This is a genomic window from Proteus sp. fly-1013, assembly GCF_040140245.1.
Lineage (GTDB): Bacteria > Pseudomonadota > Gammaproteobacteria > Enterobacterales > Enterobacteriaceae > Proteus > Proteus mirabilis_B.
This window is the reverse complement of sequence record NZ_JBEEWD010000007.1, coordinates 230,686-278,022: the sequence shown is the minus strand read 5'-3', so window position 1 is coordinate 278,022 and position 47,337 is coordinate 230,686. Positions and strand designations below refer to the sequence as shown.

The following is a 47,337-nucleotide window of genomic DNA, read 5'->3' as shown; positions in this document are numbered from 1 at the left end:
GCAGCACCACCGTAAGTTTTAGCTAAAACTGTAGTGATTGCAGCAGTCAGAGTTGTTTTACCGTGGTCAACGTGGCCAATAGTACCAACGTTAACGTGCGGTTTGGAACGTTCAAATTTTTCTTTAGACACGACTATATTCCTTAATATCGCTCCCTCAATTAGAGGGAGCGTAAACTAAATTGAACTCGAAAGGATCTTATTTCGCTTTACGAGCTTCGATAATAGCCTGAGCGACGTTGCTAGGCGCTTCGTTGTACTTCAAGAACTCCATAGAGTAAGAAGCACGACCCTGAGTTTGTGAACGCAGGTCAGTTGCATAACCGAACATCTCAGCCAGTGGTACTTGAGCACGGATGATCTTACCGGTAGGCAGATCGTCCATACCTTCAACCATACCACGACGACGGTTTAAGTCACCGATAACGTCGCCCATGTAATCTTCTGGCGTTTCAATCTCAACTTTCATGACTGGCTCAAGCAGAATTGGCTTAGCTTTCATGAAGCCGTCTTTAAATGCCATTGATGCGGCAATTTTAAACGCGATTTCTGAGGAGTCAACATCATGGTAAGAACCGTAATGTAAACGAGCCTGAATATCCACAACAGGATAACCTGCTAATGGACCAGATTTCAGCTGTTCTTGAATACCTTTATCAACAGCTGGGATGAATTCTTTAGGAATTACACCACCAACGATATCGTTGATAAATACGTAGTTCTCTTCACCACCTGCTGGTAATGGAGACAGGTCGATAACAACATGACCGTACTGACCACGACCACCAGATTGTTTCGCGTGCTTACCTTCGATATCAGTTACTGTATCACGAATAGTTTCACGGTAAGCAACCTGTGGTTTACCTACGTTCGCTTCAACTTTAAATTCACGACGCATACGGTCAACTAACACGTCTAAGTGCAGTTCACCCATACCAGCAATGATAGTCTGACCAGTTTCTTCGTCGCTTGATACGCGGAAAGATGGATCTTCCTGAGCCAAACGGTTCAGAGCGATACCCATTTTTTCTTGGTCAGCTTTAGTCTTAGGTTCGATAGCAACAGAGATTACTGGCTCTGGGAATTCCATACGTTCTAAGATGATTGGTGCATCAATTGCACATAAAGTATCACCTGTAGTTACGTCTTTCAGACCGATAGCAGCAGCGATGTCGCCCGCACGAACTTCTTTAATTTCTTCACGCTTGTTAGCATGCATCTGAACAATACGGCCAAAACGTTCTTTTTTGTCTTTAACCGGGTTCAGAACTGTGTCACCTGAGTTTACAACACCAGAGTACACACGGAAGAATGTTAAGTTACCAACAAATGGGTCAGTAGCGATTTTGAATGCCAGAGATGAGAATGGCTCTTCGTCGCTTGAATGACGTTCTGCTGGAGTATCTTTACCGTCTGGTAACATACCGTTGATAGCAGGAACATCTGTTGGTGCTGGCAGGTATTCAATTACCGCATCCAGCATTGCCTGAACACCTTTGTTCTTAAATGCAGAACCACAGGTAACCAGGATAATTTCGTTATCTAGAACGCGTTTACGCAGAGCAGCTTTGATTTCTGCTTCTGTCAGTTCTTCACCGCCCAGATATTTGTCCATCAGGTCTTCTGATGCTTCAGCAGCAGATTCAACCAGGTTGTTGTGCCATTCTTCAGCTAAATCTTGCAGATTTGCAGGAATGTCTTCGTATTCGAAGGTAACACCTTGGTCTTCTTCATTCCAACGGATTGATTTCATTTTAATTAAATCAACAACACCGGTGAAATTTTCTTCAGCGCCTACTGGGATTTGCAGTGGAACTGGGTTTGCTGCCAGACGTGTTTTGATTTGTTCAACAACACGCAGGAAGTTTGCACCCATACGGTCCATTTTGTTAACGAACGCGATACGTGGTACATGATATTTGTTAGCCTGGCGCCATACTGTTTCTGACTGAGGCTGAACACCACCAACTGCACAGTAAACCATAACCGCGCCATCAAGAACACGCATAGAACGTTCTACTTCGATTGTGAAGTCAACGTGTCCCGGGGTGTCGATGATGTTTACACGGTGAGGCTCAAACTGTTTAGCCATACCAGACCAGAATGCAGTAGTTGCTGCGGATGTGATAGTAATACCACGTTCCTGCTCCTGCTCCATCCAGTCCATTGTTGCTGAACCTTCGTGAGTTTCACCAATTTTATGGTTTACACCGGTATAAAACAGAATACGTTCACTTGTAGTGGTTTTACCGGCATCGATGTGCGCACTGATACCGATATTACGGTAGCGTGCTATGGGGGTTTGACGAGCCATTTTTTCCTCTCTCGTGGGCGTTCAATTCAGGTAAAGGACAGCAGAGCTGTCCTGAAAAGAGTTGCGATACTCCGTGGATTACCAACGGTAGTGTGCGAACGCCTTGTTTGCATCTGCCATACGGTGAACGTCTTCACGTTTCTTAACAGCAGCGCCTTTGTTTTCAGCCGCATCAGATAATTCATTTGCCAGGCGAAGAGCCATGGATTTATCACCGCGTTTACGAGCAGCTTCAACAATCCAACGCATTGCTAATGCATTACGACGAACTGGGCGTACTTCAACTGGAACTTGGTAAGTTGAACCACCAACACGGCGGGATTTAACTTCCACAGTAGGACGTACGTTATCTAATGCGATTTCGAACGCTTCCAGTTCAGTTTTGCCTGAACGCTGAGCCAGGGTCTCAAGCGCATTATATACGATAGATTCTGCAGTAGATTTTTTACCGTCTACCATCAGAATGTTTACAAATTTGGCCAGCAGTTCTGATCCGAACTTAGGATCTGGCAGAATTTTACGTTGACCAATTACACGACGACGTGGCATGGAAATACTCCGTTTAAATTCAGGGTTGTCCAAAACTCAATGAGTTTATTTTGACATTAATGGTGAAAAAATGTTTGGCCTTACTTAACGGAGAACCATTAAGCCTTTGGCTTCTTCACACCGTACTTAGAACGAGCTTGTTTACGGTCTTTAACACCGGAACAGTCCAGCGCGCCGCGAACAGTGTGGTAACGCACACCTGGTAAGTCTTTAACACGACCACCACGGATTAAGATTACGGAGTGTTCCTGCAAGTTGTGGCCTTCACCACCGATGTAGGAAGAAACTTCGAAACCGTTAGTCAAACGCACACGGCATACTTTACGCAGTGCTGAGTTTGGTTTTTTTGGAGTGGTAGTATATACACGAGTACATACGCCACGTTTTTGCGGGCAAGCTTCCAGAGCTGGAACGTTGCTTTTAACAACTTTCGAGCTACGAGATTTGCGCACCAGCTGGTTAATAGTTGCCATTTAAAAAAAGCTCCTGGTTTTTGCTTCGTAAACACGGATTTGAACTCTGTCTTGTCAACAAGACAAAACATGAGGACGCAGAATTTTATTGCTGACGGGCTCATGTGTCAAGAATTATACAGCAATTCTACGCTCCCCAATGAATTTGTTGGGGGTGTTTTACCGTTAAATCGACAAAATCACCATAATTGATAAGTTTAATGTGATGAGATACTTGATCTTTTAAGCCTCTTGCCAAAACATCATCAATTAATGCGTAAACTGAAATTTGCTGTTGGAGACAATATTTTAATAAGGGATTGTCTTCAAGAACTGCCAGTACACCATCTTGTATTAACAAAACATCATCTTCTTTTGTCAATAAAGATAAAAAAGCCTCTAAATCACTTTGATAAATAGAGACAGAATAAGTATACAACATAACCGTTCAACCTTCCTGACTAACTTCTGTATTAAAAGCGTAATACCACATCATATTCACTCAATTTTTGAGCAATATCTTCTTGGGATATCACCTGTGCATCCAACACAAAAGAAGTTTGAGAGGATAATCCACGATGAGCCATGTCTTTCTGTGATATATAGACGTTTGTCACATCATACAAGGGTAGCACTTTGAATGTTGCAGCATGATGACGTGATAGCACTCCTTCAGGTTGTTGATTTTCAACAAGTTGAAACACACCATCAGAGATAAAAAAAACACCAATATCTTCTGTTAATGCAGAGGTTGCGAGTAAAGCATCTAAACCTTCTCGCCCTGCACTATTACCATGAGGTGCTTGAGTAAAAAGGAATGCGATTGAATTCATTTTCTTCATTAAAATTGCACCACACGGGAACAGGTTAACATCGCTTGAGCCAGTGAACCCAACCCACTTAACTCAAATTCAGTTGCCATGTTATGGCTATCCATTTCCTGCTCTTTTGCCTGCTGCTCATCGATAATTCCTCTACGCAATGCGGCGGCAACACAAACATGCAAGGGAATTTGATGTTCTTTCGCCAATGTAACCCACGCTTTAGGGAGATCAAATTCATCATTTGCAGGCGATACCAATTTATTAGCATTCACAACACCTTCTCGATAGAAGAAAATTTGTGAAATTTGATGCCCCTTTTCAAGAAGGGCATTTGCGAACAAATAGGCACTTGAAGCTTGTTCAGTTCCGTAATGAGGCCCTGTAACCACTAAACAATATGTCAAGGAACTCATAATGTTGCCTTATTCTCCATTTTTAAACTGGCGAATATAGAGATACACAGTATGTTTTGAGATATTTAAGCGATCTGCAACCTGATTGATGGCATCTTTAATATCAAAAATACCTTTCTCATAAAGGCTTAACACCACTTGTTTATTCTTGGCATTATTCGCAACTTCACGATCATTATTTACTTCTTCAATCGTAAACTCTAATGTTTGAGCCACTAAATCATCGACAGATGAGGCAAAGTTAACATCGGATGCAACTTCATGTGTTTCTTCAGGAATAAAGGTTTTGATTATTTCAGAGAATGGAACATCAAGGTTCATATTAATACACAATAAACCAATGACACGACGTTCACGATTACGAATAGCAATCGTGATTGACTTCATCAATGCACCACTTTTTGCTCTAGTAAAATAAGCCTTTGAAAAACTTGAATCTTCATCTGTGATGTCATGTAACATTTGTAATGCCAAATCGGTAATTGGAGAACCAATCTTACGACCAGTATGTTCTCCATTCGCGATTTTAACCGCTGAACATTTCAAATCTTCCAGAGAGTGCAATACGATTTCGCAATGATTGCCGATGAGCATTGCCAAACCATCCACAGCTGCTTCATAGGACTTTAGTATTTCGTGATCAGTTTGAGTAAAAGGTCGGCTATCTAGTTTTTCAAACTCGCTGCTGTCACCATTAAATAACGGGCTAGACATTTGATTATATAATCCTTAAAGGCTTTAATTATGATAATGACTTGAGGTTCTATTTTTTATAACGATTCGTCATTGCGGATCAATTCAATATTAAAAAAATTTAAATATAAAAACAGAATTAAGAACGATTCTGACGTTAGATCGCCAGAAGATCTACGTCAAGTGACTTAGAATAAGAGCTTTGTGATAGGTCACAGCTTTTTTCATTTTTCTTTATCTTTTGGACTTATTCCCACCTTTATTTTTGAAAATTTTCCTTTTTCGGAGTGGGCAGGGTAAAGATTGACACTACTGAATAGATTACCTATATTCCAAATTATTGTTATTTTAACGAGCGATTAATCCTATGAATACACTGATGATATGCCAATCTCAGCAAACTTCATCAATAATAGGATTAATTTCTGTTGCTTCTATACCTATTGAGATTCTCTCTTCACCACCTCCGCCTGTGAAAGTGGTTGTAGTCAATACAACGGTTGTTGTTGCAACTCGCGTTGCTTGATTTATTTACTTAGCTTAAGAACGGACTTAATCACCACTTATATAGTGATATGTTGCTTACGTTTATTCATTGATATTTTATCAATTAGCTAATAATCATTAAAAATAATCAAGCTCTCTTATTGCTTATTTTACAGGTATATCATCATGTACTTACGTCAATATTGGGCAAAATTCGGCCCAACAACGTTATTCGTTTTATTGTGGAGTAGTGGCGCTATCTTTTCTCGCTGGGGATTAGATAATGGTAGCTCATTTGCAATTTTAACTTGGCGTTTTATTATCGCTTTAGCGTTTCTCTCTTTTTTATGTATTCAGCGCCATCGCTTTTTGCCACCGAAAGGAAGTCGTTTAAAAACAGCATGGGTCGGTTTACTTATCATTGGTGGTTATTCTATCTGTTATCTTTTAGCGCTCGCTAATAGCATTACACCGGGAATGTTAGCCACAATTATGGGCGTTCAGCCGATTATTACATTATGGATCATAGAACGTAATTTTACAGCGACACGACTATTAGGGCTTTTAATCGCCTTGGCTGGATTAGTGTTAGTGGTTGCCCAAAGTTTATTTAATACGGCACTCTCATTGACGGGAATGATTTATGCGTTAGTCGCACTACTTTGCATGAGCTTTGGTGCAATCTCACAGAAAAAACTGCAATTAGCGCCGATGGATGCCTTACCGCTACAATATGTTGTTAGCCTTGTGTTGTGTTTATTATTTGTCCCCTTCCAGCCTTTTCATGCTTCATTCGACATTGGTTTTATCATTCCTGTACTTTGGCTTGCGGTGATCATTTCTGTTGTTGCTCAGTTGCTACTATACCGCCTACTCACGACGGGTAATTTAGTTAACGTCACTAGCTTATTTTATTTAGTACCTGGCGTGACCGCATTAATGGATTACATCTTCTTAGGTAACGAGATGTCTTGGCTAAGTTTGGCTGGGATGGGCGCAATCATTGTGGGCTTGCTGTTTGTTTTCAAAAAGCCCAAAGCCATTATTGTTGAAGAGACTGTGGATTAACGCTATGTGTTAAGAAACAAATAATGAGCTATACATTAGAAATAAAAATGCTGACATTAATGTCAGCATTTTTTTAGTGATATTTAGAGATAAATAAATTACTTATCGCTTTCAACACTCAGTAATTCAACTTCAAATACTAATGTTGAGTTAGCAGGAATACCACTTGTTGCACGTTGTCCGTAGCCTAATTCTGGTGGAATAACTAACTTGATTTTACCGCCTTCTTTGATGTACTTCATACCTTCAGTCCAGCCAGGAATAACGCTTTTCAGGCTGATTGTCAGAGGTTCGTTACGATCATAAGAGCTATCAAATTGTTTACCATCAATCAGCATGCCTTTGTAGTTTACAGTAACACGATCAGCATCTGTTGGTGTTTTGCCTTTACCTGGGTTTTCAACTAAATACAGTAGACCTGATTTAGTTTTTACTACACCTTTCTCAGCGGCAAACTCTGTACGGAATTTATCACCCGCAGTTTTGTTCTCAGTCGCTTCTTTTTCCATTTTTGCTGTTGCAGCAGTACGGACTTGATCTTCAAAAGCCGCTAATGTTAATTCAATTTCAGCGTCTGATAATTTTGATTTGCTATTAAATGCATCCTGAACACCGGCTAACAGTTGTTTAGAATCTAAAGTAATACCAATATTTTTTTGTTCTTGTAATGCAGCTTCCATATAGCGACCCATCGACGCGCCTAACGCATAGGCATTTTGCTCATTTTGAGTTTTAAATGCGCTATTTAATGTTGGCACTTTAGCTGTAGCTTCTTCAGCGAATGCATGAGGTGCACTGAATGCGAAAGCTAAACTGGTTGCCAGCAACGTCGTTTTTAATAAAGATTTCATCCCATTCTCCAGTATATGTTAGTGAGTCGCTACGTTTTGCAAACGATCATCATAGATCTTTGCTTAAACGTTTTGCATCACATCTTGCTGTCGTTGCGGTATAGATCTCATCCGCGGGTAGCAATTTTATATGAATTTAAAAAATTTGCCGACACTCTTAACAGTTAATGTTAGGATTTTTGTCAGCACAGAGTGCTATCACATTAGCAAAATAGTCTTTTATCTCAAACCAGATTTATGTCTTCCTGTGTATATATCAGTAAATAAGATTAAATTTCGCGAGTTTGTTCATCATATTCGTCGTAATAGGACATTTTAAAGGAGGAAAAACACAATGGATATTAAGGAAGTAGAGCGATTGCTCATTCAATTAGAAAGCAAAGTTGCTTTCCAAGATGCGACTATTGAAGAATTAAACCAAGTGGTCACACAGCAGCAAATTGAAATTAGCCGCTTTAAAGAAGCCTTAAAAATTGTTTCTGAGCGCCTAAAAAACTCTCAAACTTCAATACTTGCTAGACCTGAGGACGAAACGCCTCCACCTCACTACTAAGTTCTCGTTTGTTATTGATATCAAAACCGAAAACAAAAAAGGAGCGTTTAAACGCTCCTTTTGATCTTTTCAACGAAAGATTAGTGCTGGCAACCACAACCGCCATGACCGTGGCCGTGACCACCGTGACCATGACCTTCGCCACCACAGCATCCACCTTCTTCACCGTGTGAATGACCATGACCGTGACCACCGCCACAGCATCCGCCTTCTTCACCGTGACCGTGGCCACCACAACATTCGTGCTCTTCTTCTTCACCGTGTACGTGACCGTGAGCTAATTCTTCTTCAGTCGCTTCACGAATTGCAACGATTTCAACATGAAACTTCAGGTTTTGACCCGCTAACATGTGGTTACCATCAACGATAACTTCGTCACCTTCAATACCTGTAATTTCTACTGGTACTGGACCTTGATCGGTATCAGCAAGAAAACGCATGCCAACTTCTAACTCATCAACACCAACAAAAACATCTTTTGGTACGCGTTGAACTAAGTTTTCGTCGTATTGACCATATGCATCATCAGAAGCCACTTCTACGTCGAATTTTTCACCGACTTCGCGACCTGTTAATGCATTTTCTAAACCACTGATTAAAGAACCACGGCCATGCAGATAGTCTAACGGTGCGCTCACCGTGGACTCATCAACTAAAACACCGTCTTCTGATCTTACTTGATAAGCCAGACTAACTACCAAGTCGTTTGCTACTTTCATGACATCTCCTACATACCCGTGGGCAAAATTTTCCCGATTGTAACGAAAAATAAATCTTCTGTATCGGGTTATATCAAAAAACCTACAATTATTGTGGTGTAAAGATCCCAATGACCTGCTCATTTTCACGAACAAGAGAATTAACTTCACCCTCTGTTTGCCGTTGCTGATGGCCACATTTCGCACATTCCACAATATCCACTTTATCTTCACGCCACATTTTGAGTGTATCTTGAGCTTGACAGTGTGGACACACAGCTCCTGCGATAAAGCGTTTACGGGTTGCAGACATGGGGTCAGTTCTCCTATTTATCAATAGATTTTTTTTCTTTATGTATTTGAGGAATGTCTTCTGTTAAAGATTCATCCCAAATATCAGGCTGATGGTGCTCTTGACGAATTTCTTCACTAAATAACTCCTCAAGTTCCCGTCTCGCTTCTTTTACTCGTGAAACGTTAGAAACTTCTTCAGGTGATTCATCCACCAGCTTTCTCAATAAGTTGATATCCAGACGACGAAAATGCTGTTGTGCTCGATAAGCTTGATGAGGATGCATTCCTAATTCAATCAACGTTTTACGCCCTAATTCTAAAGCACTCGAAAATGTTTCACGGCTAAAATCTGTCACACCCGCTTTGAGCAACTCATGAGCTTCAACACGCCCTCTTGCCCTTGCAATAATATGCAAATTAGGGAAGTGATGCTGACAGAGATGAACAATTTCCATCGTTGCTTCAGGTTCATTACTGGTGATAACAATAGTTTTAGCATGTTCAGCACCAGCTGCGCGCAATAAATTGAGATCAGTGGCATCACCGTAATAAACTTTATAGCCATATTTACGCATGGTGCTTATGCTTCCAACATCATGCTCTAATACCGTGACGTTAATCTTATTCGCCATTAACAAGCGCCCTACAACCTGTCCCATTCGACCAAATCCGACAAGGATGACCTCTGGGTGGTTATTTTCAACAAAGGGCTGTTCGTCCGTTTTAGCGTCATTATAACGACGAGCAAACACAGCGTCTGTCATTTGCATCACAAGAGGCGTTGTCATCATAGAAAGTGTGACAACAACCAACAATAACGCCATTTGCTGACTATCTAATACGCCCATAGCCATCGATGTCGAGAAAACAACAAACGCAAATTCCCCGCCTTGGCTTAACACAGCTGAGAATTGTAATCGTGTGGAAAAACGCAGTCTGGCTAACCAAGCGATACTATAAAGTATCAATGCTTTTACAATAACCAGAACTAAGACACCCAATAATACTTGTGGAAGATACCGCCATAAGATACCGATATCTAAAGACATGCCGACAGAGATAAAAAAGAGTCCTAAAAGTAGACCTTTAAAAGGCTCAATAGAGATCTCTAATTCGTGTCGATACTCTGAGTCTGCCAATAACACACCCGCAATAAAGGTTCCCATCGCCATTGAAAAACCAAGGGTTTCCATAAAAATAGCAGCACCTAACACAACAAGCAGCGCTGCGGCAGTAAAAACTTCTCTTACTCCCGATTTCACCACTAAGCGCAAGAGTGGACGTAATAAATAACGACCACAAATCAGCAATCCAGCAAAAGCTGCCACTTTCACGCCAATGCGATACCAATCACTGCTTGCCGTTTCTCCAGCTAACAAAGGGATAACAGCAAGGATAGGAATAACTGCCATATCTTGGAAAAGTAAAACAGCAAAACCTAATTGTCCGCCTTCATTATGATTCATCCCTTTCTCGTTCATAAGTTGCAATGCCATCGCCGTAGAAGACATCGCAATACCTAAGCCTCCAATAACAGCTGCCTGCCATGAAAAAGAAGTAAAAACGAGAATGAGCCCTGAAAAAATAGAAGCCGTTAATACCACCTGCATTGAACCAACACCAAAAATGGCACGTCTCAATTCCCATAATTTGGCTGGATTTAATTCCAAACCAATAAGAAACATTAAAAAGACCACGCCTAATTCAGCAAAGTGTAAGATGTTATCAACATCTTTAAACAGCCCTAATCCCCAAGGACCAATGGCAATACCTGCAATCAAATAGCCGAGTACTGCACCAATTTTAAGGCGTTGTGCAATCGGCACCATAATCACGGCAGCACACAAGAAAAAGAGCACAGCTTTGATCATCCAATTATCTTCCATTAGGCTTGCTCCCCTTCAAGTGGCGCACTTAACCAATGGCGATAAGCTTCGCCGATATGAGTTAATGTTGTTTTAGATTGTTGTCTTGCTGAATACACAATCATTGGTGATAGCCAGCGCATACCACACATTTCTGCCATTAATTCAAAAGGACGTAATAATTCTGTCAGTGTGTAGTGATTCTTCCCATTATGTTGATAAGCCTGTTCAGGCTCTCCCGTTGTAATAACACAACGAAATGACTTACCCTTTAATTGCGCTCTACCTGCTTTGTTAGCAAATGGACGAGTTAACACTCTGTCTTGCCACTCTTTTAATAACGCAGGGCAACTATATGTTTGCAATGGAAATTGAAAAACAATCACTTGATGCTTACACAACAAGGATTGTTCATGGTGTATATCAATAAAAAAATCAGGATAAGTAGCATATAAATCATGGATAGTTATATTCTCTAAATCCCTCACCGCTTTTAATAACGCTTTATTGGCGACTGATTGGCGCGGCTCGGGATGAACATACACCAGTAATACATTTGATGCGTTTGACATCATTCCTCCTTACAAAACGTGTCAGAAACTGTTTTTTCCGTTACCATGCACGCATTGTGACCAACTGTTACGAACAACTTACTCTATATATTAATTTACATACTCTTAATAGACGATATTTATGATTGTTTTTTCTTCTTTGCAAATTCGCCGTGGTGTCAGAGTGTTACTGGACAATGCCAGTGCAACCATTAATCCAGGGCAAAAGATTGGTCTAGTCGGTAAAAATGGCTGTGGCAAAACCACATTGCTTTCTTTATTGAAAGGTGAGCTGCAAGCTGAAGCAGGCAATGTCACCTATCCTAGTACATGGTCAATGGCATGGGTTAACCAAGAAACACCTGCGCTTGATGTACCTGCTATTGATTATGTTATTGATGGTGATAGAGAATATCGCCAGTTAGAGCAACGATTACAAAAAGCGAACGAAATAAATGACGGCCATGCTATCGCTCTGATCCACGGGCAATTAGATGCGATTAATGCATGGACGATACAATCTCGTGCAGCAACTTTACTGAATGGTTTAGGTTTTAGCCAACAACAGCTTAATGAACCTGTAAAATCATTTTCAGGTGGCTGGAGAATGCGTTTAAACTTGGCACAAGCGCTGATTTGTCGCTCTGATTTACTGCTACTCGATGAACCAACCAACCACTTAGATTTAGATGCCGTTATTTGGCTAGAAAAATGGCTAAAAAGCTACACAGGCACGCTTATTTTAATTTCCCATGACCGTGATTTTCTTGATCCTATCGTAGATAAAATCTTGCATATCGAGCAAGAAAAAATCTTTGAATATTCAGGTAACTACTCTTCGTTTGAAATGCAACGTGCAACCAAACTCGCACAACAGCAAGCTCTGTTTGAAAATCAACAAGCCAAAATTGCACACTTACAGAGCTTCATAGATAGATTTAAAGCGAAAGCGACAAAAGCCAAACAAGCTCAAAGCCGTGTCAAAATGCTTGAGCGAATGGAAAAGGTTGCTCCTGCGCATTCAGATAACCCATTCCATTTTAGCTTCCGCCAACCTGAAAGCTTGCCTAATCCACTTTTATCAATGGAGAAAGTCAGCGCGGGTTATGGTGAAAAAGTTATTCTTAATGATATCAAACTCAATTTAGTTCCCGGCTCGCGTATTGGATTATTAGGACGCAATGGTGCGGGTAAATCGACACTGATTAAATTACTTGCAGGGGAAATTGAACCGTTACAGGGGAAATTGGCACTTTCTAAAGGTATTAAGCTTGGTTATTTTGCCCAGCATCAATTAGAGTTTTTGCGCTCAGATGAATCGGCACTACAACATTTAACTCGTTTAGCACCTAAAGAAACTGAACAAAAATTACGTGATTACTTGGGTGGTTTCGGCTTTCATGGCGATAAAGTCACAGATGCTTGTGGTCAATTCTCTGGGGGTGAAAAGGCGCGTTTGGTCTTATCACTTTTAGTTTGGCAACGCCCTAACTTGCTATTAATGGATGAACCAACAAACCACCTTGATCTAGATATGCGCCAAGCACTCACTCAAGCTTTAATTAGCTTTGAAGGGGCAATTGTTGTCGTATCGCATGATAGGCATTTATTACGCTCGACCACTGACGATCTCTATCTGGTACACGATGGTCAAGTTGAGCCATTTGATGGTGATCTTGATGATTACCAACAGTGGTTAGTTGATCAAAATCGTCAAGAGACACAAGCAAATAAGAGCCAACAAGATAACGACAATACCACGACAAGCACCAATTTAAGCGCTCAAGATAAAAAAGAGCAAAAACGCAAAGAAGCGGAGTTTAGACAACAAACCCAGCCTCTACGCAAGAAACTCACAACATTAGAAAGCAAGATGGATAAATTAAGCCAAGAGCTTAGTGATATCGAAACTGCTCTTTCTGATAGTGGCATTTATGATACTAGCCGTAAAAATGAGCTTTCTGATTGCTTAAGCCGACAAGGTGTTACGAAATCTGCACTAGAAGAAGTGGAAATGGAGTGGATGGAGTTACAAGAAACACTGGAAGAAATGACAAACACATTTGAAGCCCAGTAATACAACGCAATTCATTAAAAAAGGAACTATTTTAAGTGAAATAGTTCCTTTATTTTCGCCCTTCAATTCATTCTGAAAATTTATACAATTCATTTCACTTACGGTATTTATATCATTTTACAATAGCACTATTTACACAAAACATAATCTCACCCTATCTAGCAATAACCCAATAAAAATAACCATCTAACGTTTATTTTCTACCTATTTATATTAAGTAAGGGAAATAAATTCTTTCACGCTAAAGTTTTTAACATTCCAGCCGAATTAATCATTCTGCTAAGTGGACCTCCCACTTACCAACGAAAAGGCAAAGCTAATAGGTAGGGTTATGTTAAAACGAATTAAAATCTCTCAAGGTTTAATGTGTGTCCTGACTCTGTTTTGTATTATTCAGATCATTTCTGGAGTACAAAGCATTCACGATGCCTACCAGACTCAAAATACTCTTAAAAAAATTTCATACAGTTTCGATCAACTACGCACAATGGATAATACCTATGCGGAGTTGAACACATTACGTACTGATATTATTGCACAAGCATTTAGTTATATTTCAAATCCTCAAGCTGAGGATGCGAACATCACCACATTTATGCAAACCATGCCTGCACGTAAAGCGCAAGTTGATGCATTGATGAATGAGTATGTTGAGCTATCTGCGCAAACAGGTTTCGATCAGCAACGTATGGCTCAGATCAAACAGCTCTATCAAAAGAGCCGAGCTGATCTTGATTTACTGGCGCAATATTTAAGTGAACGCAACACTAACGCAGTTCGTTTAATTTTAAAAAGCCCAGCAAACACTAACTTCACGAATTCATTGTATGAAGCCACGGACTTTATTACCGATGAAGTCGTGAATCCTTCAGTGATTGAAGCAGAAGATAACTACCACAGCATGTTGTGGATAGCATCACTCTTTATGGGTATCTTCCTCATCTTTACCACCTTAGTGCTTATTTGGATCCGCAAATACATCATTGTGCGCATTAACCAAATGATCATCTATCAAGAGGCAATTGCTAAAGGTGATTTAGTCAGTCGTATTGATAGCGATGTTTCAGGTAAGACTGAAATTGATCAACTCATGCTCGGCTTACAGCAAATGCGTGCTCAATTAAAAGAGATGGTAAGCTCTATTCGAAATACTAGTGCAACCATTTACACTGGCGTACAAGAGATTGCTGCGGGTAATAATGATTTATCTAGCAGAACGGAAGAGCAAGCCAGTGCATTAGAAGAAACGGCATCCAGCATGGAGCAGATGACCGCAACTATTCGTAACAACACAGAAAGCGCTCGTGAAGTCACAGAGCTTGTTATGAGTACTGCTGATATTGCCGTTCAAGGTGGTGAGCATAGTAATAAGATGGTAATGACAATGACAGACATTGCCGATCGCTCACAAAAAATTGGTGAAATCACCGCAGTTATTGATGATATTGCTTTCCAAACCAACATATTAGCCCTAAACGCTGCCGTTGAAGCGGCTAGAGCGGGTGAACAAGGCCGTGGTTTCTCTGTGGTTGCAAGTGAAGTTCGTAATTTAGCACAGCGTAGTGCAGAAGCGGCGAAAGAGATCAAAGAGCTGATTGAATCAACAATATTACGTGTTAGACAAGGTAATGATCTTGTCGAACAAGTAAGTTTATCAATGGGTGAGATTGTCACATCTGTTAATCATGTTTCGGGTTCGATGAAAGAAATTTTATCTGCATCAGAAGAGCAAACCCGTGGTATTGCACAGATCAGCCTTGCTGTTAATGAAATGGATAAAGCCACTCAGCAAAATGCGGCGATGGTTGAGCAATCAACGGCTGCTTCTGCCACATTAAGTGAACAAGCAAGTATGTTGGATACGATTGTGAATACATTCAAAGTGGAGCACGAAAAAGTTGCGCCAACTAAAACTAAGTTGCCTGCATTTTCAGCTAAATCACAAGACTCAGAAACACTTAAAACACCAACAATCAAAACCAATAATCATGAAACTGACGATAATTGGGAAAGCTTTTAATAATATCTCTCACACTATGATGTGAAAGATAGCTGTGTAGAAAATAGTCCAGAACATATAACAAAACCTCTACCTACCATACTCCCAGTGCTTTTTCTGGGAGTATTTCTAATCTCACCGCACATAAACACAAAAAAAAGACCATTTTTTATACGAAATAAACACATTTTTTAAGAAAAATTAAGAGTGTTTATGAAAGCGATAATTTTATTTGTCTTATCATAAGATAAAAAGATAAATAAAAATAAAATACTGCTTATTATCGCTTTAATATTCAACAAAAGATTATTTAAATTTATAAATTAACAATTAACACAAAAAATAAGTAAGCTAATATACTTATAGATTTTTCTATTAATCATTAGAAAATTTTAGTCATTAGCTGGCAATTAAAGCTAAAAAAAGAAATATAAGTCGTCTTTACTATCAAAAAGAGTAGAAAAGGTAAAGTTTTTAAATATCTAGCCGAATAAGTTTAATTGATAAATAGTTATCGCTCCTTGCTGTGTGTCCTACAAACCAATTAAATAGGTAAGGCTATGCTGAAACGAATAAAAATATCTAATGGCTTAATGTTTATCTTAATACTGTTTTGCGCCATTCAACTTTTTTCTGGTGCAATGAGTATCCGTGATGCGAGTTTAACAAATAAGCGGATCTCACAATTAGCGAATGGCTTTGAACAGATAAAAACGATGGATTATGGTTATGCTGAATTAAATAAATTACGTGAAGATATGCTAAATGTTATGTTTGAAGCTCATCTCACACCTGATATTGCAGAAAATAAAATTTCTGATTTCATTTCCTCTTATCCCAAAAGAAAACAAGAAGTTACACGTATTATAACTGCATACTTCACTGCTACCGAAGAAGCAAATTTTGATCCCGAAAAAATAGAGAGCATGAAAAAACTCTTTAACCGTGTGCTTTACGATCTTGACCAACTTGTATCGTGTTTAGAAATTCGTGATTACTACGGTTTTCAATCTCTTTATGCACATAATACCAATGAGCGCTTTACTCAATCCCTTTATGAAGCAACAGATTATCTCAGTGATAACGTTGTTACTCATGCAATAAAAGCAGCTCAAGGTAATTATGAACGTACCTTGGTTTTAGCTTTTGTCTTTATGTTTGTTTTTATTCTTTTTACTGTCCTTGTTGTACTTTGGATACGTCGAAATATTGTTTTACGTATCAATCAAATTGTCGATTATATGTCGGAAATTTCACAAGGAAACTTATTAGAAAATAAAGACGTCACAGCGAAAGGAAATAATGAAATCGACCAATTAATAACAGGTATTCAATATATGCGTACTGAACTGTCATTAATTGTGAATGCGATCCGAGGAACAAGCCATCATATTTATACAGGCGTTCAAGAATTATCTGCAGGGAATACCGATCTTTCTTGTCGTACCGAAGAGCAAGCGAGCGCATTAGAAGAAACCGCATCAAGTATGGAGCAACTCACAGCAACAGTGAGAAATAATACAGAAAGTGCTCGTGAAGTTTCACACCTTATCAGTCAGACTTCCAATATTGCCAGCAAAGGGGGCGATGTCACCAATAGAATGGTGAAAACGATGACTGATATTGCCGATAGCTCACAAAAAATTGGTGAAATCACTGCCGTTATCAATAGCATCGCTTTCCAAACCAATATTCTCTCGTTAAATGCTGCAGTTGAAGCCGCAAGAGCGGGTGAACAAGGTCGAGGATTCTCAGTCGTTGCCACCGAAGTAAGAGAATTGGCACAACGTAGTGCCGAAGCTGCAAAGGAAATAAAAGAGTTAATTGATGCCTCTATTAGCCGTGTTCGCCATGGTAATGATCTCGTTGAACAAGTTAGTATTTCTATGGGCGAAATACTGACATCTGTAAAACATGTTGAAGATTCAATGACAGAAATTTTATCTGCATCAGAAGAGCAAACTCGAGGTATCACTCAAGTCTCTCTTGCAGTCACTGAAATGGATAAAGCCACACAGCAAAATGCCACTATGGTTGAACAATCTTCTGCTGTTGCCAGCTTATTGACTGAAGAGGCGGGTAATCTTGAACAAATTGTTGAGCAGTTTAAAACGGCTGAAAGTGAACAATTTAATAAAAAGGCACAACACAAAGTAATAGAAAAACAATTCTCATCTGAAAAATCATTGCATACAAAAGATGAGAAGATAAAAAATACAGTCAAAGATGACCTGAAAGAGAGAAAACTGGCAAAAGGAACAACGACTGTAAATGACGGTGAAGATGATGATTGGACAAGCTTTTAATTCATTGATTTGATCATGATAAAAACATGATTTAGATAAACACAAAGACACCTATTTTTAGTAGGTGTCTTTTTCTTTTACTTCTTAAATAATGACAAATTAATGAAATACATTGATTGCACTAACTAAGTAATTAGTTTGTACTTTCATTTCACCTGAAATCATTGATGCTTTAGAAACATAATTCGCATTTTCATGCGTAATCGATTCCAATTTTTCAACAGCGCGACCAAGCTCTTTTAAACCTGCACTCTGTTCTGATGATGCAAGACTAATTTCACCAATTAAATCAGTCACATTTTTAACATGTACCACAATATCTTCCATTGTTTCGACGGTTTCATTGACTTGCTTTGAGCCAACTTTGATATTGCTACTTGAAGCACTGATCAATGTTTTGATCTCTTTCGCCGCTTCAGCACTGCGCTGTGCTAGCTCCCTTACTTCTGTTGCAACCACCGAGAAACCTCGACCTTGTTCACCTGCTCTGGCGGCTTCTACGGATGCGTTTAGTGCAAGGATATTAGTTTGGAAGGCAATGCTATCAATAACACCAATGATATTACTAATGCGATCAGAGCTCTTCGCAATATCATTCATCGTATTGACGATATTATCCATTGCACCACCTCCTTTTATCGCTGCCTCACAAGTAATATTAGAAAGGTTGTTTGCCTGTCCTGCCGTTTCACTATTACTGCTTACCGCCGTCGTTAATTCATTCATCGTTGAGGCGGTTGCTTCAACATTGCTGGCGGTTTGCTCTGTTCTTACATACAGATCGCGATTACCTGCGGCTAATTGATCACAAGAGATATCTACTTGATGAATTTGATGACTCACATCACTGACTAACCAACGGAACATGCGTCCTAATTGATTAACTGAACGCTGTGTCATACCCACTTCATCGATGCGATTTATATATGTAACGTTATGTTCATCGCCTGTTGCAACACGATTCGCTTGCTTATTAAGTAGCCTAATGGGCTTAACAATCTGAAAATAGAGAATACGTTCATTTACCATCAGTAATACCAGTAAAATCGCGATATGCATAAAAAGAGCATAACCCGACAAACCAGCAAACCATGCACTTAACAACATAAAAGGTAGGGGTAAGAGAATAAAAAGACGGAGCCGTTTTTTTAATGAAATTGTTTGATTCCATGAGCGCCAACGTTGCCACCCTTTATAAACAAAAGCGCCTTTTAAAAACGTGTGTGAAGGATACTTACCCTGATTAAATGCGGCGTAAAGTGCTGAGGCTTGTGCTATTTCCTCTTTTTTTGCAGCAGTCCTTACTGACATAAAACTTTGAATCTTACCCTGACGTATAATAGGAGTGATATTCGCTCTTACCCAATAGTGATCCCCATTTTTACGACGATTCTTCACGATCCCGGTCCAAATTTCGCCTTGCTTTAACGTCCTCCACATATCCTTAAAGACTTCTGAAGGTATATCTGGATGTCGGACAATATTGTGGGGTTGCCCCACAAGTTCTTCCACTGAAAACCCACTGGCTTCGACAAAGTCCTCGTTGGCATAAATAATATTGCCATCAAGATCTGTCGTCGACATCAGTGTTGCGTTTTCAGATACCGGGTATTCTCGCTGTGTCACCGGTTGATTGTTACGCATTAGTTACTCTCCTCGACATTGAAATTAAAACATCTCAACAAAAAAAGACTGCCTAAATAACTATCGTTTCGGCCGTTAGGAGAATAACTTTAGTAATAAGTGGAAATACCTACATTTAAATATTAGTTTTTTGAATCAGTTCAAAATTTTTAATTATCCAGGCTATTAATTAATGCCTGTGAACTTAGCACTAATGTCTTCGCACACTCATCTCGTTTCTTTAATAACGCCATAAAAATAAGGTCAGTGATCGTGTTTTGTGCTGTACGTGAAGAAATTGAAGCGCTTCTCCACTCACCTTCATCCGCAATTGTTTCTAATATATAATCAGAAATCCTTCCTAATGGAGAGTGTTTTTCTCCTGTAATAGCAATGATTTTTGCCCCTTGTTTTTTAGCCACAGAGGCTGCAACTAACATGTCTTTTCTTTTGCCACTATAAGAAATGACTATCTGTAAATCCTTTGAACTTAACATTTGGGCAACAGATATCTGAACATGATGATCTGTTTCAATCAGCGTGGTTATTCCTATTTTCTGTAATTTATAGCTTAAGTCTCTAGCAACTAGCCCTGAACCACCAATACCAATAATCTGAACTCGTTGAGCTTCATCAATAAGCTGGATCACCTTTTCAAAATGAAGGTAGTTAATTTGGCGAGTCGTATCGCAAATTGAATTATTTTTCTCTTGAGCAAGTTTCTGTGCAATAACTACTAAACTATCTTCCGAGCCTATTTGATTATGTAATAGGCTCGGATTTGCTCCTGAATTCGCGTTCTTTCGACCTAGCTCTTCACTAATGGCGAGTTTCAAAGAAGGAAAGCCTTTGAATCCTATTTTTTGACTAAATTTAACAATAGCAGATTGACTCACACCCATTGTTTCAGCAAGTTGCTGTGACGATAAAGTGATTGTTTTCTCTGGATTATCTAAAATGTAGTCTGCTATTTTTCGCTGATTTGTAGCCATACCCGGCTTTATCCAGGCAATTTTCGTTAATGTCGGCATAATGACAATATCCACTTCGAGTACTATATAGTTATATATGGAGTAATTCTTGGTACAGCGTTTAATACCTAAAACAATTAATTTTTTAGAATAAAATCAATTAAAAATAGAAAATGAGTCACAATAAAGCATAGAAAAAATTACCTTATTATTAGAATACTTGTTTTTATAATAGTTTTATAAATATCTTTTCAATCAGAACTATGCTCATCAATCCCTACATTTATAATACTTAATTTATTCCCTCTCTATTTTTAATAATAATTTATTCTTTTAGGTCAATAGAACGATATAGACTTAATCTATTTACTCTTAATAATTTGTTATTTTCAAACACTTCCTTTTATTTAATAACAATTCAAACACATAAACGTAATAAAAATTACTTTAATAGAAACATTAAAAAGAATAAATAATTCCTATATAAAATAGTTAGTTGTCCATTTTAATAGTGTTAATAATAAGAAATAAAAAACTAAATAGTTAAATAATAGGATCTATGTAACGACTAAAAATCAGTCATCACTTGATATAAGAGAGCATTTTAACATGAATGATTGTGTCAGTGGGCGATCGTAGATCTCTCTTTTTATAGAGGAATACTCTTTTTTTGATACATATCAAGAGAGATCATTTCAACCAATCTTAAAAAAACATCATTTAAATCAAAAAAGTTTGATTAACCCTTGATTTATACCTATTTTATGAGTTTACTCTATCCAAATCAAAGGAACACAGAGCGCCGTTAATAGCCCCATTGAGATATTGAAAATAAACCAAGAGCGTCTGCTTTGTAAAAATAGGCTAATTAATGTTCCGCCTAATATCCAAACAATACCAGCAACGAAGTTAACAATAACCATAACAATACTAATAGCAATAACAGAGCTAAGATAAGCATCACCCGATAGACTAAAGCTCCCTACTGCGCCTAATCCCATCATCCATGCCTTGGGATTTAGAAATTGCAATAATCCGCCCTGAAACCAACTTACTGCTTGAGGTGTTTTTGCTGGAATATCTAAACGCTGATAAGATGATGTTGCTGTTTTCCATGCAAGCCAAAGTAAGTACGCACTCCCGACTATCTTCAATCCGATATGCAGTGCAGGATAAATTATCAATAATGCGGCAACACCAAATGCAGAGCTCAGTAAAATGCATTGCATACCCAACATAATGCCAGCCATTAGCTTTAATGAGCCTTTAAAGCCTACATTAGCCCCTGATGAAGTGAGTAGTAAATTGTTTGGACCAGGTGTTATCGCGGCAATAAATAGGAAAATAGTTAAGGAAAGAATAAGACTAATTGTCATTAAGTGTACTCAAAGATGTGACAGACGTTTTATTTTCACCGAAAATAGCAGTATGTTATTTAGCAAACAAGTGTTAATTCATTTTGATAGACGGAAAATATGTCTCAATACTTTAATCCAATGCGTTGGGCTAAAAATCCACATTTACAAACGCTCTTACCAAGAATTGTACGTAGGACGCCACAACTTACGCCACATTGGCAGCGGCTCAATCTTCCAGACAATGATTTTGTCGATTTAGCATGGAGTGAAGACCCAACGACGGCACTCGATAAACCACGCTTAGTCATCTTTCATGGCTTAGAAGGTGGGTTTAGTAGCCCTTATGCTCATGGCATGTTAGCTGCTGCAAAAGAGAGAGGCTGGCTAAGCGTTGTGATGCATTTTAGAGGATGCAGTGGTGAACCCAATAGACAAAATCGCATTTATCACTCAGGTGAAACAGAAGATGCTCGCTACTTCTTAAATTGGTTGAAAAAGGAATTTGGCGAGCAACCAACAGCCGCAGTTGGCTATTCACTTGGTGGAAATATGCTTGCCTATTATCTTGCTGAAAGTGGTGAAAATGCAGTTGTAGACGCTGCTGTTATTGTTTCTGCACCATTAATGCTAGAACCATGCTCAACAAAAATTGAACATGGTTTTTCCCGTTTTTACCAATGGTATCTATTAAAAGAGCTCAAAAACAACGCAACACGAAAACTTATTCGCTATCCAGAATCCTTACCGATTAGCTTATTGACGATAAAATCCATCAAAAAACTACGTCAATTTGACGATCTTATTACGTCTAAAATTCACGGATTTAAAGATGCATTAGATTATTATCGCCAATGCAGTGCGTTGCCTTTATTAAATAAAATAAAGAAAACGACACTTATCATTCATGCTAAAGACGATCCATTTATGTCTGCGGATGTTATTCCTGATGTCAAAACACTACCCAATAACATTGAATATCAACTTACTGAGTTTGGTGGACATGTAGGATTTGTTGGAGGAAAGCTCTCTAAACCAGTGATGTGGCTAGAAAGCCGTATTCCTGACTGGTTGGCGACCTATTTGGAGAAAGCAAAATGATAATACCTTGGAACGAGCTTTCAACTGAAACACTAGACAATCTCATTGAAAGTTTCGTTTTACGAGAAGGTACTGATTATGGTATCCAAGAGAAAACGCTTGAACAAAAAGTCGCCGACGTCAAAAAACAGCTTAAATCCGGTGAGGCCGTGTTAGTTTGGTCTGAACTTCATGAGAGCGTCAATATTATGCCTGCATCGCAATTTCGCTCTGATTAGTTATTCAAAGTTAGCGATGTATCGCCATCAATAAGGGCCAACCTTATTTAGCAAAAGGATAACCTATGTCAATTAAGCATCCTATCATCGCAGTGACTGGCTCAAGCGGTGCAGGAACTACCACAACAAGCCAAGCTTTTCGTAAAATATTCCAACAACTCAATGCAAATGCTGCATTGATTGATGGAGATAGTTTTCATCGCTATACCCGTCCTGAAATGGATATGGCGATAAGAAAAGCTAGAGAACAAGGCAGACATATTAGTTATTTTGGCCCTGAAGCAAATGATTTTAGCTTATTGAGTAAGACCTTAAGTCAATATAGCGATACAGGACAAGGACAATCTCGCAAATATCTACACTCTTATGATGAAGCAACTCCTTACAATCAATTACCGGGAACATTTACCCCTTGGGAGCCATTAGCTAATAATACTGATGTTCTCTTTTATGAAGGATTGCACGGTGGCGTTGTTACCAACGAACATGATGTAGCTCAACATGTTGATTTATTGGTCGGTGTTGTTCCTATCGTCAACCTAGAGTGGATACAAAAGCTTATTCGAGACACGACAGAAAGAGGACACTCACAAGAGGCGGTAAGAGATTCCGTTGTACGCTCAATGGATGATTATATTAGCTACATTATTCCTCAATTTTCACGCACTCATATTAACTTCCAACGTGTTCCGACTGTTGATACTTCGAACCCTTTTTCTGCCAAAGCAATTCCCACTCTCGATGAAAGCTTTATTGTTATTCGTTTTCGTGGTTTAACTGATATTGATTTTCCCTATTTACTTGCGATGTTACATGGCTCGTTTATGTCAACAATAAACACTATTGTTGTACCGGGCGGGAAATTAGGATTAGCGATGGAATTAATTATGGCACCATTAGTCAAAAAATTATTAAATGGCGAAAAGATAAGTTAACCAAAATAAAATTTATCTCTATAAAAATAATATCCCATTAATTAAGGGATATTATTTTTCAAATTAAACTTTATTTTAAAATATCAAAATTAGTCGGCATCTTTTATTTCAAATGAATGCGTAATATTGGCTGCTTTTCCTAACATTAAAGAAACAGAACAATATTTTTCTGCGGATAATTGAACGGCTCGTTCTACGATTTTATCCGTTAATTCTTTACCTGAAACAATAAAATGTAAATTGATATCAGTAAATAAACGAGGGGCTTCTTCACGGCGCTCTGATGTTAATTTCACTTCACAATCAGTTACTTGATGACGCCCTTTACGTAAAATACTTACGACATCAATAGCACTACATCCACCCGCAGCAATTAATACCATTTCCATTGGGCTTGGGGCTTTATCGCCCGAATTCCCATCCATCATAATTTGATGGCCAGATGAAGATTCGCCGACAAAAGATAAATCTTCAACCCACTTAACTCGTGCTTCCATTTATTTTCCCCCTAAAGATGACAGAAACTAAAAGAGTACATTCTCATAATTCAACTAGCAATTAGCAAATAGGTTTATTATGCTGACTGCGTAAAACGAGACTTAATGCACTAATTGTGTTAAAAACAATATCTGCTTGATGATAGTGGTTAAGATCAATGCATTATTTTCTCATTTATTATAATCTACTCCATATTAACTTACCGTGTTCTCAGGAAGTTAATAGGTAAAGATAGGATTTTTAAGCACGCTGTCTCAAAAGGGAGCCTATCCGTTTTGAAAGGCTGCATTTAACGTACAGAGGATAACGCGAATGGTTCTCGGCAAGCCGCAAACAGACCCGACTCTTGAATGGTTTTTGTCACACTGCCATATTCACAAATATCCATCCAAGAGCACGCTGATCCACCAAGGTGAGAAAGCGGAAACACTTTATTATATTGTTAAAGGTTCCGTGGCTGTTCTTATTAAAGATGAAGAAGGAAAAGAAATGATCCTCTCCTACCTAAATCAGGGGGATTTCATCGGTGAACTTGGATTATTTGAAGAAGATCAAGAACGTAGTGCATGGGTTCGAGCAAAAACAGCCTGTGAAGTAGCAGAAATTTCCTATAAAAAATTCCGCCAATTAATTCAGGTTAACCCTGATATTCTGATGCGCCTTTCTGCTCAAATGGCGAACAGATTACAAACAACATCAGAAAAAGTAGGTAACCTTGCTTTCCTTGATGTAACAGGTCGTATTGCACAAACCTTATTAAACTTAGCAAAACAACCCGATGCAATGACGCATCCTGATGGCATGCAAATTAAAATTACACGTCAGGAAATTGGTCAAATCGTTGGTTGTTCACGCGAAACTGTAGGCCGTATTCTGAAAATGCTGGAAGATCAAAACTTGATCTCCGCACACGGTAAAACTATCGTCGTTTACGGGACTCGTTAAGTTTCCCCGCTCAAACAAACAATAGCCCATAACAGGGCTATTGATATACTTTTTGTGTAAACCCCATCCTCGCTGATGGGGTTTTTAATTGATACTACCCTTTTACAAATTCCGCAATAGCCGCTTTTAATGCCACCATTCCTTCTTGTAGCTCTTCTTGGGTAATAATTAACGACGGTGTAAAACGCATCACATCAGCTCCTGCATTTAACATCATTAAGCCATGTTTAGCAGCAAGACCGAGTAACTCTTTGGCTTTACCTTTATATTGTGGCGCTAATTGCGCACCAATCAATAAACCTTGTCCACGGATTTGCGAAAAAACCTGATACGTTTGATTGATTGACGCCAGCTCATCCACAATCCATTGATAGCGCTTTTCGACACCCTCAAGTACCTCAGGTGTATTAATTAAATCAAATGCGACATTGCCTACTGCACAAGCTAATGGATTGCCACCATAAGTTGTACCATGAGTTCCAACACCCATTGCAGAAGCTATCTCATATGTTGTTAACATCGCACTGAGTGGGAAACCACTTCCCAGCGCTTTGGCGGTTGTAATAATATCTGGTGTCACATCATAGTTCATATAGGCAAAAAGCTTGCCGGTACGCCCCATACCTGTTTGTACTTCATCAAGAACAAGCAGAGCTTGATGCTTATCGCACAACTCACGTAGCCCTCTCATAAACTCAGGCGTTGCTGCTGTTACACCACCTTCACCTTGAACTGGCTCTAAAACAACGGCACAAGTGTGGTCATCCATTACCGCTTTAACGGCATCTAAGTCATTAAACGGAACATGCACGATATCGGCAGGCTTAGGACCAAAACCATCCGCATATTTAGGTTGTCCACCAACAGATACTGTAAACAGCGTTCTGCCATGAAATGCATTGTGAAAGGCAATAATTTTTGTTTTATAAGGGCTATGGCGAGTAATGGCATAATGGCGAGCCAATTTAAATGCGGCCTCATTTGCTTCTGCGCCAGAATTGGCAAAAAAGACACGTTCTGCAAATGTGTTATCTATTAATTTTTGTGCTAAACGTAATGCAGGTTCATTCGTGAAAATATTACTGACGTGCCAAAGTTGCTCACTTTGTTCTTTTAAGGCTTGATTTAGAGCAGGATGGGCATGCCCTAGTGCTAAAACCGCAATACCACCAGCAAAATCGATATACGATTTTCCTTGCTGATCCCAAACACGGCTACCCATCCCTTTAACAGGAATAAATTCTGCGGGTGAATAAATTGGCAACATTACTTGATCGTAAGTTGCCCTGTTGATGCTTTGCTTTGTCATTACCCCACCTGATCGTTATTCATATTCAATATGAAAATATAATCACTAAATATGAATAAAAAATCAAATGTGGTTTTGTATAAAAAGGCGTTATTTCGCTATTTAAATGCTATCCATTTAATATTTAAGGAAATTATTTAATAGCTCATGTCCTTGTTCACTTAAAATACTTTCTGGGTGAAATTGAACCCCTTCAATTGGAAGTGTACGATGGCGAATTCCCATAATTTCATCAACATTTCCATCATGTTGGCTCCATGCCGTCACTTCAAAAGGTACTGGTAATGTTGTCGCATCAATCACTAAAGAGTGGTAACGCGTCACACTTAAAGGTCGATTCAGTCCCTTAAAAACACCTTGTTGGTTATGATGTATTAATGAATTTTTACCATGCATCACTTCTCGTGCTCTGATAACCGATGCACCAAAAGCTTGCCCTATCGCTTGATGTCCAAGACAAACCCCAAGAATAGGAATTTCACCGGCAAACCGCTGTATAGCCTCAAGAGAGATCCCGGCTTCATCAGGAGTACAAGGTCCTGGCGAGATAACAAGATGTGCTGGCATCATCTTTTCTATCTCTTTAAGTCCGATCTCATCGTTACGCTTAACAACAACCTCAGCACCCAATTCACAGAAATACTGATAGAGGTTGTAGGTAAACGAGTCGTAATTATCAATAAGTAACAGCATATTAGCCTATCCGACTGATTTTCTTATCATTATCTATTTTATTACTATTTTAAAGCGAGTGTAGATTTGCCAAAATAGCTCGTTGTTTAACCGACTTGGGTACAACAAAGCCGATTATCATAGCACAGGTATAAAATATGAATAGTAAGCAAGAAAACCTGCTGATTTATTGCGCAATAACAAGAATGACGGTAATTGATGATGAATAGAGTGATTAATAGCGTAGTGAATACTTATTGCAGGAGATCACACGAAAAAAGGAAGGATAAAAAATATTTTTTTCGTACCAAAAACCCCGGAATGAAAACATTCATTCCGGTTTATATGCATTTTATCTTATCAGAATAAGTAAATATCCTATCCTAATAATGCGTTTATTGTTTTACGACTTCCGCAGATAAAATAGTGACCGTTTTTACAGGCACATTTTGGTAAGGTCCAATATTACGAGTTGGAGTTTGTGAAATTTTATCAACGACATCCATTCCTTTCACAACTTTACCAAATACGGCATAGCCAAAATCACGCTGGCCGTGATCTAAAAATGCATTATCAGCCACATTAATAAAGAACTGGCTGGTTGCGCTGTCTTTATCTGACGTGCGCGCCATGGCAATAGAACCTTTTACATTGCGTAAACCATTGTCGGCTTCATTTTTAATTGGCGCCCTGGTTTGTTTCTGCTGTAAATCAGCAGTAAAACCACCGCCTTGAACCATAAAACCTGGAATAACACGATGAAAAGTGGTGCCGTTATAGTATCCATCTTCGACATACTGAATAAAATTTTTCGTTGTAATTGGGGCTTTTTTATTATCCAGTGATATTTCAATATTGCCTTCAGAGGTGACTAATTTAACGAAGGTTTCTCCCGTTGCCATTGCAAAAGTCGCTGTTGTTAAAGTGCAAGCGGTAACGAAGGTGACAAGAAAACGTTTTAACATGCAGGGATCCTTTACTTTAATAGTCTACAACTTACTTAATATGCAGCGATTCTAATTCGCTGAGGTAAATAGTGCCAATCATTTACCTTTATTTACGCTCAATAAGTCTAATTACGTTATAACAGGGTAAATTTTAATTTTTAAGCACTGTTATAAGTCATTAAATTGCGCCAAAATAGAGCAAATAAATATTTTAGATATTCATTTTCATGCAAAATTGAAATGAGTATGCATGAAAAGCCGCATTATTTCAGAGAGGTTTATACCATAATGGCCCAATTTAACTACCAAAAAGCACATTTCATCATCAGTGCGCCTGATATCCGTCATTTACCACTAGATACAGGAATTGAAATTGCCTTTGCGGGTCGCTCTAATGCCGGTAAATCCAGTGCTTTAAATGCGTTAACCCAACAAAATGGATTAGCCAGAACCAGTAAAACGCCAGGCCGTACTCAATTAATCAACCTTTTCCAAATTGAAGAAGGTTTACGCTTAGTCGATTTACCCGGCTACGGCTATGCTCAAGTTCCTGAAGAAATGAAACGTAAGTGGCAACGCTCTTTAGGTGAATACCTACAAAAAAGAGAGTGCCTAAAAGGTGTCGTTATTTTAATGGATATTCGTCATCCATTAAAAGATCTCGATATGCAAATGATTGACTGGGCTGTAGGCTCAGAACTTCCTACTCTGGTTTTACTGACTAAAGCAGACAAACTCGCATCAGGTGCGCGTAAAAAGCAGTTAATGAGCGTACGTGAAGAGCTGGCAAATAAAGTAGGCGATATCCGCGTAGAATATTTTTCATCATTGAAAAAAATTGGTATTGATAAGCTACGTAACACACTTAATGAATGGTTTTCAGGTTCAGAAGAGCAGCCTACAAATGATGATAACGCTTAATTATCTTCTTTTTCCTCAACGATAGCGTTCTGATCTTCTATTGATAAAAGGGAAATCACTTTTCCCTTTCACTTCTCGCACAAACCACTCCAGTGAATTTTAGGCAAAAAAATGCCCCAGTCGAAATAAAGTCGACTGGGGCAGCTAATATTCAGCTAAATCCGATTACGTGAAGTAAAAGGTCTGAAAGATAGAACATCTTACCTCTGTACCCTACGAGAGATAATGTACTCTATTTTATTGGTTAATAAAAGCCCTTTTGTAATTTTTTTTCACATGCAGACACGATTCAGCAATGTGTTTATGTATTCAAACCATAAATAAATGTAGTTTAATTACATAATTATGAGACTTTAATCACTTGTGTGAATATGATTAAAAATAGAACAAATCACACAAAAGGTGCGGTTTATCCTTAATGATTTTGTGATACGCTTATCGCGAGACCGTAGTAAATATGTAATTAGCGATAAAATGAGGTATCCATGGCTGTATTAACGCTCCTGCGTTTTCCAGATGAGCGTCTGCGTAGAGTCGCAGTACCAGTGGAAAAAGTAGATGACGAAATACGCACATTAATCGATGACATGATTGAAACCATGTATGCAGAACGAGGTATTGGCTTAGCGGCACCTCAGGTTAATGTATCTAAACGCATTGTTGTAATTGATGTTTCTGAAAACCGAGATCAACCGATTGCACTTATCAATCCTGAAATTATCAGCACTGAAGATGAAGTGATGGATATGATGGATGGGTGTCTATCTATTCCAGATTCTTTTGCCCCAACAGAGCGTTACCGCTTCTTAAAGGTTAAGGCATTGGATAGAAATGGTGATGAAATTGAACTTGAAGCCTCTGATTTGTTTGCAGGCTGCATTCAGCATGAGTTAGACCATCTTGATGGCAAACTCTTTATTGACCATTTATCTCCGTTAAAACGTCAACGTATTGAGAAAAAGCAGAAGAAATTGAGCAAACTGATCGACTCACAAGTTGCTTAATTATTCACTTATCTCTTTTTCACATTTTGATAAGTTTTGACATAAAAAAGCTCGGTAATTAACCGAGCTTTTCTTTTTTCAGGTCTAATACAGATAAATTCTCACTGTTTTTCTCTCCATCCCTTATACAATAGATTTAAAATCTCATCAGTAAATCACTTGAGGAACAAATGGAAAATAGTCGATTTAAGGATTTATGTGAACAACTCAAAGCCGCCGGTGCAACAAACCCAAAATCATGGGCAAATAGTGAATTACAAGAAAACATTCCACAATTTGCACGCTTCCTTGTGTTAAAAGGACTCACCGATATCTATCGTGATGTTGAGGGAAATCTCAGTGAAATAGAGAGTTACTCTGATGAAGCAACCGAAGTACACCAAAAGCTAGCTTCCCAATTTGATAAGCAAGAACTTAAGGAATTGCTGCATTTCTATGGTAAATCAATCATTGGTAAAGTGATTGATATGCTTGATCAAGGCTATCTTTATGACGTGAATGACAATGTAGGTTGGTCTTTGATGGAACTCGATAACAAAGGCACAACAACGGATAGATTAATCCAAGGTTTGCACGAAGACTTTCTTGAATTTGAAGAATCAGAGCTTGATCTAAACACCAAAGCATAAACAAAAAAGGGCACAATCCTGTGCCCTTTTCTCGTTAAGAATAATATTTAAAATCTAGTGTGCTTCATCCCAATTATTACCTACACCCACTTCAACTTTTAACGGAATAGCTAATTCCATACTGCTTTCCATTAATTTGTGGATCATGATATTTGCGTTCTCTAAATAAGACTCTCGCACTTCAAATACTAATTCATCGTGTACTTGCATAATCATATGCACATCATCAGGGCATTCATTGCAAATCCAGTTATCCACAGCAATCATCGCTTTTTTGATGATATCAGCAGCAGTACCCTGCATTGGGGCATTGATTGCCTCACGCTCTGAAGCTTTACGACGAATTGCATTCTTTGAATTTATTTCTGGTAAATAGAGACGACGACCATCTAACGTTTCAACATAGCCTTGTTCAGAAGCTTGTTTACGTGTGCGCTCCATATAGTCCAAGACACCAGGGTAACGTTCAAAATAGAGATCCATATAACGCTGAGCTTCTCTTCTCTCAACACCAATCTGTTGTGATAAGCCAAATGCACTCATGCCATAAATAAGACCAAAGTTGATCGCTTTCGCACTACGACGTTGTTCAGAGGTCACTTCCTCTAAAGGTATACCAAATACTTCAGATGCGGTTGCACGGTGAATATCTTTACCTTGCGCAAAGGCATCTAACAAACCTTTATCTTGCGATAAATGCGCCATGATCCGCAATTCGATTTGTGAATAGTCGGCAGCAACAATTTTAAAACCTTCACGCGCAATAAATGCTTGGCGAATTCGACGCCCTTCTTCATTTCTCACTGGGATATTTTGAAGATTCGGATCACGAGAAGATAAACGACCCGTTGCCGTCACCGCTTGATGATATGAAGTATGTACACGCTTCGTCTTACTATTCACCATCAATGGTAATTTATCAGTATAGGTTGATTTTAGTTTTGCAAGACCACGATGCTCTAAAATTAAGCGAGGTAATTCATGGCTGTGCGCTAACTCTTCCAATACTTCTTCATTGGTGGATGGTGCCCCTTTCGGGGTTTTCTTGATAACTGGCAATTGCAGTTTATCAAATAAGATTTCTTGTAACTGTTTAGGTGAAGAGAGATTAAACTCTTGTCCCGCTAACGCAAATGTCTCTTTTTCAATTTCAGCTAAACGTTGTGTGATCTCTTGAGATTGAGCAGCTAACACTTGAGCATCAATTAATACCCCTTTGCGTTCCATTCTAGAAAGCACAGGAACTAATGGCATTTCGATATCGCGGTAAACATGTTTAAGAGGCTCGATGGCTTCTATTTGAGGATACAACGCTTGATGAAGTAATAAAGTGATATCCGCATCTTCAGCAGCATATAACGTTGCTTGCTCAACCTCGATTTGGTTAAAAGTCAGTTGGCCTTTACCTTTACCCGCTATCTCTTCAAATGTTGTGGTTTTATGGTTTAAATGTTTTTCAGCCAACGTATCCATATCATGTCGATTACTTACGCTATTTAATACGTAAGATTCCAACATTGTATCAAAATGAATACCGTTTAATTCGATACCTTCATTTTCCATAATACCGCGGTCAAACTTCAAGTTTTGCCCAATTTTTAGAATATTTTTATCTTCTAAAATAGGTTTTAACGCCGCTAGTACATCATTAACCGGAAGCTGGTCTGGAGCATCTAAATACTCATGACGCAGTGGAATATAAGCGGCTTTACCCGGCTCAATAGCAAATGACAATCCGACTAAGCGAGCATCAATATTATTTAAGCTGTCAGTTTCTGTATCGAATGCAAATGCTGGTGCCTTTTTGAGAAGCTCAACCCATCGCGCTAAGCTCTCGTGCGTTAAGACAGCTTCATAATTCTCTTGTGTAATAACAGGGAAATTAGCTGACGCAGGTACTTCTTTGGGTTTTACAGTTTCTGAGGTGTAAGGCACTGCGACTTTGTGTGTACTACGTTGTGCTAACCAGCCACCATTTTGAAGATCACTTATCCAGCGTTTAAATTCATAACGCGTGAACATATCTAATAGTTGATCTAAATTTGGCTCATTAACCACTAAATCATCAAACGTTTTATCGAGTTCAACATCCGTTTTAATCGTTGCCAGCTTATAAGAAAGTTTTGCCACTTTCTCATGCTCCGCCATTTTTGCGCCAAGTGTTTTGGCACCACGGAAACTCAAGGTTGCGATATTATCAAGCTGTTGATAGATATCATCTAAACTACCAAGCCCCTGTAAAAGGCCTAATGCGGTTTTCTCACCCACACCCGGGACGCCAGGAATGTTATCTGATGAATCACCCATTAATGCGAGGAAATCAATAATCAGTTCAGGAGGAACACCATATTTTTCTTTAACTTCATCGGGACCTAAAATAACGTTAGTCATGGTGTTAATAAGCGTGATCTTTGGCGTCACTAATTGCGCCATGTCTTTATCACCTGTGCTTATTAAAACATCACGTCCATCAGCCGCCGCTTTTAGTGCCAATGTTCCAATAACGTCATCCGCTTCTACGCCTGAAATAGATAACAAGGGTAAACCCATTGCTTGCACCATCTCATGTAAAGGCGCTATCTGCTCACGTAAATCATCCGGCATTGGAGGACGATTAGATTTATATTCCTCATACAACTCATCACGGAATGTTTTACCTTTAGCGTCAAACACAACCGCAACATGGCTTGGTTTATACTGTATTATCAGGCTACGTAACATGTTCAACACACCATACATCGCACCAGTTGGCTCACCTTGGCTATTGGTTAGCGGTGGAAATGCATGATAGGCGCGGTAAAGATATGAGGAGCCATCTACAAGGATAAAGGGGTTTTCTGCTATCTGGACCATAATCTGTTCATCATTGTTCTGAGGTTCGTTGATATGACTAGAATGCCACATCACAGCCCAATAGACGAATATTACCTGTTCTTAAATGCAGAAATTCAGCTTAAATACTCAATTATTTATTATTAGCCGAACTTAACAGAAAAAATAAGTATGAAAGATAAATTAATATTAATTAAAGTACTTTTTTATCAAAAACCACTCCCATTAATCTGATCCTAATTAGAAATAAAGACTAAACAGCAAACTGACTACTTTATTTAGAAAGCATTTAAGATAAAGCCATTGACTCATCATTAATATTAACAGTCATATTAGTGTCATCTTTTCCTACTAAGACTTTATTTTTTTAACCAGCATAAAAATAACCTGTGGATAACTCTGTGAGTAGTTTTGTAACTCTCTCTATATTAATAAGTTAGGCTTCTTTTCAATTTATTAACACAATTAAAAAATCAATCACTTAGAGAATTCATTAAGATATTATAAATTAATCATAGTATTTTTTATTAATGTGGATAGTTATATTATGACAAAAATATGAAAGTAAAAAAAATAGCACTCCTATTTCTTGAGTGCTATTTTTCATATAAAAATCTATATACTTTTACTTAGTCCATATAGGAAAAGATTAAGCCTATATTATTTTTTCAGCAATAATTGATTCACAATCTCGGAATATGTTTTTGCATACTCTTCTGGTGATTTTGCGCTGATACCATCATTTTTCATTTTATATTTACCGCCAATTATCATGGCTGGAACACCATTGATTTGAAAATCAGCGACAGCGTTTTGTTGTTGGCTAACTAAAGAATTCACCACAAAGCTATTCATTGCAGCATCATAATCTTCGCCTTTAACGCCAGCGTTAATAAAGGCATTACGGATATCGTCTACAGAACGGATAGATTGAGTCTCTTGAATTCCTTTAAATAAAACTGGAGAAACTTGATCTTCAACACCTAATGCCATTGCCACAGCCCAAGAACGCGTTAAATCTTTACCTAAAGGCCCTAAAAAATCAACGTGATAGCGAACAACATTGGTATTTTCTGGCGCATTCTTTTCTACAGTGCTATTAACTTTATACACCTCAGAGAACTGATAGCAGTGTGGGCAATAAAAAGAGAAAAACTCAACAACATCAGGCGCCGAAGCAACAGGTTTAGAAAGGTTAGTGTACTGTTTTCCTTCAGAAATATCGGCAGCAGAAACACTGAATGCCAATACCATACTTGCTAACGCCAGCCAAATCTTTTTCATTTCTCATCGTCTCCTAAGAATTAATACATTGGACTAAGTTGTAAAGGAGGCTCATTTAATTGCTCCACTTGTCCCTTGAATAAGGCTAATTGTTTAAACCAGAAATCTTGCTCTTTAAACCAAACAAAAGCGCGAGGGAAAGCAGGATCATTCCAGCGTTTTAATACCCATGCGAGGTAATGCACCATTCTCATCGCTCTTAGTGGTTCAATTAATGACAATTCACGTAAATCAAAATCTTGGTATTCATAATAAGACTCAAGGATCGTATCTAATTGCATAACCTGCTCTTGCCGTGAGCCGTTTAATAGCATCCAAAAGTCTTGTACCGCAGGTCCCATTCGGGAATCATCAAAATCAACCATTACAACTTCATCACGCCACAATATATTACCGGGATGGCAATCACCATGTAGCCGTAATATTTGCCATGCAGAGTCCTCAATTCTAGGACGCACATCATGAATAAGTTTATCTATAACCTCTATAAATTGGGGTTTGAGGTTATTAGGAATTAACGCACTACTTTCAAATTCTAATTTTGGCGCTATCAGATATTCTGCAATAGAAACTGTCGGTCGATACTCATAACTCTTTTTTCTACCTATTTGATGAATGCGCCCTAATGTGCGTCCTACTTCTTCTAGTTGGAATAAATTATCAGTTTCATATGCTCTTCCCCCTATGCTGGGGAATATTGCAAAATAAAAGCCATCATCAGAAAGATGAATTGTCTCACTATTAATCATTAAAGGGGCAGCAACGGATACCTCAGCCTCTTTTAATGCTAAAACAAATTCATGTTCTTCTTTTATTTGTTCATACGACCAGCGTTGAGGGCGATAAAATTTCACCACATAACGTTGTCGATGTTCATCCATAAATTGAAAAACACGATTTTCATAGCTATTTAATTCCGTTAACCCTGATTCAGGATAAAAACCAATTTTAACTAACGCGTCCCAAATGTTATCAGGTGAAAGTCCCTGAAAATTAAATGAGGCAGACATTTCCATTTTCTATCCTGAATTTAATCTTTAATCACGCCGCGAGCACGTAAAATGGCGGTTTTAAAATCTTCTTCGTAATCTTTTTTCAGTCCTGGTATCACATCTGTTGGTGCTGAACCACGCATTTTCAGATGGTAAATCAAAATATCATCAGTCAGATCAGATAATTGACCTTTAAAACCCGCTTCATCAGCCAGTTTCTGCAATAATTGAACTAAGTTTAAATCAGAATTCTCTTCCCAAACTGGGTGCAGTAATTCCATAACTTCATTAAGACGGTGACATTTCATACAAAAAATCCTTATTATTAATTACAACAACAAAGTACCAATTATTATCCGATAGAAAAAGGAAACCTCTGTCAATATGCGTAAAGATTACGCTTTTTTGATAAAAATTGCTGTCGCTTTACATGAAATCTCATTAAGTCGATATTTTTTATTAGTATATCGTCTTTACTTGATAAAAATCGTTCGGAAATTTTAGCCAATTTATTCACAAATATTGAATATGAAAATGAAGAATATTACAGGTGGTATACTTGCGGGTGGGCAAGCAACACGAATGGGAGGTGCTGATAAAGGGCTTCAAATTCTACATGGACAGCCTTTATACCACCATATAGCCCAAAAACTAGCACCTCAAGTTGATAGCATACTGATTAGTGCTAACCGAAATTTAGAACAATATCGCCAAAGCCAATATCCCGTGATTACCGATGAAATAGAGGGATTTTCAGGGCCTTTAGCTGGCATGCTTACGTTATTAAAGCAAGCATCAACACCTTGGGTTGCCTTTGTACCTTGTGATGTCCCCTATTTTCCTCTTGATTTAGTTGAAAAACTCTATGAACAAAGAGGAGAGGCATTAGCCGTTTATGTTGATGATGGTGAAAGAGAGCATCCTACCTTAGCACTGTTAAATCGTCGTATTATTCCTATGCTAGAAGCTTATTTAGCACAAGGAGATCGAAAATTAATGTTGTTTATGAAGCAGATAAATGCGCACCCTGTTTTGTTCGCAGATCAAGCAAATGCTTTTATTAATTTAAATACCCCTGACGATATTGAAAAAGCAAACAAATTAAAAAAATAGGAATGAAAATATGGCACAAGTAGATTTACCCCTTTTAGGGATCACGGCGTGGAGTGGAACAGGTAAAACGACACTACTAAAACAGCTTATTCCACAATTACGCAAAAGAGAAATTCGTGTAGGCATGATCAAACACACTCATCATGATATGGATGTGGATAAACCCGGAAAAGATAGCTACGAACTTAGAAAAGCAGGAGCAGACCAGACTTTAGTCGCAAGCCAACAACGTTGGGCATTAATGACTGAAACGCCAGAACTCCCAGAATTAGATTTGTATTACCTCGCTTCTCGCTTTGATGCGAGTAAGCTGGATTTAATCTTAGTGGAAGGATTTAAAGGCGAAACTATTCCTAAAATTGCTCTTTATCGCCATATCAACGAACGTGATTTTAATGATTTACTTGATGAGCATGTTATTGCCGTCGCCAGTGATTGTGATTTAAGCGTCAATTTTCCATTACTCGATATCAACGAACCTGAGGCTATTGCAGAATTTATTGTAGATTGGCTGAAACAGACGAAATAAAAATCACAAATAACAAAGCGCCCTACAAAGGCGCTTTATGTTCAATTAAATAAAGGAAATTAAACAAAAATAATTGCTTGATAAGGCTGAAGAATAAGGTTGCCTTGAGCATCTTCCACTATTGGGCTGTTATGCAAATAAATATCTTTAGCTTTAATAGTTAGTGCTTTTTCTTCGCCACTAAAATTACAGTAAATATTGACTGAGTTGCCTTTATGAGTACGCTTAAAAGCAATTACATTTTCTGGTGAATCTAATGGTAAAAACTCACCGTAAATCAAAATATCACTGATCTCTGAATGTCGTCTTAATGCAATTAATTGTTGGTAATAAGCGAAAAGAGAGTGCTTATCTTGCGTTTCTTGCTGTGCATTAATATCCACGTAGTTGGGATTAACTTTTAACCAAGGTTTACCTGTACTAAAGCCCCCATTTATTTCACTATTCCATTGGAAAGGTGTTCTTGAATTATCACGACTACGGTCATTAAAGTATTCAACAATTTGCTTGTCGCTATAACCTAATTTATTGCCCCATTTATGCAATTTAAAAACATGTAAATCATCATGTTCCTCTAATGTCATCGGACAATTTGTCATACCGATTTCTTGCCCTTGATAAATAAAAGGCGTTCCTCGTTGAGTTAATAAAAATGTCGCTAACATTTTGGCACTAATCGGATTAATGCCTCCTTTAGGGAGAAATTTATTTAATGAACGCGGTTGATCGTGATTTTCTAAATAAGGTGCGCCCCAACCTACTCGTTGAGTATCTAATTGGCTTTTAATAAAGACCGGTTTTAATCTTTCGCCCGTGATTGGATTAATGGTAAATGGCTTTTCATTGCGAATATCTAAGTCAGCAATACTAAAATCAAATACCATCGAGAAATAACCATTCTCACCAACATAAGCACATAAATCTTTTTCAGGCACATCAATTTCTGCAACTGTCATACTATTTGCAGGCTTAAAAGTATTCTCAACTAATTCCGTTAAGAACTTATCAATACCAGGTTGATTTAAAACCCAAGGCACTAAAGATGCAGAACCATCATCTTTATCAGGTTCAAATTGATATTCAGATAAGGCTTCAGGAGATTTTTTTAAATTACCAATCGCATCAATACGAAATCCAGCAACACCTTTTTTGATCCAAACATTAATCATATTGATAATGTCTTTACGTAATTGTGGATTTTCCCAATTTAAATCCGGCTGTTCAGGACCAAATGAATTGAAATACCAACGATTAGTTTTTCCAACACGACTCCAAACAGAGCAGTCAAAATAAGTGCGTAAATTATTAGGGGGAGTCGGTTTATCCCATTGTTTAAAAATATAATAATCGGCATATGGGCTATTAGGATCTTCAATTGCCGCTTTAAACCACGGATGCTCATCAGAAGAGTGATTTAATACTAAATCTAACAGTATTTTAATATCTCGTTTTTTAGCTTCGCTAATAAGCTTATCTAACGCGTTATTATCCCCAAAGATAGGATCGACAACAGAATAATCTGCAATATCATAACCATTGTCTTTCATTGGAGATTTAAAAATGGGACATAACCAAATAACATTTGTACCGAGTGACTGAATATAATCTAATTTCTCTGTGATCCCTGCTAAATCCCCAACACCATCCCCGTTACTATCATAATAACTCTTGGGATAAATTTGATAGACCACAGCTTCTTTCCACCAAGTATTAGACATATTCGCCTCACTAAGGTAATTAGTATATATGGAACAGTTCCATAGTTAATATAAGATACTATAAGCACTAAAAGAGAGGGGAAGGTAATTAACATACTAAAATGTGAAATGGCTCATACTAAAAAAACACAATTACCTCAATAAAGATGGGTTTGTCATAATCATATTAAGATATATTAGGTCATCAACTAATTGAAAGGAGCAACAGCATACTCAATGGCCGGGATCCGTGATGTCGCAAAAAAAGCCAATGTCGCAGCAAGTACTGTCTCTAGAGCATTAAATAACAGTGGTTATGTATCTCAAGCTGCACGAGAAAAAATAAAGAAAGCGGTAGAGGAATTAGATTATATTCCTGATACTTGGCTAAGAAATTTATATCAACAAAAAAGTGCCGTTGTTGGTGTTATTATTAATAGCCTTGAATACCCTTATTTTGCGACAGTAACCCGTTTTATTGAGAATAAGCTCGCTGAAAATGGCTATAGCATGATGTTATGTGCAACACAAAATAGCAAAGTACGCGAACGTATATTTTTTGATATGCTTAAACGCGGTCAGATCGACGGTATTATTGCAGAATATCTGTTATTGGATGATAGTGAATATCAACATATTCAAAGGCCTGTGGTAACACTCGATCGTCATCTTCGTGATATTCCATTAGTTTGCTCTGCTCACCATACTGGCGGTCGATTAGCAGCGGAACACCTTATTCAAAAAGGTTGCCAAAAAATCCTCTATATTGAAGATAACTCAAGTTATTTATCATCAACACCTTCATATCAAAGCTGTTTAGCTTTTAAAGAAACGCTTATTCAGGCAGGTATTAAACCTATTCCATGCAAAGTAAATTGGAAAGAAGAGGAGAAAGATTATTTTCACTCTTTTGCCACAAAAATACTTTCTGTGCATTCAGATATTGATGCCATTTTTGCCGCTGATATTCCAGCAATGGCATTATTTAATGAAGCAACAAGACGAAACATTGCCATTCCAGAACAATTAAAAATCGTTGCTTACGATGGAAGCCCTTGGCTAAATCAGACACTGCGCCAATTAACTTGTATTGAACAACCCTTTGAACGATTAGCTGAAAAAAGCGTAGAAGTGATTAGTGCATTAATTGAGAATAAAGAAATAACAGATAGCGTCTCTGTTATTCCAGTGAAGTTTATTCAAGGTGAAAGTAGTTAAATCTTGTAAAATTAAAATGTAATAACACTTTGTCTTAATACTTCAGTTTTTTCAAAATTTTCTTTTAATTTTCAGCACATTGTTTTGGTACCCCTACCAATACCATAAAAAACGCCAAAGAAAGTTGCCCCTCTTTGGCGTTTTATTCGATTATGTTTTACTTCAAAATTGAGTAAAAGCTACCGTTCTTATTTTGCAGGACGAACAGCGATAACTTCAATTTCTACACGCCATGCTGGATTTGCCAGTTTAGCGATTTGGAACGTTGAACGAGCTGGCAGTTGTTCAGTTTTCGAAGCATCAAAGTACTTAGAATAACCGTCCATAAAGCCTTTAAAGTCCATCTCACCTTTAGTTTCTTCACCACCGACTAAGAAGACTTGCATTTTAACAACGTCTTTCATGTCTAAGCCAAGTTCATTCAAGTGAGTTTTGATTTGCTCTAATACACTGATAGTTTGTTCTTCAGTGTTACCATAAGAAGCTAATACACCTTCTGGCGCATCTGCTGATTTCTTAGCAGGTACTTTTCCGCTTAAGAAAACAAGGTTGTTACCTGCACTAACTTCAACAGATTCCGAAATAGGCATACCGTTTAATTTATGGTGCACAACACCCTCCGCATTCGCACTTGCTACACCAAAAATAAAAGGTAGGGCAACAAGTAAACTTTTATAGCGCATGAAAACTCCTTAATATGTTTAATTTACAGTAAAACAAGGGGTTACTTATTTCTTAAAACGATCCATACTAAATGGCGTTGGATCAATAACTGGTTTTTTGCCCGTTACGATATCAGCAGTCACTTCACCTGCTGCTGGGCCTTCGGTCATACCCCATACTGTCGCGGTATTGATAACCAGACCTGGGTATTCTTTGACCTCAGAAATAATTGGTAATTCATCAAATGTTGGGCTAACAACAGCACCCCAACGTTCAACAACTTGTGATTTTTCAAATACTGGGAATTCTGCTTTCATTCTTTGGAATACAGCATCTAAGTGCTCAGTATTTTGTGTTGCTGTTGCAATACGATATTGTTCAAACGGTGTTTTTTCATCTAATTTCCAAGATGTTGCCATCTTGAATGAATTAAATAAATCTTCACCGATAGAGAATTCTAATGGCAGCTCACCACCACCTAACAGGTGCATGAACTTAGGCCCTAACAAGAAGCTATCTTTCACGATAGAACTTGTGAAAATACGTGGTGCGACAGCATAAGTACCATCGGCTTGTTCACGGAAGTGAATACCATTTGGTAAATGCACGTTGCCACGAGGTGCGCCCGGAACGCCTGATACACGTTGTTGTGATAAGTAAACATTCAGCGTTGGAATATCAATGCCCATGTTACCCATAAATAAACGTGACCAAATACCACCCGCAAGAACAACGTGAGATGTTCTAATTGCGCCTTTTTCTGTTACAACATCAGAAATTTTACCACCCGCAGTTTCGATGCCTCTTACCGCGCAGTTGGTGTAGATTTTTACGCCGATTTGCTTAGCGTAGCGAGCTAATGCAGGAGTTCCCGTTTCTGGATCAACAGAACCTGAGTCTTCTTCAAAAGCGGCTACAGTCCATGGTGTTTGCGCACCAACAAGACGGTTTGATAGCTCTTCACCTTTAATAATGCGAGTATTTAATGGTGTATCAAATCCAGCCGTTTCTTTTGCTGTTTTGATCCACGCTTGAGCTTTATCAAACGCTTTTTCATCAGCAAGGGCTTCTACACGACCTTGTGTACGATAACTGGTATCAGCACCAATTTTCTCGTTCATTCCACGCCATAAGATTTTCCCGTAATGGTGTAATGGGAAAATTTCTGGTGATGTCTGATAACTAATAATTTGGCTGTATGCTCGGCCCGATTGTTCACCGCCAATCTCGCCTTTTTCTAAAATAGTGACACTCATGCCACGTTCTGCAAGGTTGATAGCGGTCATAATACCTTGGATACCACCACCAATAATCACTGCATCAGACTCTTTAGGCAGAGCACCCTCTGTACCTTCGACAAATGATACTCTAGATTTAGTTTCAACGAATTTGCCATCGCGGCGAACCATTGGAACTAACGCAGCACCACCAGCTAAAACGCCCGCAGCACCAACACCTAAAAGCAGCTTTCTCCTTGAAATTTTCATCTTCTACCTCAGTAATGGATTTACCATTTATATTTATAATGTTATTAATTTGTATCTTTAAAAGTGGATAATATCATAGTTCATTATATTGTTAATAATTATAATTATTTGTTAATCATTTATATCAGCAACAATATCCATAGATAAAATATGGTTACTTCAATCGCTTTTTCTCATAAGAAAACATCATCTAAAGACATCTCCCCCTTGAGTAAATTTCAGTTAACTACTGATAAATAAAGATATAATTACCAAACTTAAAATTATTAATAAAAAATATAAATGTTTATTTAATTAACATTTAGATACAAATCAGTCTGTAAACCTGTCAATATTTGTTTACAAAACAAGCAAAATCCATCGCACAAATGCATAAAATAAAAAGAGGATATCGACTAAGTAATAACCTTTTTTTTACAAAATAAGTGACTTTACTTACTAACTGGTTTATTGGTTAGTTTGTAGACGAATATGCTTTTTGGAAAATACGTAGAAAAGAAGATGTTTGAGTTCGAAACAAAACGGGGATCAGTACAAATTTACAATAAAAAAAGCCAGAGAGTTAACTCTAGCTTTTTACGTAATAATGAAAATAAGCTTAAGCTATATAAATGGAAATAGCTTATCTCATCGTAACAAATTCTTCTGCTGCAGTTGGGTGGATTGCCACAGTATCATCAAAGTCTTTCTTCGTTGCGCCCATTTTCAGTGCAACCGCAAAACCTTGTAGCATTTCATCCATACCAAAACCAATACCGTGAATACCCACGATTTTTTCGTCTGCACCAACACAAACCAACTTCATACGACATGGTTGACGATGACGAGTCACAGCACTATACATTGCTGTGAAAGATGATTTGTATACTTTGACTTGATCAGCACCGTATTGCTCAACTGCTTGAGGCTCTGTTAAACCAACAGTACCAATAGCAGGATGGCTAAATACAACAGTTGGGATATTTGAATAGTCTAAGTGTTCGTTAGGTTTGTTGTTAAATAAACGCTCTGACAAACGACGTCCTGCAGCAACAGCAACAGGCGTTAATTCAACCGCCCCTGTATTATCGCCAACAGCATAAATTCCTTTTACATTGGTATTTTGGAATTTATCGACTTTGATATAGCCTTTTTCATTTAACTCAACGCCCGTTACTGCCAGATTCAGGTTATCTGTTGCAGGTTCACGACCAATTGCCCAGATTAAGGTATCAACTGTCTGCTCTGTGCCGTTTTCTAGTTGTAGCGTTAAACTTCCATCTGCATTTTTAATCACAGCTTTAGGAATAGCATGTGTATGTAACTTAGGCCCTTCGGTTTCCATCACTTCTAACAGTGTTTCAACGATTAATGGGTCGAAATTACGCAGTGGTGCATGTTTACGTACAAATAGATGTGTTTCGCTGCCTAGAGCATTTAACACACCTGCAAGTTCAACAGCAATATAACCGGCACCAACAACTGCAACGCGTTTTGGTAAAGCTTTTAATTCAAAGAAGCCATCAGAATTAATACCATACTCAGCGCCCGGAATATTAGGTTGAACAGGACGACCCCCTGTTGCAATCAGAATATTATCAGCAGTGATCTTCTCACCATTCACTTCAATAGTATTGGCATCAACAAAACGAGCAAACCCTTGGATAACATCAACTTTGTTATTGCCTAAGACACGGTCATAAGATTGATGAATACGGTCAATATAAGCAGAACGGCTACTGATGAGAGTATCCCAATCAAAACGGTTCACTGTGGTATCAAAACCATAATCAGGGCCGTATTGATGAATAGCTTCGGCAATTTGCGCTGCATGCCACATCACTTTTTTAGGTACACAACCCACGTTTACACAAGTGCCACCTAATGCTTTCGCTTCAATTAATGCACATTTTTGACCATACATTGCTGCTCTATTAATTGATGCAATACCGCCACTACCGCCACCGATGGCGATATAATCGTAATGTTTGCTCGTCATTTCTCTGATCCATTTATCTGTAGAAAAATAGGTAACTCACAGGCTAAGTCTTTCATATCATGATGTCTATTATGACAAAATTTAAAACATAGCACGTCAGATTTTAGCTTTTACAGTAATAGGCAAAAACAATAATAAAGATGCTTATTCTGGTACAACCCACTCAACTAATGTATGCCCAATACCCTCAGGAACTAAAGTTTTATGTAACCACGGGAGTATTGATTTCATTTGTGATTCTAATTTCCAAGGTGGATTAATCACAATCATACCTGATGCCGTCATTCCAAGTTGATCACTATCGGGTTTTACTGCTAATTCGATTTGTAAAATCTTACGGATCCCTGTTGCTTCAAGCTCTTTTAACATACGTTTAATTTGCTGACGATGAACAACTGGATACCAAATCGCATAAGTTCCTGTCGCAAAACGTTTATGACCGTCAACAACACCTTTAACAACAGCAGAATAGTCTTGTTTAAGTTCATAAGGAGGATCAATTAATGCGAATCCGCGACGGCTTGAAGGCGGTAACTTAGATTTCAATTGACCAAACCCATCTTCACGAGAAACTCTAGCTCGCTCGTCACGAGAGAATTCAGTACGTAATAAAGGAAAATCCGTTGGATGTAATTCTGTTAGTACTAAGGAATCTTGTTCTCTTAGTAATTTACCCGCTAATAAAGGAGATCCTGGGTAATAACGCAATTCTCCGCTTGCGTTTAATTCTCCAACCGCTTCGAGGTAAGGCAAAATAAGCTCAGGCACCTCTTCTTGTTGCCATAAGCGTGCGATCCCCTCTAAATATTCGCCAGTACGAGTCGCGTGAGCATTGGTTAATTGATAACGTCCAGCGCCAGCATGAGTATCAAGATAAAGAAAAGGTTTCTCTTTCTCTTTTAAAGACTCAATGATGAGTGTTTGAACAATATGTTTTAAAACATCGGCGTGGTTGCCAGCATGGAAACTATGGCGATAGCTCAGCATTCTTTATCTTCCGTTAGAAATAAGTATAGCTTAGTAATTAATTTACTCTGAAATCGTGATTAAACTCAGTGTATCAGAAAAAGCCGAACTTCTTCATTGAAAGCGAAAGAAACGTTGTGTCTTAGCATTCAGCCGTTATGATAAGTCTATATTTCACTTAAGTTTAAATAGGGTATAAAGATGAAAAAATTACTTTTTACAGCCATAACTTTAAGTTTACTCGCAAGCAATGCTTATGCAGATAGACCAGCCAATGGCTGTGAGATAAAAAAACAGAATATCCAAAAACAGATGGAATATGCAAAAGCACATGGTAATCAATATCGTATCCAAGGTTTAGAGCGAGCATTGCAAAATGTTGAACGTTATTGCACACCTGAAAAAGTGGTTGAAAATACACGCCTTGAATTACGCGAAAAACAACTTGATGTTAAAGAGCGCGAACTTGAATTAAAAGAAGCACAACTTAAAGGTGATGTAGACAAAATTGCTAAGCAAGAAAGAAAACTGGCTGAAGAAAAGGCAGATTTAAAAGCAATTGAAGCAGAATTAAATCTACTGACAAAGTAGTTGTCATCAGTAATTAATGCCTACTCCTTATTTGACTGTGAAATACAGAATAAAACAATAAGTGAGTAGCCATTCTCTTATTAAACTAAACTTAATTTCAGAATTGCTGTATTGGTTTTTTATTCTTTATTAAGTACAAGATTATCTACGCCTTTTGATAGTGCATCATCTACACTTAAGCCAGAACAAACAAATACATCTCCTAAATCAGTGGCTAATTACAATAAGCATAAGGTGTGTAATAGAAATTAAGCTATGATATTTTTGAATGAAAACTATAGTAGTGACACTCAGTTATTAAAAATGGACAGATCTAATTAAAGAGGATATATGTCAGAAGAGCATCAACCCAAAACAGAAAATGAAAAAACTCAACTGACTCAGCCACTCAAGAAAGGGCTGGAAAAAGGGCTTCACGGCGGAAAAAAAGCCATTGGTGTTGGGATAAAAATCAGTAATTTTATTACTAACATTCCTTTTATTGCACATCTAATTCGCACCGCCGAACGCTTTACTGACAGAATGGGAAATCAGTTTGGTGCCGCTATTACCTATTTTTCATTTTTATCATTAATCCCTGTATTAATGCTCTCCTTTGCTTGTGCGGGTTTCGTTTTAGCCTCAAACCCAGATTTACTCGCTAAATTAATTACAGGTGTTGCAAATAGTATTGATGATCCAACGCTTGCATCCACAGTTCAACAGAGTATTGATACCGCAGTTCGCCAGCGTACAACGGTTGGTTTAACCGGTTTAGCGATTGCACTTTATTCTGGTGTCAATTGGGTGGGTAATTTACGCCAAGCCATTTTGGCGCAATCTCGCCCCGTATGGGAAAGAAATAAAGAAGAGCAAGAAAAAATCTAT

48 protein-coding genes (1 of these 48 only partly in view) are annotated in these 47,337 nt (G+C 38.2%); 18 read left to right on the top strand and 30 right to left on the bottom strand.

Features of this window, described 5'->3' with window-relative positions; all coding sequences use genetic code 11:
• The 8 genes from ABN236_RS15000 to ABN236_RS14965 all read right to left on the bottom strand — a co-directional run.
• The coding region (locus ABN236_RS15000) for a GTP-binding protein (protein WP_349474325.1) at window positions 1–131 on the bottom strand (131 nt) is incomplete at its 3' end.
• A 67-nt stretch (window positions 132–198) separates the two neighbouring features.
• On the bottom strand, window positions 199–2,313 hold the full coding sequence (gene fusA / locus ABN236_RS14995) for an elongation factor G (protein ID WP_088494386.1): 2,115 nt from the start codon (window positions 2,311–2,313) through the stop codon (window positions 199–201).
• Window positions 2,314–2,391: 78 nt separating this feature from the next.
• Window positions 2,392–2,862, bottom strand: a complete 471-nt coding sequence (rpsG, locus tag ABN236_RS14990; protein ID WP_004246897.1) for a 30S ribosomal protein S7 — start codon at window positions 2,860–2,862, stop codon at window positions 2,392–2,394.
• A 98-nt stretch (window positions 2,863–2,960) separates the two neighbouring features.
• Complete coding sequence (gene rpsL / locus ABN236_RS14985; protein WP_004236497.1) at window positions 2,961–3,335, bottom strand: 30S ribosomal protein S12; 375 nt, start codon at window positions 3,333–3,335, stop codon at window positions 2,961–2,963.
• Window positions 3,336–3,462: 127 nt separating this feature from the next.
• Complete coding sequence (tusB, locus tag ABN236_RS14980) at window positions 3,463–3,756, bottom strand: sulfurtransferase complex subunit TusB (RefSeq protein WP_098941725.1); 294 nt, start codon at window positions 3,754–3,756, stop codon at window positions 3,463–3,465.
• Between the two features lie 31 nt (window positions 3,757–3,787).
• On the bottom strand, window positions 3,788–4,156 hold the full coding sequence (tusC, locus tag ABN236_RS14975; RefSeq protein ID WP_083629137.1) for a sulfurtransferase complex subunit TusC: 369 nt from the start codon (window positions 4,154–4,156) through the stop codon (window positions 3,788–3,790).
• Window positions 4,156–4,551, bottom strand: coding sequence for a sulfurtransferase complex subunit TusD (tusD, locus tag ABN236_RS14970; RefSeq protein WP_088494384.1), 396 nt, complete (start codon window positions 4,549–4,551; stop codon window positions 4,156–4,158). Before tusD ends, tusC begins: the two co-directional genes overlap by 1 nt.
• Window positions 4,552–4,560: 9 nt before the next feature.
• Window positions 4,561–5,265, bottom strand: a complete 705-nt coding sequence (locus tag ABN236_RS14965) for a helix-turn-helix transcriptional regulator (protein ID WP_023583301.1) — start codon at window positions 5,263–5,265, stop codon at window positions 4,561–4,563.
• 346 nt (window positions 5,266–5,611) lie between these two features.
• On the opposite strand from ABN236_RS14965, the gene ABN236_RS14960 reads away from it, so the two are divergent.
• Together ABN236_RS14960 and ABN236_RS14955 are read left to right on the top strand one after the other, a co-directional pair.
• Entirely contained in the window at window positions 5,612–5,770 is a 159-nt protein-coding gene (locus tag ABN236_RS14960; protein ID WP_193775141.1) for a hypothetical protein, read from the top strand.
• Window positions 5,771–5,916: 146 nt separating this feature from the next.
• A complete protein-coding gene (locus tag ABN236_RS14955) occupies window positions 5,917–6,798 on the top strand; it encodes a DMT family transporter (RefSeq protein WP_349474324.1) in 882 nt (293 codons plus the stop codon).
• A 98-nt stretch (window positions 6,799–6,896) separates the two neighbouring features.
• Here ABN236_RS14955 and fkpA read toward each other — a convergent pair whose 3' ends face one another.
• Window positions 6,897–7,649 carry an FKBP-type peptidyl-prolyl cis-trans isomerase gene (gene fkpA / locus ABN236_RS14950; protein WP_088494382.1) on the bottom strand — a complete coding sequence of 251 codons (753 nt, stop codon included), beginning with the start codon at window positions 7,647–7,649 and terminating at the stop codon, window positions 6,897–6,899.
• 334 nt (window positions 7,650–7,983) lie between these two features.
• On the opposite strand from fkpA, the gene ABN236_RS14945 reads away from it, so the two are divergent.
• Window positions 7,984–8,202, top strand: a complete 219-nt coding sequence (locus ABN236_RS14945) for a SlyX family protein (protein WP_023583298.1) — start codon at window positions 7,984–7,986, stop codon at window positions 8,200–8,202.
• 80 nt (window positions 8,203–8,282) lie between these two features.
• Here ABN236_RS14945 and slyD read toward each other — a convergent pair whose 3' ends face one another.
• The 4 genes from slyD to kefG all read right to left on the bottom strand — a co-directional run bounded on the left by slyD (window position 8,283) and on the right by kefG (window position 11,631).
• Window positions 8,283–8,921, bottom strand: coding sequence for a peptidylprolyl isomerase (gene slyD, locus ABN236_RS14940; RefSeq protein ID WP_072068764.1), 639 nt, complete (start codon window positions 8,919–8,921; stop codon window positions 8,283–8,285).
• Window positions 8,922–9,009: 88 nt separating this feature from the next.
• A complete protein-coding gene (locus tag ABN236_RS14935; protein ID WP_036914399.1) occupies window positions 9,010–9,213 on the bottom strand; it encodes a YheV family putative zinc ribbon protein in 204 nt (67 codons plus the stop codon).
• Between the two features lie 13 nt (window positions 9,214–9,226).
• Window positions 9,227–11,080 (bottom strand): glutathione-regulated potassium-efflux system protein KefB, encoded by a 1,854-nt coding sequence (kefB, locus tag ABN236_RS14930; protein WP_349474323.1) that lies wholly within the window; start codon window positions 11,078–11,080, stop codon window positions 9,227–9,229.
• Window positions 11,080–11,631, bottom strand: a complete 552-nt coding sequence (kefG, locus tag ABN236_RS14925) for a glutathione-regulated potassium-efflux system ancillary protein KefG (protein WP_088494379.1) — start codon at window positions 11,629–11,631, stop codon at window positions 11,080–11,082. Before kefG ends, kefB begins: the two co-directional genes overlap by 1 nt.
• 121 nt (window positions 11,632–11,752) lie before the next feature.
• Here kefG and ABN236_RS14920 point away from each other — a divergent pair, with 121 nt between their 5' ends.
• From ABN236_RS14920 to ABN236_RS14910, 3 genes are all read left to right on the top strand, one after another.
• Entirely contained in the window at window positions 11,753–13,687 is a 1,935-nt protein-coding gene (locus tag ABN236_RS14920; protein WP_349474322.1) for an ABC transporter ATP-binding protein, read from the top strand.
• Between the two features lie 331 nt (window positions 13,688–14,018).
• Entirely contained in the window at window positions 14,019–15,707 is a 1,689-nt protein-coding gene (locus ABN236_RS14915; RefSeq protein ID WP_088494377.1) for a methyl-accepting chemotaxis protein, read from the top strand.
• Between the two features lie 539 nt (window positions 15,708–16,246).
• Window positions 16,247–17,992 (top strand): methyl-accepting chemotaxis protein, encoded by a 1,746-nt coding sequence (locus tag ABN236_RS14910; RefSeq protein ID WP_311755484.1) that lies wholly within the window; start codon window positions 16,247–16,249, stop codon window positions 17,990–17,992.
• A 99-nt stretch (window positions 17,993–18,091) separates the two neighbouring features.
• Here ABN236_RS14910 and ABN236_RS14905 read toward each other — a convergent pair whose 3' ends face one another.
• The 3 genes from ABN236_RS14905 to ABN236_RS14895 form a co-directional block, all read right to left on the bottom strand.
• Entirely contained in the window at window positions 18,092–19,636 is a 1,545-nt protein-coding gene (locus ABN236_RS14905) for a methyl-accepting chemotaxis protein (protein ID WP_349474321.1), read from the bottom strand.
• Window positions 19,637–19,785: 149 nt separating this feature from the next.
• On the bottom strand, window positions 19,786–20,646 hold the full coding sequence (locus ABN236_RS14900; RefSeq protein ID WP_165122195.1) for an SIS domain-containing protein: 861 nt from the start codon (window positions 20,644–20,646) through the stop codon (window positions 19,786–19,788).
• 710 nt (window positions 20,647–21,356) lie between these two features.
• Window positions 21,357–21,962, bottom strand: coding sequence for a LysE family translocator (locus ABN236_RS14895; RefSeq protein ID WP_349474320.1), 606 nt, complete (start codon window positions 21,960–21,962; stop codon window positions 21,357–21,359).
• Between the two features lie 99 nt (window positions 21,963–22,061).
• Here ABN236_RS14895 and ABN236_RS14890 point away from each other — a divergent pair, with 99 nt between their 5' ends.
• The 3 genes from ABN236_RS14890 (at window position 22,062) to ABN236_RS14880 (ending at window position 24,195) form a co-directional block, all read left to right on the top strand.
• Window positions 22,062–23,042, top strand: coding sequence for a hydrolase (locus tag ABN236_RS14890; protein WP_088494372.1), 981 nt, complete (start codon window positions 22,062–22,064; stop codon window positions 23,040–23,042).
• Window positions 23,039–23,260, top strand: a complete 222-nt coding sequence (locus ABN236_RS14885) for a YheU family protein (RefSeq protein WP_036933921.1) — start codon at window positions 23,039–23,041, stop codon at window positions 23,258–23,260. Before ABN236_RS14890 ends, ABN236_RS14885 begins: the two co-directional genes overlap by 4 nt.
• A gap of 65 nt (window positions 23,261–23,325) precedes the next feature.
• A complete protein-coding gene (locus tag ABN236_RS14880) occupies window positions 23,326–24,195 on the top strand; it encodes a phosphoribulokinase (protein WP_088494371.1) in 870 nt (289 codons plus the stop codon).
• An 89-nt stretch (window positions 24,196–24,284) separates the two neighbouring features.
• On the opposite strand, the gene ABN236_RS14875 is transcribed toward ABN236_RS14880, so the two are convergent.
• Window positions 24,285–24,692: an OsmC family protein gene (locus ABN236_RS14875; RefSeq protein WP_023583286.1), complete on the bottom strand. Its 408-nt coding sequence runs from the start codon at window positions 24,690–24,692 to the stop codon at window positions 24,285–24,287.
• Between the two features lie 313 nt (window positions 24,693–25,005).
• Here ABN236_RS14875 and crp point away from each other — a divergent pair, with 313 nt between their 5' ends.
• Entirely contained in the window at window positions 25,006–25,638 is a 633-nt protein-coding gene (crp, locus tag ABN236_RS14870) for a cAMP-activated global transcriptional regulator CRP (protein ID WP_004246872.1), read from the top strand.
• Between the two features lie 94 nt (window positions 25,639–25,732).
• On the opposite strand, the gene argD is transcribed toward crp, so the two are convergent.
• The 3 genes from argD to ppiA form a co-directional block, all read right to left on the bottom strand.
• On the bottom strand, window positions 25,733–26,947 hold the full coding sequence (gene argD, locus ABN236_RS14865; RefSeq protein WP_088494370.1) for a bifunctional acetylornithine/succinyldiaminopimelate transaminase: 1,215 nt from the start codon (window positions 26,945–26,947) through the stop codon (window positions 25,733–25,735).
• A gap of 117 nt (window positions 26,948–27,064) precedes the next feature.
• A complete protein-coding gene (locus ABN236_RS14860; RefSeq protein ID WP_036933913.1) occupies window positions 27,065–27,640 on the bottom strand; it encodes an aminodeoxychorismate synthase component II in 576 nt (191 codons plus the stop codon).
• A 374-nt stretch (window positions 27,641–28,014) separates the two neighbouring features.
• Window positions 28,015–28,584 (bottom strand): peptidylprolyl isomerase A, encoded by a 570-nt coding sequence (gene ppiA, locus ABN236_RS14855; protein ID WP_072064793.1) that lies wholly within the window; start codon window positions 28,582–28,584, stop codon window positions 28,015–28,017.
• A gap of 270 nt (window positions 28,585–28,854) precedes the next feature.
• Here ppiA and yihA point away from each other — a divergent pair, with 270 nt between their 5' ends.
• Window positions 28,855–29,487, top strand: coding sequence for a ribosome biogenesis GTP-binding protein YihA/YsxC (gene yihA / locus ABN236_RS14850; RefSeq protein WP_075673327.1), 633 nt, complete (start codon window positions 28,855–28,857; stop codon window positions 29,485–29,487).
• A gap of 151 nt (window positions 29,488–29,638) precedes the next feature.
• Here yihA and spfP read toward each other — a convergent pair whose 3' ends face one another.
• Window positions 29,639–29,686 carry a small protein SpfP gene (spfP, locus tag ABN236_RS19360; protein WP_438361642.1) on the bottom strand — a complete coding sequence of 16 codons (48 nt, stop codon included), beginning with the start codon at window positions 29,684–29,686 and terminating at the stop codon, window positions 29,639–29,641.
• A 286-nt stretch (window positions 29,687–29,972) separates the two neighbouring features.
• Here spfP and def point away from each other — a divergent pair, with 286 nt between their 5' ends.
• Both def and ABN236_RS14840 read left to right on the top strand, forming a co-directional pair.
• Window positions 29,973–30,491, top strand: a complete 519-nt coding sequence (def, locus tag ABN236_RS14845) for a peptide deformylase (protein ID WP_075673328.1) — start codon at window positions 29,973–29,975, stop codon at window positions 30,489–30,491.
• A 170-nt stretch (window positions 30,492–30,661) separates the two neighbouring features.
• Complete coding sequence (locus ABN236_RS14840) at window positions 30,662–31,120, top strand: hypothetical protein (RefSeq protein ID WP_194951367.1); 459 nt, start codon at window positions 30,662–30,664, stop codon at window positions 31,118–31,120.
• 54 nt (window positions 31,121–31,174) lie between these two features.
• Here ABN236_RS14840 and polA read toward each other — a convergent pair whose 3' ends face one another.
• The 4 genes from polA to ABN236_RS14820 all read right to left on the bottom strand — a co-directional run bounded on the left by polA (window position 31,175) and on the right by ABN236_RS14820 (window position 36,536).
• Entirely contained in the window at window positions 31,175–33,973 is a 2,799-nt protein-coding gene (gene polA / locus ABN236_RS14835; RefSeq protein WP_270756473.1) for a DNA polymerase I, read from the bottom strand.
• 639 nt (window positions 33,974–34,612) lie between these two features.
• On the bottom strand, window positions 34,613–35,236 hold the full coding sequence (gene dsbA / locus ABN236_RS14830; protein WP_194951369.1) for a thiol:disulfide interchange protein DsbA: 624 nt from the start codon (window positions 35,234–35,236) through the stop codon (window positions 34,613–34,615).
• Window positions 35,237–35,256: 20 nt separating this feature from the next.
• On the bottom strand, window positions 35,257–36,252 hold the full coding sequence (locus ABN236_RS14825) for a serine/threonine protein kinase (RefSeq protein ID WP_270756471.1): 996 nt from the start codon (window positions 36,250–36,252) through the stop codon (window positions 35,257–35,259).
• Between the two features lie 14 nt (window positions 36,253–36,266).
• A complete protein-coding gene (locus ABN236_RS14820) occupies window positions 36,267–36,536 on the bottom strand; it encodes a YihD family protein (RefSeq protein WP_075673332.1) in 270 nt (89 codons plus the stop codon).
• 220 nt (window positions 36,537–36,756) lie between these two features.
• Between ABN236_RS14820 and mobA the strand changes: the two genes are divergently transcribed.
• Window positions 36,757–37,341, top strand: a complete 585-nt coding sequence (gene mobA / locus ABN236_RS14815) for a molybdenum cofactor guanylyltransferase MobA (RefSeq protein ID WP_088494366.1) — start codon at window positions 36,757–36,759, stop codon at window positions 37,339–37,341.
• 10 nt (window positions 37,342–37,351) lie between these two features.
• A complete protein-coding gene (gene mobB / locus ABN236_RS14810; RefSeq protein WP_349474319.1) occupies window positions 37,352–37,870 on the top strand; it encodes a molybdopterin-guanine dinucleotide biosynthesis protein MobB in 519 nt (172 codons plus the stop codon).
• Between the two features lie 59 nt (window positions 37,871–37,929).
• On the opposite strand, the gene ABN236_RS14805 is transcribed toward mobB, so the two are convergent.
• Window positions 37,930–39,588 carry an alpha-glucosidase gene (locus ABN236_RS14805; protein WP_349474318.1) on the bottom strand — a complete coding sequence of 553 codons (1,659 nt, stop codon included), beginning with the start codon at window positions 39,586–39,588 and terminating at the stop codon, window positions 37,930–37,932.
• Between the two features lie 216 nt (window positions 39,589–39,804).
• Between ABN236_RS14805 and ABN236_RS14800 the strand changes: the two genes are divergently transcribed.
• A complete protein-coding gene (locus ABN236_RS14800) occupies window positions 39,805–40,785 on the top strand; it encodes a LacI family DNA-binding transcriptional regulator (RefSeq protein ID WP_349474317.1) in 981 nt (326 codons plus the stop codon).
• A 188-nt stretch (window positions 40,786–40,973) separates the two neighbouring features.
• On the opposite strand, the gene ABN236_RS14795 is transcribed toward ABN236_RS14800, so the two are convergent.
• From ABN236_RS14795 to ABN236_RS14780, 4 genes are all read right to left on the bottom strand, one after another.
• On the bottom strand, window positions 40,974–41,468 hold the full coding sequence (locus ABN236_RS14795) for a RidA family protein (protein WP_069369589.1): 495 nt from the start codon (window positions 41,466–41,468) through the stop codon (window positions 40,974–40,976).
• 45 nt (window positions 41,469–41,513) lie between these two features.
• The gene (locus tag ABN236_RS14790) at window positions 41,514–42,935 is read right to left on the bottom strand and encodes an NAD(P)/FAD-dependent oxidoreductase (RefSeq protein WP_088494361.1); all 1,422 of its coding nucleotides are present in this window, start codon (window positions 42,933–42,935) and stop codon (window positions 41,514–41,516) included.
• Between the two features lie 622 nt (window positions 42,936–43,557).
• Window positions 43,558–44,913: a glutathione-disulfide reductase gene (gene gorA / locus ABN236_RS14785; RefSeq protein ID WP_099075969.1), complete on the bottom strand. Its 1,356-nt coding sequence runs from the start codon at window positions 44,911–44,913 to the stop codon at window positions 43,558–43,560.
• Window positions 44,914–45,057: 144 nt separating this feature from the next.
• Window positions 45,058–45,900 (bottom strand): 23S rRNA (adenine(2030)-N(6))-methyltransferase RlmJ, encoded by an 843-nt coding sequence (locus ABN236_RS14780; RefSeq protein ID WP_088494359.1) that lies wholly within the window; start codon window positions 45,898–45,900, stop codon window positions 45,058–45,060.
• A gap of 180 nt (window positions 45,901–46,080) precedes the next feature.
• On the opposite strand from ABN236_RS14780, the gene ABN236_RS14775 reads away from it, so the two are divergent.
• Complete coding sequence (locus ABN236_RS14775) at window positions 46,081–46,470, top strand: DUF1090 domain-containing protein (RefSeq protein WP_270756465.1); 390 nt, start codon at window positions 46,081–46,083, stop codon at window positions 46,468–46,470.
• Window positions 46,471–46,800: 330 nt separating this feature from the next.
• On the top strand, window positions 46,801–47,337 hold the 5' portion of the coding sequence (gene yhjD, locus ABN236_RS14770; RefSeq protein ID WP_194951378.1) for an inner membrane protein YhjD. Its footprint extends 483 nt past the window's final position; 537 of the gene's 1,020 nt are visible here — the first part of the coding sequence; the start codon lies at window positions 46,801–46,803; the stop codon falls past the right edge of the window.

Coding starts and splice junctions, on each gene's coding strand:
- ABN236_RS14780 (WP_088494359.1), bottom strand. CDS start 45,900: ATGCTGAGCTATCGCCATAGTTTCCATGCTGGCAACCACGCCGATGTT.
- ABN236_RS14820 (WP_075673332.1), bottom strand. CDS start 36,536: ATGAAATGTCACCGTCTTAATGAAGTTATGGAATTACTGCACCCAGTT.
- crp (WP_004246872.1), top strand. CDS start 25,006: ATGGTTCTCGGCAAGCCGCAAACAGACCCGACTCTTGAATGGTTTTTG.
- ABN236_RS14880 (WP_088494371.1), top strand. CDS start 23,326: ATGTCAATTAAGCATCCTATCATCGCAGTGACTGGCTCAAGCGGTGCA.
- fkpA (WP_088494382.1), bottom strand. CDS start 7,649: ATGAAATCTTTATTAAAAACGACGTTGCTGGCAACCAGTTTAGCTTTC.
- ABN236_RS14875 (WP_023583286.1), bottom strand. CDS start 24,692: ATGGAAGCACGAGTTAAGTGGGTTGAAGATTTATCTTTTGTCGGCGAA.
- ABN236_RS14860 (WP_036933913.1), bottom strand. CDS start 27,640: ATGCTGTTACTTATTGATAATTACGACTCGTTTACCTACAACCTCTAT.
- ABN236_RS14960 (WP_193775141.1), top strand. CDS start 5,612: ATGAATACACTGATGATATGCCAATCTCAGCAAACTTCATCAATAATA.
- slyD (WP_072068764.1), bottom strand. CDS start 8,921: ATGAAAGTAGCAAACGACTTGGTAGTTAGTCTGGCTTATCAAGTAAGA.
- ABN236_RS14805 (WP_349474318.1), bottom strand. CDS start 39,588: ATGTCTAATACTTGGTGGAAAGAAGCTGTGGTCTATCAAATTTATCCC.
- kefB (WP_349474323.1), bottom strand. CDS start 11,080: ATGGAAGATAATTGGATGATCAAAGCTGTGCTCTTTTTCTTGTGTGCT.
- ABN236_RS14890 (WP_088494372.1), top strand. CDS start 22,062: ATGTCTCAATACTTTAATCCAATGCGTTGGGCTAAAAATCCACATTTA.
- ppiA (WP_072064793.1), bottom strand. CDS start 28,584: ATGTTAAAACGTTTTCTTGTCACCTTCGTTACCGCTTGCACTTTAACA.
- ABN236_RS14800 (WP_349474317.1), top strand. CDS start 39,805: ATGGCCGGGATCCGTGATGTCGCAAAAAAAGCCAATGTCGCAGCAAGT.
- ABN236_RS14795 (WP_069369589.1), bottom strand. CDS start 41,468: ATGCGCTATAAAAGTTTACTTGTTGCCCTACCTTTTATTTTTGGTGTA.
- ABN236_RS14935 (WP_036914399.1), bottom strand. CDS start 9,213: ATGTCTGCAACCCGTAAACGCTTTATCGCAGGAGCTGTGTGTCCACAC.
- polA (WP_270756473.1), bottom strand. CDS start 33,973: ATGGTCCAGATAGCAGAAAACCCCTTTATCCTTGTAGATGGCTCCTCA.
- argD (WP_088494370.1), bottom strand. CDS start 26,947: ATGACAAAGCAAAGCATCAACAGGGCAACTTACGATCAAGTAATGTTG.
- rpsL (WP_004236497.1), bottom strand. CDS start 3,335: ATGGCAACTATTAACCAGCTGGTGCGCAAATCTCGTAGCTCGAAAGTT.
- ABN236_RS14920 (WP_349474322.1), top strand. CDS start 11,753: ATGATTGTTTTTTCTTCTTTGCAAATTCGCCGTGGTGTCAGAGTGTTA.
- yihA (WP_075673327.1), top strand. CDS start 28,855: ATGGCCCAATTTAACTACCAAAAAGCACATTTCATCATCAGTGCGCCT.
- ABN236_RS14840 (WP_194951367.1), top strand. CDS start 30,662: ATGGAAAATAGTCGATTTAAGGATTTATGTGAACAACTCAAAGCCGCC.
- gorA (WP_099075969.1), bottom strand. CDS start 44,913: ATGACGAGCAAACATTACGATTATATCGCCATCGGTGGCGGTAGTGGC.
- ABN236_RS14790 (WP_088494361.1), bottom strand. CDS start 42,935: ATGAAAATTTCAAGGAGAAAGCTGCTTTTAGGTGTTGGTGCTGCGGGC.
- mobB (WP_349474319.1), top strand. CDS start 37,352: ATGGCACAAGTAGATTTACCCCTTTTAGGGATCACGGCGTGGAGTGGA.
- ABN236_RS14905 (WP_349474321.1), bottom strand. CDS start 19,636: ATGCGTAACAATCAACCGGTGACACAGCGAGAATACCCGGTATCTGAA.
- ABN236_RS14885 (WP_036933921.1), top strand. CDS start 23,039: ATGATAATACCTTGGAACGAGCTTTCAACTGAAACACTAGACAATCTC.
- ABN236_RS14915 (WP_088494377.1), top strand. CDS start 14,019: ATGTTAAAACGAATTAAAATCTCTCAAGGTTTAATGTGTGTCCTGACT.
- ABN236_RS14955 (WP_349474324.1), top strand. CDS start 5,917: ATGTACTTACGTCAATATTGGGCAAAATTCGGCCCAACAACGTTATTC.
- ABN236_RS14895 (WP_349474320.1), bottom strand. CDS start 21,962: ATGACAATTAGTCTTATTCTTTCCTTAACTATTTTCCTATTTATTGCC.
- ABN236_RS14910 (WP_311755484.1), top strand. CDS start 16,247: ATGCTGAAACGAATAAAAATATCTAATGGCTTAATGTTTATCTTAATA.
- dsbA (WP_194951369.1), bottom strand. CDS start 35,236: ATGAAAAAGATTTGGCTGGCGTTAGCAAGTATGGTATTGGCATTCAGT.
- ABN236_RS14965 (WP_023583301.1), bottom strand. CDS start 5,265: ATGTCTAGCCCGTTATTTAATGGTGACAGCAGCGAGTTTGAAAAACTA.
- ABN236_RS14775 (WP_270756465.1), top strand. CDS start 46,081: ATGAAAAAATTACTTTTTACAGCCATAACTTTAAGTTTACTCGCAAGC.
- kefG (WP_088494379.1), bottom strand. CDS start 11,631: ATGTCAAACGCATCAAATGTATTACTGGTGTATGTTCATCCCGAGCCG.
- def (WP_075673328.1), top strand. CDS start 29,973: ATGGCTGTATTAACGCTCCTGCGTTTTCCAGATGAGCGTCTGCGTAGA.
- fusA (WP_088494386.1), bottom strand. CDS start 2,313: ATGGCTCGTCAAACCCCCATAGCACGCTACCGTAATATCGGTATCAGT.
- rpsG (WP_004246897.1), bottom strand. CDS start 2,862: ATGCCACGTCGTCGTGTAATTGGTCAACGTAAAATTCTGCCAGATCCT.
- tusD (WP_088494384.1), bottom strand. CDS start 4,551: ATGAGTTCCTTGACATATTGTTTAGTGGTTACAGGGCCTCATTACGGA.
- ABN236_RS14825 (WP_270756471.1), bottom strand. CDS start 36,252: ATGGAAATGTCTGCCTCATTTAATTTTCAGGGACTTTCACCTGATAAC.
- ABN236_RS14945 (WP_023583298.1), top strand. CDS start 7,984: ATGGATATTAAGGAAGTAGAGCGATTGCTCATTCAATTAGAAAGCAAA.
- ABN236_RS14900 (WP_165122195.1), bottom strand. CDS start 20,646: ATGCCGACATTAACGAAAATTGCCTGGATAAAGCCGGGTATGGCTACA.
- tusC (WP_083629137.1), bottom strand. CDS start 4,156: ATGAAGAAAATGAATTCAATCGCATTCCTTTTTACTCAAGCACCTCAT.
- tusB (WP_098941725.1), bottom strand. CDS start 3,756: ATGTTGTATACTTATTCTGTCTCTATTTATCAAAGTGATTTAGAGGCT.
- mobA (WP_088494366.1), top strand. CDS start 36,757: ATGAAAATGAAGAATATTACAGGTGGTATACTTGCGGGTGGGCAAGCA.